47 protein-coding genes and 2 pseudogenes (2 of these 49 cut by a window edge) are annotated in these 57,671 nt (G+C 58.7%); 25 read left to right on the top strand and 24 right to left on the bottom strand.

Annotated elements, in window-relative coordinates; all coding sequences use genetic code 11:
- The 3 genes in view from ACW9IR_RS03630 to ACW9IR_RS03620 are tightly spaced (at most 53 nt apart) and all read left to right on the top strand, a layout consistent with a single transcriptional unit that may run on beyond the window.
- A protein-coding gene (locus tag ACW9IR_RS03630; protein WP_457461706.1) for an AzlC family ABC transporter permease crosses the window boundary here: on the top strand, positions 1–239 show its final stretch. The gene continues 460 nt to the left of window position 1, outside the view; only the last 239 of its 699 coding nucleotides appear in the window; the start codon falls outside the window, past its left edge; the stop codon is at positions 237–239.
- The gene (locus tag ACW9IR_RS03625) at positions 239–550 is read left to right on the top strand and encodes an AzlD domain-containing protein (RefSeq protein WP_162835977.1); all 312 of its coding nucleotides are present in this window, start codon (positions 239–241) and stop codon (positions 548–550) included. Before ACW9IR_RS03630 ends, ACW9IR_RS03625 begins: the two co-directional genes overlap by 1 nt.
- Positions 551–603: 53 nt before the next feature.
- Positions 604–750: a hypothetical protein gene (locus tag ACW9IR_RS03620; protein WP_176470073.1), complete on the top strand. Its 147-nt coding sequence runs from the start codon at positions 604–606 to the stop codon at positions 748–750.
- A 47-nt stretch (positions 751–797) separates the two neighbouring features.
- On the opposite strand, the gene ACW9IR_RS03615 is transcribed toward ACW9IR_RS03620, so the two are convergent.
- The 4 genes from ACW9IR_RS03615 to ACW9IR_RS03600 all read right to left on the bottom strand — a co-directional run bounded on the left by ACW9IR_RS03615 (position 798) and on the right by ACW9IR_RS03600 (position 3,994).
- A complete protein-coding gene (locus ACW9IR_RS03615; RefSeq protein WP_095120332.1) occupies positions 798–1,070 on the bottom strand; it encodes a hypothetical protein in 273 nt (90 codons plus the stop codon).
- Positions 1,071–1,401: 331 nt separating this feature from the next.
- Positions 1,402–2,082, bottom strand: coding sequence for an SOS response-associated peptidase (locus ACW9IR_RS03610; RefSeq protein ID WP_457461703.1), 681 nt, complete (start codon positions 2,080–2,082; stop codon positions 1,402–1,404).
- A 28-nt stretch (positions 2,083–2,110) separates the two neighbouring features.
- On the bottom strand, positions 2,111–2,953 hold the full coding sequence (locus ACW9IR_RS03605; RefSeq protein WP_457461701.1) for an ABC transporter permease: 843 nt from the start codon (positions 2,951–2,953) through the stop codon (positions 2,111–2,113).
- 60 nt (positions 2,954–3,013) lie between these two features.
- Positions 3,014–3,994 carry an aliphatic sulfonate ABC transporter substrate-binding protein gene (locus tag ACW9IR_RS03600; RefSeq protein ID WP_457461699.1) on the bottom strand — a complete coding sequence of 327 codons (981 nt, stop codon included), beginning with the start codon at positions 3,992–3,994 and terminating at the stop codon, positions 3,014–3,016.
- A gap of 293 nt (positions 3,995–4,287) precedes the next feature.
- On the opposite strand from ACW9IR_RS03600, the gene ACW9IR_RS03595 reads away from it, so the two are divergent.
- The 3 genes from ACW9IR_RS03595 to ACW9IR_RS03585 all read left to right on the top strand — a co-directional run bounded on the left by ACW9IR_RS03595 (position 4,288) and on the right by ACW9IR_RS03585 (position 6,619).
- On the top strand, positions 4,288–5,235 hold the full coding sequence (locus tag ACW9IR_RS03595) for an ABC transporter substrate-binding protein (protein ID WP_457461697.1): 948 nt from the start codon (positions 4,288–4,290) through the stop codon (positions 5,233–5,235).
- Positions 5,236–5,366: 131 nt separating this feature from the next.
- Entirely contained in the window at positions 5,367–6,266 is a 900-nt protein-coding gene (locus ACW9IR_RS03590; protein WP_110720432.1) for a polysaccharide deacetylase family protein, read from the top strand.
- A 110-nt stretch (positions 6,267–6,376) separates the two neighbouring features.
- The gene (locus tag ACW9IR_RS03585) at positions 6,377–6,619 is read left to right on the top strand and encodes a DUF1652 domain-containing protein (protein ID WP_110720431.1); all 243 of its coding nucleotides are present in this window, start codon (positions 6,377–6,379) and stop codon (positions 6,617–6,619) included.
- Positions 6,620–6,623: 4 nt separating this feature from the next.
- On the opposite strand, the gene ACW9IR_RS03580 is transcribed toward ACW9IR_RS03585, so the two are convergent.
- A complete protein-coding gene (locus ACW9IR_RS03580; protein ID WP_150773906.1) occupies positions 6,624–6,986 on the bottom strand; it encodes an NUDIX hydrolase in 363 nt (120 codons plus the stop codon).
- Positions 6,987–7,211: 225 nt separating this feature from the next.
- Here ACW9IR_RS03580 and ACW9IR_RS03575 point away from each other — a divergent pair, with 225 nt between their 5' ends.
- Entirely contained in the window at positions 7,212–7,409 is a 198-nt protein-coding gene (locus ACW9IR_RS03575) for a DUF2188 domain-containing protein (RefSeq protein WP_095120340.1), read from the top strand.
- Between the two features lie 66 nt (positions 7,410–7,475).
- On the opposite strand, the gene ACW9IR_RS03570 is transcribed toward ACW9IR_RS03575, so the two are convergent.
- Entirely contained in the window at positions 7,476–7,715 is a 240-nt protein-coding gene (locus ACW9IR_RS03570) for a hypothetical protein (protein ID WP_007910805.1), read from the bottom strand.
- A 184-nt stretch (positions 7,716–7,899) separates the two neighbouring features.
- Between ACW9IR_RS03570 and ACW9IR_RS03565 the strand changes: the two genes are divergently transcribed.
- Positions 7,900–8,235 (top strand): hypothetical protein, encoded by a 336-nt coding sequence (locus ACW9IR_RS03565; RefSeq protein ID WP_102902096.1) that lies wholly within the window; start codon positions 7,900–7,902, stop codon positions 8,233–8,235.
- Between the two features lie 78 nt (positions 8,236–8,313).
- Here the strand turns inward: ACW9IR_RS03565 and ACW9IR_RS03560 are convergent, their stop codons facing one another.
- Positions 8,314–8,862: an RrF2 family transcriptional regulator gene (locus ACW9IR_RS03560; protein ID WP_457461693.1), complete on the bottom strand. Its 549-nt coding sequence runs from the start codon at positions 8,860–8,862 to the stop codon at positions 8,314–8,316.
- A gap of 293 nt (positions 8,863–9,155) precedes the next feature.
- Between ACW9IR_RS03560 and ACW9IR_RS03555 the strand changes: the two genes are divergently transcribed.
- On the top strand, positions 9,156–10,361 hold the full coding sequence (locus tag ACW9IR_RS03555) for an NAD(P)/FAD-dependent oxidoreductase (protein ID WP_457461692.1): 1,206 nt from the start codon (positions 9,156–9,158) through the stop codon (positions 10,359–10,361).
- A gap of 175 nt (positions 10,362–10,536) precedes the next feature.
- Positions 10,537–11,142: pseudogene (locus ACW9IR_RS03550) on the top strand (DUF6338 family protein).
- Between the two features lie 138 nt (positions 11,143–11,280).
- On the opposite strand, the gene ACW9IR_RS03545 reads toward ACW9IR_RS03550, so the two are convergent.
- Positions 11,281–12,180 carry a LysR substrate-binding domain-containing protein gene (locus ACW9IR_RS03545; protein ID WP_457461690.1) on the bottom strand — a complete coding sequence of 300 codons (900 nt, stop codon included), beginning with the start codon at positions 12,178–12,180 and terminating at the stop codon, positions 11,281–11,283.
- A 119-nt stretch (positions 12,181–12,299) separates the two neighbouring features.
- Here ACW9IR_RS03545 and ACW9IR_RS03540 point away from each other — a divergent pair, with 119 nt between their 5' ends.
- Complete coding sequence (locus ACW9IR_RS03540) at positions 12,300–13,667, top strand: MFS transporter (protein ID WP_102902099.1); 1,368 nt, start codon at positions 12,300–12,302, stop codon at positions 13,665–13,667.
- 30 nt (positions 13,668–13,697) lie between these two features.
- Entirely contained in the window at positions 13,698–14,972 is a 1,275-nt protein-coding gene (locus ACW9IR_RS03535) for a glucarate dehydratase family protein (protein ID WP_457461688.1), read from the top strand.
- 97 nt (positions 14,973–15,069) lie between these two features.
- On the opposite strand, the gene ACW9IR_RS03530 is transcribed toward ACW9IR_RS03535, so the two are convergent.
- The gene (locus ACW9IR_RS03530; RefSeq protein ID WP_457461686.1) at positions 15,070–15,954 is read right to left on the bottom strand and encodes a LysR substrate-binding domain-containing protein; all 885 of its coding nucleotides are present in this window, start codon (positions 15,952–15,954) and stop codon (positions 15,070–15,072) included.
- A 157-nt stretch (positions 15,955–16,111) separates the two neighbouring features.
- Between ACW9IR_RS03530 and ydiJ the strand changes: the two genes are divergently transcribed.
- Complete coding sequence (gene ydiJ / locus ACW9IR_RS03525; protein ID WP_457461684.1) at positions 16,112–19,138, top strand: D-2-hydroxyglutarate dehydrogenase YdiJ; 3,027 nt, start codon at positions 16,112–16,114, stop codon at positions 19,136–19,138.
- Here the strand turns inward: ydiJ and ACW9IR_RS03520 are convergent.
- Positions 19,071–19,757 (bottom strand): paraquat-inducible protein A, encoded by a 687-nt coding sequence (locus ACW9IR_RS03520; protein ID WP_273915037.1) that lies wholly within the window; start codon positions 19,755–19,757, stop codon positions 19,071–19,073. The genes ydiJ and ACW9IR_RS03520 overlap by 68 nt on opposite strands.
- Positions 19,754–20,350: a paraquat-inducible protein A gene (locus ACW9IR_RS03515; RefSeq protein ID WP_457461682.1), complete on the bottom strand. Its 597-nt coding sequence runs from the start codon at positions 20,348–20,350 to the stop codon at positions 19,754–19,756. Before ACW9IR_RS03515 ends, ACW9IR_RS03520 begins: the two co-directional genes overlap by 4 nt.
- A gap of 208 nt (positions 20,351–20,558) precedes the next feature.
- Here ACW9IR_RS03515 and ACW9IR_RS03510 point away from each other — a divergent pair, with 208 nt between their 5' ends.
- Positions 20,559–21,728 carry a DUF1624 domain-containing protein gene (locus ACW9IR_RS03510; RefSeq protein ID WP_457461680.1) on the top strand — a complete coding sequence of 390 codons (1,170 nt, stop codon included), beginning with the start codon at positions 20,559–20,561 and terminating at the stop codon, positions 21,726–21,728.
- Positions 21,729–21,732: 4 nt separating this feature from the next.
- On the opposite strand, the gene ACW9IR_RS03505 is transcribed toward ACW9IR_RS03510, so the two are convergent.
- Positions 21,733–22,623 (bottom strand): LysR family transcriptional regulator, encoded by an 891-nt coding sequence (locus tag ACW9IR_RS03505; RefSeq protein WP_457461678.1) that lies wholly within the window; start codon positions 22,621–22,623, stop codon positions 21,733–21,735.
- Between the two features lie 130 nt (positions 22,624–22,753).
- On the opposite strand from ACW9IR_RS03505, the gene ACW9IR_RS03500 reads away from it, so the two are divergent.
- Positions 22,754–23,584 (top strand): oxidoreductase, encoded by an 831-nt coding sequence (locus ACW9IR_RS03500; RefSeq protein WP_457461676.1) that lies wholly within the window; start codon positions 22,754–22,756, stop codon positions 23,582–23,584.
- Positions 23,585–23,716: 132 nt separating this feature from the next.
- Entirely contained in the window at positions 23,717–25,261 is a 1,545-nt protein-coding gene (locus ACW9IR_RS03495) for an MFS transporter (RefSeq protein ID WP_457461674.1), read from the top strand.
- A gap of 248 nt (positions 25,262–25,509) precedes the next feature.
- On the opposite strand, the gene ACW9IR_RS03490 is transcribed toward ACW9IR_RS03495, so the two are convergent.
- A complete protein-coding gene (locus tag ACW9IR_RS03490; protein WP_457461672.1) occupies positions 25,510–26,901 on the bottom strand; it encodes an aldehyde dehydrogenase family protein in 1,392 nt (463 codons plus the stop codon).
- 103 nt (positions 26,902–27,004) lie between these two features.
- On the opposite strand from ACW9IR_RS03490, the gene ptrR reads away from it, so the two are divergent.
- Positions 27,005–27,883 (top strand): putrescine utilization regulator PtrR, encoded by an 879-nt coding sequence (gene ptrR, locus ACW9IR_RS03485; protein ID WP_457461723.1) that lies wholly within the window; start codon positions 27,005–27,007, stop codon positions 27,881–27,883.
- A gap of 134 nt (positions 27,884–28,017) precedes the next feature.
- Here ptrR and ACW9IR_RS03480 read toward each other — a convergent pair whose 3' ends face one another.
- The 3 genes from ACW9IR_RS03480 to ACW9IR_RS03470 form a co-directional block, all read right to left on the bottom strand.
- On the bottom strand, positions 28,018–28,503 hold the full coding sequence (locus ACW9IR_RS03480; protein WP_457461670.1) for a hypothetical protein: 486 nt from the start codon (positions 28,501–28,503) through the stop codon (positions 28,018–28,020).
- Between the two features lie 412 nt (positions 28,504–28,915).
- The gene (locus tag ACW9IR_RS03475) at positions 28,916–30,484 is read right to left on the bottom strand and encodes an aldehyde dehydrogenase (NADP(+)) (RefSeq protein WP_457461669.1); all 1,569 of its coding nucleotides are present in this window, start codon (positions 30,482–30,484) and stop codon (positions 28,916–28,918) included.
- Positions 30,481–31,119: an isochorismatase family cysteine hydrolase gene (locus ACW9IR_RS03470; protein WP_457461667.1), complete on the bottom strand. Its 639-nt coding sequence runs from the start codon at positions 31,117–31,119 to the stop codon at positions 30,481–30,483. Before ACW9IR_RS03470 ends, ACW9IR_RS03475 begins: the two co-directional genes overlap by 4 nt.
- A 98-nt stretch (positions 31,120–31,217) precedes the next feature.
- On the opposite strand from ACW9IR_RS03470, the gene ACW9IR_RS03465 reads away from it, so the two are divergent.
- Entirely contained in the window at positions 31,218–31,715 is a 498-nt protein-coding gene (locus ACW9IR_RS03465) for a winged helix-turn-helix transcriptional regulator (RefSeq protein ID WP_457461665.1), read from the top strand.
- A 6-nt stretch (positions 31,716–31,721) separates the two neighbouring features.
- Here the strand turns inward: ACW9IR_RS03465 and ACW9IR_RS03460 are convergent, their stop codons facing one another.
- Both ACW9IR_RS03460 and ACW9IR_RS03455 read right to left on the bottom strand, forming a co-directional pair.
- A complete protein-coding gene (locus tag ACW9IR_RS03460) occupies positions 31,722–32,345 on the bottom strand; it encodes a glutathione S-transferase family protein (RefSeq protein ID WP_457461662.1) in 624 nt (207 codons plus the stop codon).
- Positions 32,346–32,444: 99 nt separating this feature from the next.
- Positions 32,445–33,860 carry a purine-cytosine permease family protein gene (locus ACW9IR_RS03455; RefSeq protein ID WP_457461660.1) on the bottom strand — a complete coding sequence of 472 codons (1,416 nt, stop codon included), beginning with the start codon at positions 33,858–33,860 and terminating at the stop codon, positions 32,445–32,447.
- Between the two features lie 259 nt (positions 33,861–34,119).
- On the opposite strand from ACW9IR_RS03455, the gene ACW9IR_RS03450 reads away from it, so the two are divergent.
- Positions 34,120–35,031, top strand: coding sequence for a LysR family transcriptional regulator (locus ACW9IR_RS03450; protein ID WP_457461659.1), 912 nt, complete (start codon positions 34,120–34,122; stop codon positions 35,029–35,031).
- An 18-nt stretch (positions 35,032–35,049) separates the two neighbouring features.
- Here ACW9IR_RS03450 and argE read toward each other — a convergent pair whose 3' ends face one another.
- The 5 genes from argE to ACW9IR_RS03425 all read right to left on the bottom strand — a co-directional run bounded on the left by argE (position 35,050) and on the right by ACW9IR_RS03425 (position 39,898).
- Positions 35,050–36,198, bottom strand: coding sequence for an acetylornithine deacetylase (gene argE / locus ACW9IR_RS03445; protein ID WP_102902113.1), 1,149 nt, complete (start codon positions 36,196–36,198; stop codon positions 35,050–35,052).
- Positions 36,195–36,872, bottom strand: a complete 678-nt coding sequence (locus tag ACW9IR_RS03440) for a DUF1028 domain-containing protein (RefSeq protein WP_110721259.1) — start codon at positions 36,870–36,872, stop codon at positions 36,195–36,197. The genes argE and ACW9IR_RS03440 overlap by 4 nt, the downstream gene beginning before the upstream one ends.
- A 153-nt stretch (positions 36,873–37,025) precedes the next feature.
- The gene (locus tag ACW9IR_RS03435) at positions 37,026–37,442 is read right to left on the bottom strand and encodes a RidA family protein (protein ID WP_007910844.1); all 417 of its coding nucleotides are present in this window, start codon (positions 37,440–37,442) and stop codon (positions 37,026–37,028) included.
- A gap of 58 nt (positions 37,443–37,500) precedes the next feature.
- Positions 37,501–38,820 carry a flavin-containing monooxygenase gene (locus ACW9IR_RS03430; RefSeq protein WP_110721260.1) on the bottom strand — a complete coding sequence of 440 codons (1,320 nt, stop codon included), beginning with the start codon at positions 38,818–38,820 and terminating at the stop codon, positions 37,501–37,503.
- A gap of 259 nt (positions 38,821–39,079) precedes the next feature.
- On the bottom strand, positions 39,080–39,898 hold the full coding sequence (locus ACW9IR_RS03425; RefSeq protein ID WP_457461655.1) for an alpha/beta fold hydrolase: 819 nt from the start codon (positions 39,896–39,898) through the stop codon (positions 39,080–39,082).
- 186 nt (positions 39,899–40,084) lie between these two features.
- Between ACW9IR_RS03425 and ACW9IR_RS03420 the strand changes: the two genes are divergently transcribed.
- From ACW9IR_RS03420 to ACW9IR_RS03405, 4 genes are all read left to right on the top strand, one after another.
- Positions 40,085–40,534, top strand: a complete 450-nt coding sequence (locus ACW9IR_RS03420; protein ID WP_457461653.1) for a winged helix-turn-helix transcriptional regulator — start codon at positions 40,085–40,087, stop codon at positions 40,532–40,534.
- Positions 40,535–40,650: 116 nt separating this feature from the next.
- Entirely contained in the window at positions 40,651–42,357 is a 1,707-nt protein-coding gene (locus tag ACW9IR_RS03415; RefSeq protein WP_457461652.1) for a ShlB/FhaC/HecB family hemolysin secretion/activation protein, read from the top strand.
- Positions 42,358–42,381: 24 nt separating this feature from the next.
- Positions 42,382–55,485 carry a two-partner secretion domain-containing protein gene (locus ACW9IR_RS03410; RefSeq protein WP_457461650.1) on the top strand — a complete coding sequence of 4,368 codons (13,104 nt, stop codon included), beginning with the start codon at positions 42,382–42,384 and terminating at the stop codon, positions 55,483–55,485.
- Positions 55,486–55,494: 9 nt separating this feature from the next.
- Positions 55,495–55,731, top strand: coding sequence for a hypothetical protein (locus ACW9IR_RS03405; protein WP_110721264.1), 237 nt, complete (start codon positions 55,495–55,497; stop codon positions 55,729–55,731).
- A 64-nt stretch (positions 55,732–55,795) separates the two neighbouring features.
- Here ACW9IR_RS03405 and ACW9IR_RS03400 read toward each other — a convergent pair.
- Positions 55,796–56,983: pseudogene (locus ACW9IR_RS03400) on the bottom strand (IS4 family transposase); the annotation flags it as partial.
- Between the two features lie 170 nt (positions 56,984–57,153).
- On the opposite strand from ACW9IR_RS03400, the gene ACW9IR_RS03395 reads away from it, so the two are divergent.
- Both ACW9IR_RS03395 and ACW9IR_RS03390 read left to right on the top strand, forming a co-directional pair.
- Positions 57,154–57,333, top strand: a complete 180-nt coding sequence (locus tag ACW9IR_RS03395; RefSeq protein WP_110721265.1) for a hypothetical protein — start codon at positions 57,154–57,156, stop codon at positions 57,331–57,333.
- Positions 57,320–57,671, top strand: the 5' portion of a protein-coding gene (locus ACW9IR_RS03390) for a hypothetical protein (protein WP_110721266.1). 8 nt of this gene lie beyond the right edge of the window; 352 of the gene's 360 nt are visible here — the first part of the coding sequence; the start codon lies at positions 57,320–57,322; its stop codon lies beyond the right edge, outside the window. Before ACW9IR_RS03395 ends, ACW9IR_RS03390 begins: the two co-directional genes overlap by 14 nt.

The following is a 57,671-nucleotide window of genomic DNA, read 5'->3' as shown; positions in this document are numbered from 1 at the left end:
TCGGCAGCAGCATTCCGGGGCTTGAGCACTTGGGGTTGGATTTCTCGATTGCCGCCACGTTTATCGCATTGATCACGCCGGTGGTGCGTAACGTACCGACGCTGGTATGTGTGGCGGTGTCGCTGTTTTGTTCAGTGCTGTTCAGTTACTGGCAATGGGGTTCGGCGCTGGTGTTGTCCGGACTGGCCGGAATGAGCGCAGGGTTTATCTGCAACAAGCTGTATCGGGAGCGCACATGATGGTTTGGGCGGTGATTTTTGGCATGGGGCTTCTGGTGTTTCTCAATCGCTACGTGTTTCTCGAACCGCGTTTGCCGGTGCGTCTGAGTAGCAATGCGCGACAGTTTCTCGGGTTTGCGGTACCGGGGATGTTGACCGCGATCTGTGGGCCGATTGTCTTCATGCCCGACAAACAGCTGAATCTTCAGTGGGATAATCCCTACCTGCTCAGTTCGCTGGTGGCGATCGCTCTGGTGATCTACACGCGCAGTACTTTGCTCAGCATGTTGTTGAGCATGGCGTTCTTCTTTTTGCTGCGCTGGTGGCTGTAAGTTGTCTGTTCTACGCTTCAGGGATGAAAGGTTACTGATCACGGGAGGTGCACATGGCGACTGAGCAAAAGCATCCAGAGACGGATGACGAAGACACGGATGAACCGACGCAAGAAGAAATAGAGCGGGAGAAGCACAAGGAGCAGACCTGGAAGCACGATGATGGCCGAGAGCTTTCCGATCCTGACCGCAAGTTTTGAGTGACTTCTACGATAAAGCCCCACAAGTGTGGGGCTTTTTTACGGTTTCAAAGTTCGTCCAACTGCGTGAAATCGGGGTGTGTGGCCCGATATCCCAAGGTTCGATCAATCCACGCATTGAGCTCGTTGACCATCACCGGCGCGTGGCCCGGATACCCTTCAAGGGTGGTGCGCAGGATGCGTTCGATATCGGGTACGGCACGCAGGTTTCGGGTCTTGATGTAGTGGCCGATAAAACAGTCGAGTTCAAAGCGTTCTGTCATGGACAGATAAATACACTCCAGGCCGCTGACCTGTTTGATTGCAAAATCGTCGCGCAACTTATTTCTCTGCAAGGCTTGTAGACGTTAGGGGGTTCCTGGTTTGTTGACTCTTTGGTCAACTGGTATACCAAATGGAAATGCGGCGCGCATGCTAGCCGTAGTGCATCTAAATGTATGTATGACGGTTGAAATGTCAGACAGGCGGTTAGTTCATTCAAACGTGTGTTTTATGTGCGCCGTCTCAAAAATGAAACAGGGGTTGTAACGGCAGTGATTCGCTCTATGAGTTGCTAAAGTTTGCAATAGTTTTATTCCTTATAACGCTGCGTCAAAAGATCGCAGCCTTCGGCAGGTTCTACATTGATAGACGCGTGAAGTCGGTAAATGTTTAAGTCTGCTCAATAATCAAACTGGCGCCCTGATTGCGTGCGTTACCGACAGCTTTGCCGACTTTGTACCACTCGAACGCTTCGCTACCTTCGCCTTCGAACAGCAGCATTTGCTCGGCGCGTTCAACCGGCGTCGCCGGATCGAGCCATTCGCGCGCCAACTCTGCGCGGAACACCACCGGTCGGCGATCATGGATATCGAGCATGCCGCCGACGGCATCGGCGGTGAGGATCACGAAACCGTCGTCATCCCGAGCCGGCGTTTCGGCTGTCAGAAATTGTCCAATGGCCGCGCAGAAAACTGCACCGTGGTCCGCGCGACGGATCAGCCAAGGTTGTCGGGTTTTATCCTCGCTATCGACCCATTCAAACCAGTTGTCCACGGGCACGATCAAACGATGTCGCCAGATCGCCCGGAAGAACGGGCCATGGGCGACTTTCTCGACCCGGGCATTGATCGGTGGTGGGCGATCCTTGGCCCAGTGCGGGCGCCAACCCCAGCGCAGATTGTCGGCATGCAGGTGCTGCCCTTGTTGATGCAGGACGGCCAGCGCGGTGGTCGGCGCCGCGTTATAGCGATCAAGCGGCGCATCGCCAACGTGATTGATCAACGCGTCGGGAATGCTCAGCACCGCGACAAAGTCGTGAATGCCACGGTACTGCGAGAGTCTTCCGCACATGGGCCGATCTCCGGTTGGAGAGTTCAGCTTAGTCGCTGGCGCCCTGACCGGTGAATGTGTCGCGCCAGTTCAAGCAGCGGCGTTCGAGCATGGCGAGCAGGCCGTCGCTGAATTTGCCGAGCAAGGCGAGCACGATGATCGCAGCCAGCACGATGTCCGGCCGCGAGGTTTCCCGGCCGTCACTGAGCAGATAGCCAAGCCCTTTGGTGGCTGCGATCAATTCCGCCGCCACCAGAAACATCCACGCCAGGCTCATGCCACTGCGCAACCCAGTGAACAAGCCGGGGAGGGCGGCCGGCAGCAAGATCCGTCGCACCAACTGCAAGCGACTGAAGCCATAGATGCGGCCGACTTCCACCAGTTTGCGATCAATGTTGCGAATGGCCGCGACCACGTTGACGTACACCGGAAAGAACGCGCCGATGGCAATCAAGACGATTTTCGAGGTCTCGTCGATGCCCAGCCACAACAGCAGCAGCGGCACCCAGGCCAGGCTCGGAATGGAGCGCAAGGCAGCGAAGGTCGGTTCCAGATAGGCTTCGGCTTCGCGACTCAAGCCGACCCAGGCAGCAAATACCAGCGCCAGGCTGGCACCGATGGCAAATCCGAGCAGCACGCGGATCAGGCTGGCGCCGATGTGTTTCCACAGCGCGCCTTCGGCGAGGTCAGTGAGGGTCAGGGCGATCTCGCTCGGCGCCGGCATTTGGTAGGACGGCAGCCAACCGATGCGGACGATAATTTCCAGCGCGACGATGATCAGCAGCGGCAGGGCCAAGCCTTTGCAGCGGCGCTGCCACGTCGGATTCGAGCTCGCAGGACGCTGGCGCGGTACGGCAAGTGGCGCGGGCAGGTCTTTGCTGTGAGTGGTCATGATTTGGCTCCGCTCACGACAAATCCGCGACGGGCGCGGATTTGTCGTAAGACTGGTCGGTTACTGGTGGGCGACGGCTTGCTGCACACCGCTGTCGAGCAATTGATCGATGACTTGATCGACATTCACTCCACGGCGCACCAGTTCCTCGGAGACCAGAATCGGCGCCGCTGCCTTGGAGGCGCTGATGTCCTGCTGGGTGAGTTGCGGGCTGCTCAGGTCAGTGCGCGACAGTTGCAACTTGGCTACATCCAGCGGCAATCCGGACTCCTTGGCGAGAAGGGCGGCGAACTCATCGGGATTTTTCAGCGCCCAGTCGCGGGCCTGTTCGTAGGCCTTGATCACGGTGTCGATGGTCTGCGGATGTTCTTTGGCGTATTGCTCGGTGACGCTGACCACGCCGTAACTGTTGAACGCCGGGTTGCGGTAGAGCAGGCGCGAACCGGCCTGGACCTGGCTGGCGGCCATGTGCGGATCGAGTCCGGCCCAAGCGTCGACATCACCTTTTTCCAGCGCCGTGCGGCCGTCCGGATGTTGCAGGTGAACCAGTTCCACATCGTCTTTTTTCAGCCCGGCCTGTTGCAGGCTGCGCAGGGTGAACAGGTACGGGTCGGTGCCTTTGGTGGCGGCGATCTTTTTGCCCTTGAGGTCGGCGACGGTCTGGTAAGGAGAATCCTTGCGCACCACCAGTGCAGTCCATTCGGCGCGGCTGTAGACATAGACGGATTTGATCGGGCTGCCGTTGGCGCGGCTTAGCACGGCGGCGAGGCTGGCGCTGGAAGCGAAATCCACGCCGCCGCTGTTGAGGTATTCCAGCGAGCGGTTGCTGCCCTGGCTCAGTACCCAACTGACCTTGGTCTGCGGCAAGGCTTTTTCGAGGAAGCCGAAGTGCTTGAGCACCAGACTGACCGGCGAGTAATAGGCATAGTCGAGATGCACTTCCGCCGGCGCAGCTTCAACCGCGTGGGCGAGCGGTTGCAGGCTCAGCACCATGGCGCTGGCAGCCAGCAGGGTTTTGAGTCGGGGAAAGAACGATGTCATGGGGCGCTCCGGCAAAGGCACAGGTTTCTTATGTCCAAAAAGATATTTTTATCGAATGCTTCCTGCATGAATGGAATATTGCAGGCTCTGTGCCATGTGCTTGAAAGCGCCGGTTTATAAGGGTTTTAACGCCAGGTGCAGGATTTCAGCTGTTGCGTGGGCAACAGTGTGATTCGCTACTGTTGCCAAGCAAACAGCAACTATCAGGCGTCATGAGCTTATGCATTTATCGAATTTCAAAACCTTGAATCAACAGCGTTATGGTCTATGCAATTACCTTTGCAGGACTCGCCATGAAGCTTTCTCGTTTCCTCCGTAGTGCGTTAATCACTGCACTATTCACTTCGCCGCTTTCCTACGCAGCCGAGCCATTGGTCCTGCATGTCGGCGATCAGAACTACTACAACATCCGTGCCTCGGTGGAGGCGTCCGGTGTATTGAAAGACGCGCCTTATACCGTCGACTGGAAACACTTCCAGGCCGCTGCACCCTTGGCGGAAGCCTTGCAAACCGGTTCACTGGATCTGGGCTTCCTGGGCGATTCCGGTTTTCTGTTTCTGGCCGCCAAGCAGGCGCCGGTGAAACTGATCGGCGTATCGCGGCAAAATCCCGACACCATCGCGTTGCTGGTGCCCAAGGATTCGCCAGTGAAAACCATCGCCGATCTGAGGGGCAAGAAAGTCGCCTACTGGCCCGGCGCCTGGAGTCAGCAGTTGACCTTGCGCGCCCTGGAGCAGGGCGGTCTGCCGGAAAACTACGTCGACTTCGTCAAGCTGATGCCGATCGATGCCGCCGCAGCCCTGCCACAGGGCAGCATTGACGCTTTCCCGGTGTGGGAACCGTACATTTCCCAGCAGATCGTGTTCTCCGGCGCGCGACCGATCCTGACCGCAAAAAACCTGATGCCGGGGCTCAGCGCAATCGCGGCGTCGACACCGTCCATCGACAGCAAACGCGCAGCCATTGCGGATTTTCTCGGGCGTTTGAAGCAGGCGCGGGCCTGGGTCGACAGCCATACGGACGAATACGCCGATCTGTGGGCAAAGAAAGCCAATCTCGATCAGCAGGTGTCGCGCCACTGGTTGCGCCAGGCGCACATGACCGTCGGGCCGGTGGACCAGCAGGCTGCGACGGACCTGCAAAGCACCGCCGATTTTCTGTTCAAGGTGAAAGCGCTGCCGGCACCGTTGGCCACCGCCGGGATTATCGACACGTCTTTTCAGCAGGCATTGGCTCACTGAGCGAGCGCCGGAACCAAACCCTGTGTACCTTATCCAACCTCCGCTCGCGGATCGGGGCGCAAGGATGGATAAGGGCGAGGGAGTTTTGCCAATCGACAACATGACGGCAGCTGCCGTGCTCAAGGCAAAACATGAAATCCGGATTCAAGCTTCTTTGTGCTGCGCTCATTGCTCTCGGACTGGCCGGTTGTATCGCTGCACCGATAGAAATGACTGCGCAAACCGAAACGCGCCTGAAAACCCAGGCTCCGGTGCGCTTTCTGTTGACGTTTGACGATGGCCCCAGCGCTTCGAGTTTGTGGAATCCGTCGGCCACGGTGCTCGACAGTCTCAAGGACAACCCGCTGCAGCCGGGTATCAAAGCGGTGTTCTTTGTGCAGACACGCGCGCCGCGAGCGGGCAACAGTGACATCGGCCGCAGCATCATGCGTCGCGAGCATGACGAGGGGCACATCCTGGCGTTTCACACGGCGACCCATTGGCACACCAATCATCGCTTGCTCGACCCACAACAGCTTGAAGAATCGCTGAGCAACGGCACGGCCGATATCGCTGCCATCACCGGCGCGCCACCGACACTGCTGCGCCCGCCATTTTGGAATTACGACAAGCGCACCTTCGCCGCCTATCAGCAGCATGGCTTGCATGTGTTGCTCACCGATTTAAGCGCCAATGACGGCAAGATCTGGGGCTTCAATGCCAGCCCGCGACGTCGGGCCAACATGCTGCGACAGTTATCGGAAGTCCGTGAACGTATCGCTCTTGGCGAATTGCCCACCGTGGACGGGGTCATCCCGGTGGTGGTGACGTTTCATGATCTCAACCGCTATACCGCGCGGCACACGCGCGAATACCTGCAGATTCTGCTGGATAGCGCGGCCGCCACGGGCGTGAGGCTGGCGGACAAACCTTTTTATGATGATCACGTCGCGCTGGAGAAGGCCGCACTGGCGCGCACGGTGGAGAACAGCTCGGAGGCGGTGAATTTGCCCGGAATGTGGAACTGGATCTGGGATCATGACGCGCACTGAGGGTGAGTCGGAAGTTGTGACCTGGTTGGCATTTCTGTATCGAGCAAGACACACATTGCTCATCTATGCTCATCGGGTCGACCGACTCATCGCCTGCGAGGCGTTCAGCCATGCTTGCCATTGACGATATCTGCCGGATTGTCGAATCCGGCTTTCCTGCGTTCAAGTGTGACTGCATTGCAGGCACTCAGGGGCTGCTGCAAATCAAGGTATATGAGCCGAACAGCGGGCGTGTCGAATTGCTGCTCAATGGCGTTTCCCCGGAACACCTCGTCACGATCCGTGACATTTCCAACTTCATCGGTGAATTACGCACCGAAATCAGCGCGGGCCGCCGAGCGTTCGCTGGTTAACGCCTCATAAACGCCGTTGAAACGCTTGAACAATGCGCAGCGTCGCTTCGCTGGTTCTCAGATTGCGCACCGCATCCAGCGGATGCCAGATGCAATCGATGATCTCGTTCTGTGGACGCACTTGCTCAAAGTCCAGCACGGACGCCTCGTAGACATGATGCCGCGTGCTGCCGCTCTGCAATTCCATTAAATACAACACATCGTCGGCGTCCAGGCCGGTTTCTTCTTGCAGTTCGCGCACGGCAGCCTCCGCTCGGGTTTCCCCGTGCTCGACCTTGCCGCCGGGCAATGTCCAGCGGCAGTGGGGTTTGCGTACCAGGAGAATGTGGCGATCCTGCTCGCATATAACGGTTGCACGTACTTTCATCTGTTACCTGGTTTAATGCTTGTCACAAAATAGAAATAAAACTGCAATATTTGAGCCGAAGCTTGCGACAAAGGTTTCATTGGAGTTTGGAGCGTTCGCTGTGTTGAAAAGTGCCAGATCCTTGACTGTTGCGGCTGGCGACATCCGGTCGGCATTTCGGGCGGGTCAGGGTGTAAGGTAAAAGCGTGAAGCTGGATCTGACCGTTAGCAAAAATGGAGGTATCCATGAGCATGCCGATGTTGAACAAGATGCACATGAACGGCTATGACGTGCTTAGCGTGAACAATGGCCCATGGCGGGTTTGCACCCAAGGCGATCGGCTGGCGTCGTTTGGTAGCCGGGAAGAGGCGCTGGCCTATGCCGCAGCGCTGCCTGGCTACAAAAAACGCACGACGCGCGCGCAAAGTCACAAAACCCACTGACTGGCTGTAATAGAAGGAGCCCCGGCATGTGTCGGGGCTTTTGTTTGGGGGAAGGGGATGCAGGTCTCAGTGGACCTTGGTTCGGCTGATGGCGCGGGCTTTCACTTCCCTGGCATAGAGTTGCAGTCGTTCTTCATCGCTTTGCAGCACCTCGCAGGATCTCAGCACGGATTGCGCATCCGCCTCGTTGCCGGATTTGCGCAGTTGTTCGGCAATACGCTTCAGGTCGACCGCCGACCATCTCAAGTCCGATGCAACGCTTTGCAGGTCGCGTTGAAGTTCGTGTTCGTATTCATTGAGCCGCATGATCACCTCCAGAACATTCTCGGTAGAAAAGAGTAGTCGCATTTTTCGTCGATGGGCAAAGCCTGTTCATCAGCACGCTGAACGGTTGTGAAAAGTTGTGCAGATTGCGCCACGGGCGCGTTGCCACGATGGATGTAGAGCCGCTTACACGCTACATTCACTTTTTTCAGATCAGGAATACACCATGCGGATATGGATCGGGAGTCTGGCGTTGGCCATGTTGGCGGGTTGCTCGTTGCCGGCCTCGTTGGTGCCGGGTGAGCCGAATATCAGCAAGACCAGCGCCAAGTCGCCCAAGGACTATGCGGCGTGTTTATTACCGTTGTGGCAGAAGGATGTGGCCAAGACTTCGCAGACATCGATTTCCAACGGCTATCGCATCACGGCGCCGAGCATCATCACTGCGGACGAGATCCTCGACATCGTCAAGTACAAGGACGGAAGCCGGGTTTCGTTGTATCAGGGGCCGCCATGGGCGAAGTCCGGTTCGTTGCGCCAATCGGTGCGTGATTGCCTGTAATGCTATTGTCCTATGCAAAAAAAGCAGAAACCGCATCGACGGTTTCTGCTTTTTTTTGGCTGCTCGCCGGCTGAACAATCAGTCGGAAATGTCAGTTAGCGGGATGGTGCCGACATTGCCTTTCTTTTCTCGCCGGTCTTGCATCCAGTCCTCCACTTGCTGGCCGAATTCCTTTGGCGCCTTGCGCCCGACCTTTCTGGCGATGTCGAGAATCGTCTGCTGAGCCAGGGCTTCCTCCATGCGTTGTTGCGCGGTCATCATGGCGGCGTGAATCGAGCAGGTGCCCTCGACTGCCCATTGCGGCGCATTGCCTTCAAACAGGGCGCAACGCCCACGAATGTCGCGGCATTCGAAAATATTCTTGCGGCCGTCGATGGCTTTGACGATGTCGAGCAGGGTGATTTCGTCGGCCGGCCGCGCCAGGCTGAATCCGCCTCGCACGCCTTCAGACGCCACCACCAGTTTGCCCTTGGCCAGTTTGGTGAAGATTTTCGCCAGGTATTCCACCGGCACGCCTTGCAGTTCGGCGAGGTCGCGCACGCTGGCTTCGCGCGTATCGCCGCTGTTGGTAACCAGAAACGCCAGGCAATGGATGCCGTATTCGACGCCTGCGCTGTAAAGAGACATAGGTAAGTCCGACTTGATTTGTCGTAAATGCTAACAGTCTGAGCAGAAGCCGGCAATCGGTCTCATAGGGGCGATAGATCATGAAATCGGCAGATTTAATCGCTGAGGAGAGATTGGCTTAAGTCGATTCAACGCCATAACCATCGATAAGTCCGATTAAACCTATCGGATAATCTGACTTGTTGGTTTTATATCCGACCAATAGAGTCGGCGGTATTGGGGTTGGCGAGGGCTGGCTCACGACGAATCCGATTTCACCTCTTTCCACCGTTGGACGTTTCTGGAGAAGCACAATGAAGCAGCAGATTCTGATTATCGGCGCAGGTTTTGGCGGTATGTGGTCGGCGTTGAGCGCTACCCGGCTGGTTGACCTGCAGGGTCGCGACGACGTCGAAATCAGCGTTCTCGCACCGCAGGCCGAGTTACGTGTACGTCCACGTTTCTATGAGCCGAATGCTCATCAACTGGCGGCTCCGCTGCATGAACTGTTCAAAGCAGTCGGCGTTCACTTCATCAAAGGCGCAGCGCAAACCATCGACGTGGCGAAAAAAACCGTCGGTTACACCGATGCATCCGGCAACAAACAGGTCTTCCACTACGACAAACTCGTTCTGGCCAGCGGCAGTGGTCTGGCGCAATCGGCCACACCGGGTGTCGCGCAGTACGCATTTGACGTCGATCAGATCGAAGCGGCGATTCGCCTGGAGGCACACCTCAAGTCCTTGAAAAACCTTCCCGAAACCAAGGCACGCAATACCGTGGTGGTGGCGGGCGGTGGTTTCACCGGGATTGAAACGGCAACTGAAATGCCGGCGCGTCTGCGCGAGATTCTTGGCGAGCAGGCCGAAATCAAAGTCATCATCGTTGATCGCGGCGCGAAGATCGGCGCGTCGATGGGCGAAGAGATCAGCCAATCCATCCTCGAAGCCAGCGAAGCGTTGGGCGTTGAATGGCGTTTGGGTGTGTCGGTACAGTCGGTTGATGCCAGCGGCGTGACGCTTTCAGATGGCCAGCACATCGAAGCGAAAACCGTGGTCTGGACCACCGGCGTGCGCGCCAGTTCGCTGACCGAGCAGATTCCCGCTGAACGTGACAAGCAAGGTCGCCTGCACGTCGATGCCCATTTGAAAGTCATCGGCCAGGAGGACATCTTCGCCACCGGCGACGTGGCTTACGCCGCCACCGACGACATCGGCAACTACGCGCTGATGACCTGCCAGCACGCGATTTCGCTGGGTCGTCACGCCGGCAACAACGTCGCCGCGCAGATCCTCGGTATCGACCCGACGCCGTACAGCCAGCCCAAATACGTGACGTGCCTCGACCTTGGTGCATGGGGCGCGGTGTACACCGAAGGCTGGGATCGTCAGGTGAAACTGGTGAAGCAGGAAGGCAAAGCCCTGAAGACCCAGATCAACACTCAGTGGATTTATCCGCCTGCAGCCGACCGCGTGAGCGCGTTGGCCGCTGCGGATCCGCTGATTCCTGTGGTTGCATAACCATCGCTGCGCCAATGAATCCCGCTCCCTGAGCGGGATTTTTTTGTCCGCACATAGGGTGATGGCAAGAAATGAACGGTGACAGTTGCGCGCGAGGATTTGCAGTTGTGTGCACTAGGCTTTTGAGGGCTGGTGGTTAGTCAGGCCGGCACGACCTTTCAAGGAGTCTCGGATCATGGATGATCTGGTCAAAGAAGTTATTCCGCTGTTGCAGTATCTGATTCCCGGTTTTTTGTCAGCATGGATTTTTTACTCACTGACGGCTTTCAAGCGACCCGATACGTTCGGGCAGATTGTGCAGGCGCTGATTTTCACGTTTGTGATTCAGGGAGCGGTACTGGGGATTGAGGCAATTTGTCTGTGGGTGGGGTCGATAGGCTTTTCTGTAGGGAAATGGGATGCTCGGGCGGAGGCATTGTGGGCATTTATTGTTTCAGTATGTCTCGCCGGGCTTTTCTGTTATTTGGCTTCAAACGGGGTTTTGCATGTGTGGCTACGCAAGCGACACCTGACACGTAAAAGCTCCCATCCCAGCGAGTGGTACAGCGCTTTTGAGCGACAGGATCGCCTTGTCACTTTGCAACTGAATGACGAGAGGCGATTGTTTGGCTGGCCCTTGGAGTGACCTTCTGGACCCTCGGAAGGGCAATTTATCTTGCTGAATCCACAATGGCTTGGCGATGGTGGCGAGGTGCTCACTTTTGGCGCCGAATTAATGGTGATAGATTCCTCAAAAGTTCAGTGGGTCGAATTCAATTCTGTCGAGGAGGTTGTTTCATGAGCGCAAAAGCACCCAATCCCATGCCGCCTCACGTGGCGCGTCTCTTCGTGGGCCCAGACGGCAAGCCGTTGGCAAAACCGCTGGTTAAAGGGCCGAGTGCGCCTCCACCGCCAAAGCGCTGATCAGCGCCGCCAGCCACTAGCCCCAACCCTCAGCCACCGCCCGGCGAATCGCTTCCAGCAACATCGCAAACGCCGGGTTGTCGTTGTTCTCCCGCCAGATCAGATGCAGCTCGCTCTGCACCCCTTCACCCAGATCGATATCGCGAAACACTACATTTTTGAACACCACACTGGTGGCGCAACGGGGCACCAGCGCCAGGCCCATGCCAGCGTTGACCAAGGCCAGAATCGTCAGCGACGACCCTAGCCACTGCACATAATCCGGCGCGACCCGGGCCGAACGCAGCATGCCGGTCAGCAATTCGTTGAACGGCGGATACGCGGCGTGGGAGTACATCAGGAACGGCTGTTTATCCAGGTTGCTGACCGACACTTCAGTCGCCGTTGCCAATGGATGCCCGCTTGGCACTGCCAGCACAAACGGCTCGCGCACCAGGCATTCAGTCGCATAGCCCGGCTCCAGTAACGGCGCGCGGGCAATGCCCAGATCAATCCGTCTCGCGCGCAGGGCTTCGTGTTGCTGGTAAGTGTTCATTTCCGTCAGATCGATTTTCACCTGCGGCTGTTTCAGTCGCGCCTCGGCGATCACCTTGGGCAGAAACTCATACACCGCGCTGCCGACAAAACTGATGTTCACTGACCCGATGTCGCCTTCGGCAAACCGCCGCGCGGTGACTGCCGCTTGTTGCGCGCGTTCCAGCAGGTTCTGTGCTTCGATGAAGAAAGCACGGCCGGCGGCGGTTAACGCAACACTGCGGGTACTGCGAGTAAACAGCTCGACGCCGAGGTGATGTTCCAGCAGCTGAATCTGCCGGCTCAGCGGCGGCTGGGTCATGTTCAATCGTTCGGCGGCGCGGCGAAAGTTGAGTTCGGTGGCGACAGTGGTGAAGCAGCGCAGTTGGGTCAATTCGAACATTGATCTAATCCAGGTATCAATCGAATGCCAAGTTAGATTAGACGGGATCAATGATCGCCGTCCATGATCGGCCCATCGCTTTACGCAATCCCTAAAAAAACAAGATCGGGAGTCGCCCCTTGAAAACCCTCCAGAGTCCGCTGGATGTCACGGTTCTCGCCCGTGCCGCCGCCAAGGTCAAGCGCCACGTGCTGCCGCTGTTCGTGGTGATGTTCATCGTCAACTACATCGATCGGGTCAACATCGGTTTTGTGCGCAGTCACCTGGAGACCGATCTGGGCATCGGCGCTGCGGCTTATGGCCTCGGCGCCGGTTTGTTCTTTATCGGTTATGCGCTTTTCGAAGTGCCGTCCAACATGCTCCTGCAACGTTACGGCGCGCGAGTCTGGCTGACGCGGATCATGTTCACCTGGGGTGCCGCTGCCATGGCCATGGCGTTCGTCAGAGGTGAAACCAGTTTCTATGTGCTGCGCTTTATTCTCGGCGCGGCGGAGGCGGGTTTCTTTCCCGGAATCATTTACTACTTCACCCAATGGCTGCCGGCCTCCGAGCGCGGCAAGACCATGGCGGTATTTCTCAGCGGTTCGGCCATTGCTTCGGTGATCTCCGGCCCGGTCTCCGGTGCGTTGCTGCATATCAGCGGTCTGGGCCTGCATGGCTGGCAGTGGATGTTCCTGATCGAAGGCGCGGCGTCGGTGGTGCTCTGCGCATTCGTATGGTTCTGGCTGCAATCGCATCCGCGTCAGGCCAAGTGGTTGAGCGAAGAGGAACGCGAAGCGCTGGTGGCGGCGATTGCCGAGGAACAGCGCGCTCGCGAGGCGTCGCAGGTGGCCAAGCCGTCGATGTTCAAGCTATTGGCGGATCGGCAGATTGCGCTGTTCTGTTTCATCTATTTCTCCATCGCCCTGACCATTTACGGCGCGACGTTCTGGCTGCCAAGCATGATCAAGAAGATGGGCAATCTCGGCGACTTCCAGGTCGGTCTGCTCAATTCGATCCCGTGGATCATTTCGATTGTCGCCATGTACGGTTTCGCGGCGATGGCCGGCAAGTGGAAATTCCAGCAAGCCTGGGTCGCGCTGACGCTGGTGATCGCGGCGATCGGCATGTTCATGTCAACCACTGGCGGGCCGATTTTCGCCTTCGTCGCCATCTGTTTCGCCGCCATCGGTTTCAAGGCTGCATCGGCACTGTTCTGGCCGATCCCGCAAAGCTATCTGGATGCGCGCATTGCCGCGGCGGTGATCGCGCTGATCAACTCCATCGGCAACCTCGGCGGCTTCGTTGCGCCGACCGCGTTCGGCATCCTCGAAGAAACCACCGGCTCCATCGAGGGCGGACTTTATGGCCTGGCGGCGACGTCGCTGATCGCTGCGGTGGTGATCTTTTTTGCCCGCACGGCGCCTGGCGCGAAAGGCAAAAACCTCGCAAAGCCGCATGAGGTCACCGCCGTTGTTGCGACGGCCAGCCCGGCCGCGAGCCACTGAATTGATTGTTGATCTGCCAGGAGCGTTATCTTGAAAATCACCCGCGTAACTGTGACCCCGATTGCCTTCCGCGATCCGCCGCTGCTCAACGCCAGCGGCATCCACGAACCCTTCGCCCTGCGCTCGATCATCGAGATCGAAAGCGACAACGGCTACATCGGCCTCGGCGAAAGCTATGGCGATGCCCCGGCGCTGGCGATTCAGCAGCAGTTGCAGTCACAGCTGATCGGCCTCGACCCGTTCAACCTCAATCAGTTACGCGCGATCGTGCAGGCCACCGTTGCTGCGAACAAACCGGCCAGTCTTGCCGGTGCCGAACTGGCGCCCGGTTCCCACGCCAGCAAAGCGGTGAGCAATGCCTACTCGGCGTTCGAAGTGGCGTTTCTCGACTTGCAGGCGCATTACCTGAATGTGCCGCTGGTGGATCTGCTCGGCGGCGCGATTCGCGATGAAGTGCCGTTCAGCGCCTACCTGTTCTTCAAGTACGCACAGCATGTCGATTCGCCGTACAAACCGGACAACTGGGGCGAGGCGCTCAGCGAGCAGCAGATCGTCGCGCAAGCCGCGCGGATGATCGAGGCGTACGGTTTCAAGAGCATCAAGCTCAAGGCCGGTACGTTGCCGCCGGAGCATGAAGTGGCGTGCATCAAGGCGTTGAAAAAGGCCTTCCCGGGTTACCCTTTGCGCATCGATCCGAACGGCAACTGGTCACTGGAAACCTCGATTCGCATGGCCGAGTTGCTCGGCGATGATCTGCAGTATTACGAAGACCCGACCCCGGGCCTCGACGGTATGGCCGAACTGCACAAACGCACTGGTCTGCCGCTGGCGACCAATATGGTCGTTACCGATTTCGACGAATTCCGCCGCAGCATCGCGCAAAACAGCGTGCAGATCGTCCTTGCCGACCACCATTACTGGGGCGGCCTGCGCGACACGCAGACGCTGGCGAAGATGTGCGATGTGTTCGGCGTTGGTGTGTCGATGCATTCCAATTCGCACCTGGGCATCAGCTTGATGGCGATGGCGCATGTGGCGGCGGCGGTGCCGAATCTGGATTACGCCTGCGATACGCATTACCCGTGGCAGGAGCCGGATGAAGAGGTGATCAAGGGTGGCAAGCTGCCGATTGTCGATGGCTGCGTGAAGATCACCCGCGCGCCGGGGCTTGGGCTGGAACTGGATCAGGATCAGTTGGGCAAGTTGCATGATCAGTATCTGACCTGCGGGATTCGTCAACGCGATGATGTGCGGCAGATGCAGCGGTACAAGCCGGATTGGAGGGCAGTTAAACCGAGGTTTTGAGGTGCCTGAATTGGCGCCATCGCGAGCGGGCTCACTCCTACAGGGAAACGCATTCCAACTGTAGGAGTGAGCCTGCTCGCGATTGGCGTCCTCACGGTTACAACGTTTCTACCAGCCAATCCCGAAACGCTTTCAGCGACGGCAAATTCTCATTGCGCGGCGGATACACCAGGTAATAGCTGCGGCGACTGGTAATCGGCTCACCCAGTTGCAGCAGTTCACCCTTCAACAACTCATCTTCGACCAAAATCCGCGGCACCAAACCCACGCCAATATTCGCCCGCACCGCCTGAATCAAGTGCGAAGTCATTTCAAAACTTGGCCCGATGCGCATACCGCGATGCGGCAATCCGTGATGGCTGAACCATTCCGCCCACGCCTGCGCATTGCTGCTGACGTTGAGCAGCAGTTGCCCGGCGATGTGTTGTTCGGCGTCGTCGCGCTCAGCATCGGACAGTTGCGCACTGGCAATCACCACCAGTTCCTCGGTGTGCAAGGGCAGGGCGGTCAGCCCCGGCCAGTCACCGCCACCGACACAGATCGCTGCATCGATTTCGCTGGTATCGAAGTCGATCGCTGCGATACGCGAATGCAAATGCACGGTCATGCCCGGGTGCGCGGTGTAGAAATCCTTCAACCGTGGCAGCAACCATTTCGAGCCGAAGGTCGGCAGCGTCGCCAGGCGCAAGCTGTGAATGCCCGAGCCGAACGCCATGGCCTGCAAGGTCGCGCTGCGAATCTGCCCAAGTGCTTCGGCGAGTTCGCGCTGATACATGCGCCCGACATCGGTGAGCACCACTTGCCGACCTTCGCGGCTGAACAAGCGCATGCCGAGCATCTTCTCGAGAGTCTGCACCTGACGGCTGACCGCACTCTGCGTCAGCGACAATTCATGAGCGGCGCGGGTGTAGCTTTCATGGCGCGCGGCGGCCTCGAAAGCCAGCAATAACGACATGGAGGGGGTGAGCGTGCGCGGATTCATTCGTAAAAGTCATCAATATCGGGTCGAATTTACGGTTGTCCCGGCGTTCGCCAGCAATGAACATGGGCACCATGAGATGGCGGAGCCTGACGCAATCATTCGTTGCGTACAACTGTTCACCGCCACGCGGCCCGATTTGACCGAGATAACCTGACCGATGATTGCCCAGCTGTCCCCCGCCAAAGCCCTGACCAGCGATTACCAACAGTTCCTCGAAGCCCTGAAAGCCAGCGGTTTTCGCGGTGAAATCAGCGCCGACTACGCCAGCCGCGTGGTGCTGGCGACTGACAACTCGATCTATCAGCGCCTGCCGCAAGCGGCGGTGTTTCCGCTGGATGCCGAGGACGTGGCGCGGGTGGCGCGGTTGATCGCCGAGCCGGCGTACCAGCAAGTGGTGATCACCCCGCGCGGCGGTGGCACCGGCACCAACGGCCAATCACTGACCGACGGCATCGTCGTCGATCTGTCGCGGCACATGAACCGCATCCTCGAAATCAACGTCGAGCAGCGCTGGGTGCGGGTGCAGGCCGGGGTGGTCAAGGATCAGCTCAACGCCGCGCTGAAATCCGCCGGGCTGTTTTTCGCCCCGGAGCTGTCGACCTCCAACCGCGCCACCGTCGGCGGCATGATCAATACCGACGCCAGCGGTCAGGGCAGTTGCACCTACGGCAAGACCCGCGACCACGTGCTTGAACTCGATATGGTCCTGCGCGGTGGCGAGCGCCTGCACGGCCAGCCACTGGAAGAGAGTGAACTTGAAGCACTGTGCGTCCGCGAAGATCGCGTCGGTGAGGTCTATCGCTGCGCGCGGCAGATCATTGATGAGCAGGGCGAGCTGATCAAAGAGCGTTTCCCCGATCTCAACCGCTGCCTGACCGGTTATGACCTGGCGCACTTGCGTGAGGCGGACAACCGTTTCAACCTCAACAGCGTGCTGTGCGGCGCGGAAGGTTCGCTGGGATTTGTCGTCGAGGCCCGGCTGAACGTACTACCGATCCCCAAACACACGATGTTGGTGAACATCCGTTACGCCGGGTTCATGGACGCGTTGCGCGATGCCCGTGCCTTGATGGCGCTCAAGCCGTTGTCGATCGAAACCGTCGACTCGAAAGTCTTGCTGCTGGCAATGCAGGACATCGTCTGGCACGGCGTCGCCGAGTATTTCCCGGAAAGCGCCGAGCGCCCGACGTTGGGCATCAATCTGGTGGAGTTCTGCGGTGACGATCCGGAGGATTTGCAGCGCCGGGTCGAGGCGTTCGTCGACCACTTGAGCAGCGACCGCACGGTTGAGCGTTTGGGTCATACGCTGGCGGTCGGTCATGCGGCGGTGAACAAGGTCTACGGCATGCGCAAACGTGCGGTAGGCCTGCTCGGCAACGTCGCCGGTGAAGCGCGGCCGCAGCCGTTCGTTGAAGATACCGCAGTGCCGCCGCAACACCTGGCCGAGTACATCGCCGAGTTGCGCGATTTGCTCGACAGCCACGGTTTGCAGTACGGCATGTTCGGTCACGTCGACGCGGGCGTGCTGCACGTGCGGCCGATTCTCGACATGAAAGATCCGCAGCAAGCGGCGCTGGTGCGCCCGGTGTCCGATGGCGTCGCCGCGCTGACCCAACGGTATGGCGGCCTGTTGTGGGGCGAGCACGGCAAAGGCCTGCGCTCGGAATACGCACCGGCCTTCTTCGGTGAACTCTACCCGGCGCTGCAAGCCTTGAAGGCCGCGTTCGACCCGTTCAACCAGTTCAACCCAGGCAAGATCGCTACCCCAGCGAACACCGGCGCGGCGCTGCTGAAAATCGACGAAGTGACTTTGCGCGGTGAACTGGATCGGCAGATCGACGAAAAAGTCTGGCAAAGCTACGGCGCGGCCATGCATTGCAACGGCAACGGCGCCTGCTACAACTTCGATCCCGATGACGCGATGTGCCCGTCGTGGAAAGCCACCCGCGAACGGTCGCAATCGCCCAAGGGCCGTGCTTCGTTGATTCGCGAGTGGCTGCGTCTGCAGGGCGAAGCGGGTGTCGACGTGTTGTCCGATGCGATTCGCAAGCCTGCGTTTTTCAGCACCTTGTGGCAGCGCTGGCGCAACAGCCGTACGCAGGCCGAAGACTTCTCCCACGAGGTCTACGACGCCATGGCCGGCTGCCTTGCGTGCAAATCCTGCGCTGGGCAGTGCCCGGTAAAGGTCAATGTGCCAGAGTTTCGTTCGCGTTTTCTTGAGCTGTATCACAGCCGTTATCTGCGTCCGGCGCGGGATTACCTGATCGCCTCGCTGGAGTACAGCATCCCGTACATGGCGCGGATTCCGGCGCTGTACAACGGGTTGATGGGCGCCTCATTCGTTCGCAGCTTGCTGGAACGGGTTGGCGGCATGATCGATGTGCCGCTGCTCAGTCGTTTTGATTTCCATGCGGCGATGCGCCGTTGGCAGGTGCAACCGGCGAAGGTTTCGACGTTGTCGGCGCTGACCGAGGCGCAACGTGCGCGCAGTGTGGTCATCGTGCAGGACGCCTTCACGCGCTACTTCGAAGCGCCATTGTTGGCCGATCTGGTCGAGTTGATTTCGCGTCTGGGTTATCAGGTCTATCTCGCGCCGTTCAGCGCCAACGGCAAGCCTTTGCATGTGCAAGGCTTCCTCTCGGCATTCAGCCGCGCGGCGTTGCGCAACGCTCGGCAACTGCGTGAATTGGCGGATGTGGGCGTGCCGTTGCTGGGCCTCGATCCGGCGATGACGCTGGTGTATCGCCAGGAATACCTGAAAGTGCCGGGCATGGAGCAATGCCCGGAGGTGGCATTGGTTCAGGAGTGGTTGCTCAAGGTGATGCCGGAGCAGGCGCCGCAGGATGCGACTGCGTCGTTCCGTTTGCTCGCGCACTGCACCGAGAAAACCAACGCCCCGGCCGCCACCCGTCAGTGGGAACAGGTGTTCGAACGCGCAGGATTGAAGCTGGCCACGCAAGCCACCGGTTGCTGCGGCATGTCCGGCACGTATGGCCACGAGGCGCGCAATCGCCAAACCTCAGCGGTGATCTACGAGCAGTCGTGGGCACGTCAGATAGACGCGCCGGCAGAGCAGGGCGAAGCACTGGCCACGGGGTATTCCTGCCGCAGTCAGGTCAAGCGCCAGTCGGATCAGGCACTGCGCCATCCGTTGCAGGTGCTGCTTGAGGTTCAGCGTCGCTGAGGGATTCGTCCGTGTCCTTGTCCCAGATCAGGCGCGGATCGAAACTCATCGCTGCGAGCATGGTGAACACCACAACCAGGCCGAAAAACAGAATGCCCGGTCGTGGCTCGATATCGCCCAGCGCCTGAAACTTCACCAATGCTGCGACCAGCGCCACCACCAGCACGTCGAGCATTGACCAATAGCCGATCAGCTCGACGAAGCGGTAAAGCTTCGAACGCTCCTTGCGCGCCCAGGCGCTGTCGCGTTGCACGGTCATCAGCAGCAACGTCAGGGCGACGAACTTGACTCCCGGCACGGCGATGCTGGCGATGAAAATGATCAGCGCGATGTCCCAAGCGCCGTGCTCCCAGAACTCCAGCACACCGCTCATGATCGTGCTGTCGGCACCGCTGCCGAGCATGGTGGTGTTCATCACCGGCAGCAGATTGGCCGGCACGTAAAACGCCAGTGCCGCCAGCATGTACGCCCAGGTGCGCGCCAGTGAATTGGTCTTGCGCCGGTGCAGCGGCGCGTCGCAACGCGGGCATTCATGCGGCTCGTCGGTCATGTCGCAGGCCAGTCCGCAGCTGTGGCACAGGCACAGATTGAGTTCGCTGGCAGTCGGTGGCCGTTTCATAGAATGTCCCAGAGGTCGCGGATATCGCGGCCGGCAATCCTGATCATCATCAGGCTCAGCACGGCCAGCGCGAACAGGCCGATGCCGGGCAACACGTCGAGCAATCCGGCCAGCTTGAACACCGCCACCATCGCCCCCAACAGGCACACCTCAAGCATGCTCCACGGCCGCAGGGTTTCCAGCCAGCGCATGCACAGCTTGAAGCCCGGCGCACGTCGCGATGACAGCGCGAAGCTGAGCACCCAGATCAGCAGCACCAGTTGAAACGCCGGGGCAATGATGATCGAAATCGCCGCGACCATCGCCATGAACGTGATCGGCCCCTGACTCAGCGCCAGCACTGAATCCCACAGCGTCGCGCTGTTTTTCAGGCCTTTGAGGCTGATGCTCATCACCGGGTAGAAGTTGGCAAACAACCACAGCATCGCCGCCGTGAACGTCAGGGCCAGACGCTGTTCGACGGTCAAACCGTTGAAGCGCTGGAGCACGCCGCCGCAGCGCGCGCACGAGGTTTTCTGGTGTTTGGCCAGCACGGCTTTTTCGTACACACAATCGCAGTGCTCGCAAATGATCAGGTGTTCGGTGTTGACCATGGACAACGCTCGACAGCAAGCCGCAAGGGCAGGGGACTTGATCACTATAGAAGCCTGAGGCTATTGGGCAACTTGTGCGGCTGAGGTTTTCTGAGAATCACTATCGATTGAGCTTGGGTTTTTACTGTTTGTTGTTATAAGGTAACGCGAATTTTTAGCGGTGTTCCTGCTGGGCACCTGCTGTTATCCATTCGATTGCGAAACGCTCATGACGATTGTGCTTCCTCGTTCTGCCCCGTTGACCACTGGCCGGCTGCTGTCCATTGATGCCCTCAGAGGTCTGGTCATTCTGTTCATGCTGCTCGACCACGTGCGCGAAACCTTTTTGCTGCACCGCCAGGTCAGCGACCCGATGGACATTGCCAGCACCGAACCGGTGCTGTTTTTCAGTCGCACGTTGGCGCATCTGTGTGCGCCGGTGTTTGTGCTGCTGACCGGATTGTCTGCGTGGCTGTTCGGCGAAAAGTACGCGGGCAAGTCTGATGTCAGCGCCTTTCTGTTCAAACGTGGTCTGTTTCTGGTGTTGCTGGAATTCACCCTGGTGAACTTCGCGTGGACCTTCCAGCTGCCACCGAGCGTGATTTATCTGCAAGTGATCTGGGCGATCGGCTTGAGCATGATTGCCTTGTCGCTGCTGGTCTGGCTGCCGCGCTGGCTGCTGCTGACGTTGAGCCTGACGATCATCGCCGGACACAACCTGCTCGACGCGGTGCATTTTCCAGTGGAGTCGGCGCTGCATGTGCCGTGGGCGATTTTGCATGATCGCGGCTGGATCGATGTCAGCGACAACCTGCGTTTGCGCACCTCCTATCCGTTGTTGCCGTGGATCGGTGTGATCGGTCTGGGTTATGCGCTGGGGCCGTGGTTTGCTCGCGGTGTTGAAGCGGGATTGCGTCAGTGGCAACTGCTGATCGCGGGGAGCGCAGGACTGCTTGGCTTTGTCGGACTTCGGCTGATCAACGGCTATGGCGAAAAACCATGGGCCGTGGGCGACACGTCGGTGCAAACCTTGATGAGCTTTTTCAACATCACCAAGTACCCGCCGTCGTTGCTGTTTATCGCGCTGACCGTGAGCGTCGGGCTGTTGCTGCTACTGGCATTCGAACGCTTGCAGGATCGTCGCTGGATTCGCTGGTTGACCGTGTTCGGTTCGGCGCCGATGTTTTTCTATCTGCTGCATCTGTACGCGTTGAAGGTGTTGTACCTGATCGGCGTGGCGCTGTTCGGGCTGAATCAGGGCAGCTATTTCGGCTTCTCGTCAGTGGCGGCGATCTGGCTGGCGGCAGCGCTTCTGTCAATTGCGCTGTTCCCGGCCGTGCGCTGGTTCTCGGCGTTGAAGGCCCGTCGTCGCGACATCGCCTGGCTGAAGTATCTGTAAACGCCTAGCGCCGGTTGCGCACAAAGTCGATAAACGCTTTGAGCGGTGCCGGAACATGACGCCGGCTCGGGTAGTACAGGTGCAGGCCCGGATAGAACGGGCACCAGTCTCCCAGCACTTGCAGCAGACGCCCGCTGGCCAAGTGTTCGCTGACCATGTCTTCGAACACATAGGCCAGGCCCAGCCCTTGCAACGCGGGCCCGACCATCAGGCTGACATCGCCGAGGGTCAACGGGCCGTTGACTTCGATTTCCTGGGCGATGCCGCCGCGTTCGAGTTCCCAGCGGTACAGCGAGCCGCTGGGAAAGCGGTGGCGGATGCACGGCAGTGCGTGCAGGTCTTCGGGCTTTTGCGGTGCTGCGTGGCGTTCAAAAAACGCCGGTGAACCAACGACCACCGAGCGCATTGTCGGGCCGATCGGCAGCGACACCATGTCAGCCTCCAGGCGATCGCCGAAGCGCACGCCGGCATCGAACCCGCTGGCGACGATATCCAGCAGTGCATCGCTCTCGACCACTTCCAGACGGATGTCTGGATACACCTGCAAAAACTCACTGGCAATCGGCAGTAACACCAGTTCGCAGGCTTGCCGCCCGCAGGTGATGCGCAGATTGCCCGAGGGTTTATCGCGGAAGTGATTGAGGTCTTCCAAAGCATCGTCGATGTCGCGGAATGCCGGTTTCAGTCGGGCATACAGACGCTCGCCAGCCTCGGTCAATGCCACGCTACGGGTGGTGCGATTGAACAGGCGCACGCCGAGCCGGTTCTCCAGCGCTTTGACCGAATGGCTCAGGGCCGAGGGCGTGAGGCCCAGCTCAATGGCCGCTTTGCTGAAGTTCAAGTGCTGCGCGGTGTATAGAAAGACCGACAGATCGGCCGCCGAGGGTGATTTCATCTGTGAATGCCTTTCACAAAGTCATGCAAAATTGTTGGGATTATCACATCAGTAGCACGGCCTTAAAGTCGCATCAACTCATCAAGAAGACCTGGCACCACCGCCAGGGTCGCAGACAGGAGGAGTTGATATGCGTACCTGGTTTATTACTGGCGCTTCCCGTGGTTTTGGCACCCTCATCGCAGAACGCGCCTTGCGTGCCGGTGACGCGGTCATCGCTACCGCGCGCAACCCGCAAGACATCACTGACCGTCTCGGCGAGCAACCGAACCTGCTGGCAGTGCGTCTCGACGTCACCCGCGAGGACGAAGCGCATCAAGCGGTCGCTGAAGGGATCAAGCGTTTTGGCCGCATCGATGTGCTGATCAACAACGCCGGTTTTGGTGTGCTCGGCGCCGTCGAAGAAACCAGCGCCAGCGAGACCGAGCGCCTGTTCGCGACCAACGTGTTCGGCCTGCTCAACGTCACTCGCGCCGTGTTGCCGCATATGCGCGCGCAACGCAGTGGCCGGGTGATCAACATCTCGTCGATCGGCGGCTATCAGGCGTACATGGGCTGGGGCGTTTACGGCTCGACCAAGTTTGCCGTCGAAGGCATCACCGAAGCATTGCATCAGGAGCTGGCGCCGTTGGGCATTCAAGCCACGGTGGTCGAGCCGGGTTTCTTTCGCACTGATTTCCTTGATGAACAGTCGTTGATCAAAACGCAACTTGAGCTGCCGGACTACGACGAAACCGTTGGCAAGATGCGTGCGTTCGCCGAGGCGGCCAACCATGCGCAACCGGGTGATCCGCAGAAGTTTGCCGAGGCGATGCTGACGCTGGTCAATGCGCCGAACCCGCCGCAACGCTTGGCACTGGGCAGTGACACGGTGGCGCGGATCGAGGCGAAGAATCGGTTGGTGGCGCAAGAACTGGCCGAGTGGAATGAGCTGGCGCTGTCTACCGATTTCGCCAACTGAACGCCGGAGCTGTGAGAGCGAGGCTGCTCGCTCTCATCTTTTTCGTGCGCAAACTTCAGTGGATTTTTCTGTGTATTTCGCGCCTTGTTCGCTGCACAACGCAGCTTGGTGATTTCTCAAAGGATGGAACGGATGATTTCTGTAACTCAGTTGCACGGAGCGCGCGACAAGTTGCTCATACTCGGAGCCGTGTGCCTCTCGGCCTTGGTCCTGCCGTTAAGCTTTACCGGCGGCGCTGTAGCGACACCGGCCATCGGTCGTGACTTGGGCGGCAGTCCGGTGGCGCTGACCTGGATCACCAATGCGTTCATGTTGTCGTTCGGCAGTTTGCTGATGGCCGCCGGCGCATTGGCTGACGTGTACGGACGCAAACGCCTGTTCACCTTTGGCATGTTGCTGTTCACCGCCGCGTCGTTTGCGCAGAGTCTGGCGCCTTCGGTGTTCTGGCTGGATGTGTTGCGCGCCGTACAGGGTGTGGCGGGGGCGGCGGCGCTGGCCAGTGGTTCGGCGGCGCTAGCGCAAGAGTTCGAAGGCCATGCCCGGACTCGGGCGTATAGCGTGCTCGGCACCACGTTCGGCATCGGTCTGGCCTTCGGGCCGCTGGTGGCGGGTGCGCTGATCGAGGCCTTCAACTGGCGGGCAATTTTTGTCTTTACCGCGTTGATTGGAATCATCTCGCTGGTTTTCGGAGTGCCGCGCATGCGCGAAACCCGCGACCCGGATGCCAAAGGGCTGGACTGGCCGGGCACGCTGCTGTTCAGCGCAATGCTGGCGTTGTTCACGTTTGGCCTTATCCAGGCGCCGGACAGTGGTTGGGACAGTCCGCAGGTGATCGGTTTGCTGGGCGCTTCGGCCGTGTTGCTGGCAGCTTTCGTGATCGTCGAAATGCGTGTCGAGCGGCCGATGCTCGATCTGACCCTGTTCCGTTATCCGCGATTCATCGGCGTGCAGATGCTGCCGATCGGCACCTGTTTCTGCTACATCGTGCTGGTGGTGATGTTGCCGCTGCGCTTCATCGGCGTTGAGGGGCTGAGCGAGATCGACGCCGGTCTGCTGTTACTGGCGTTGTCGGCGCCGATGCTGGTGGTGCCGATGCTGGCCGCCTCGCTGGCGCGCCTTGTATCCGCCGGCATCTTGTCCGGCGCCGGGTTCCTGATTGCCGCTGTGGGCCTGCATTGGCTGAGTCTGTACAACGTCGGTGACGCGAAATTCACGTTGGTGGTGCCGATGCTGCTGATCGGTGTAGGCGCCGGTTTGCCGTGGGGGCTGATGGATGGTTTGTCGGTCAGTGTCGTGCCGAAAGAGCGCGCCGGTATGGCAGCGGGCATCTTCAGTACCGTGCGCGTGGCGGGTGAGGGGATTGCCCTTGCAATTGTCGCGGCAGTGCTGGCGTCATTGCTCCACGCTGATCTGTCGAGTGCCATGCACGTGGTGGCGGGTAGCGCCGAGGCGTCGCTGATTGCCGAGACCGCGCACCGGGTGACCACGGGTGATATGGCGCATGCGATCAACATCGTTCCGGGGCTGGCCAACGAGCGTCTGGTGGAAGGTTATGCTGCGGCGTTTCAGTATCTGCTGCACATCCTGACGGTGATCACGCTGGTGTCGGCGACGGTGGTACTGGGATTGTTAAGCAAGGATCGCAGCGTCGCGGAGCCGCAACAGGCTGCCGCATAAAGCCAATGTGGGAGCGAGCCTGCTCGCGAAAGCGGTGAGTCAGCAACGGATGGGTTGACTGAAATTGCCTCTTCGCGAGCAGGCTCGCTCCCACTTTGGATTGTGCCAAGCCACCTATTTTCGATCTGTCCGCGAATCCCTGTGGGAGCGAGCTTGCTCGCGAAAGCGGTATGTCAGCAACCGATGTGTTGGCAGACAATCCCGCTTCGCGAGCAAGCTCGCTCCCACAGGTTTTCCAGGTGCGTGGATTATTTGCGATCCAGCCACACCGTTTGCGCATTGCAGAACTCGCGCACGCCGAAGTGCGACAGCTCACGACCGAAGCCGCTCTTCTTCACACCACCAAACGTCACCCGTGGATCGCTGGCAGAGTAGCCGTTGATGAACACGCCGCCGGTCTCCAGTTCGCTGGTCAGTTGCTGGGCCAGTGCGACGTTGGCGGTGTAGATCGTTGCGGTCAGGCCGAACTCGCTGTCGTTCGCCAAGGCCACGGCATGCGCGCAATCGCGGGCGGTGATGATTGAAGCGACCGGGCCGAACAGTTCCTGTTTGAACGAGGTCATGCGGTCGGTGACATCGGCCAGTACGGTCGGCTCGTAGTAGTTGCCTGGGCCTTCGGACTTGCCACCACCAAGCAGCAGCGTCGCGCCTTCTTCAAGGGTGTCGCGCACTTGCTGGTCGAGTTCATCACGCAGGTCGAAACGTGCCATCGGGCCGATGTAGGTCTCGGCAGACAGCGGATCACCGACCTTCAACTTGCGCGTGGCTTCGACGAATTTACGGGTGAATTCTTCGACCACGCCTTCTTCGATGATCAGCCGTTTGGCTGCCGCGCAAACCTGACCGGAGTTCTGGTAGCGACCAATAACGGCGGCTTGCACCGCCTCATCCAGATCAGCGTCGTTGAGCACGATGAATGGATCGGAACCACCCAGTTCCAACACGCATTTCTTCAGCGCGGCACCGGCCTGAGCACCGATCGCCATACCGGCACGCACGCTGCCGGTCAGCGTTACAGCGGCGATGCGTGGATCGGCAATCGCGGTGGAAACGCCTTCCGGGGTGACGTTGATCACCTCAAAAACACCCTCGGCGAAACCGGCGCGAGTAAACGCGTCGCGCAACAGATAGGCGCTGCCCATCACGTTCGGCGCGTGCTTGAGCACGTAAGTGTTGCCAGCGATCAGCGCCGGAACGGCACCGCGCAGTACTTGCCAGATCGGGAAGTTCCACGGCATCACCGCGAGAATCGGGCCGAGCGGACGGTACTCGATGCGCGCCTTGCCACCTTCAACCTGCGTCGGCTCAGCGTCGAGCATGGCCGGGCCGTGTTCGGCGTACCACTCGCAGAGCTTGGCGCATTTCTCGATTTCACCGCGGGCCTGAGCGATCGGCTTGCCCATTTCCTGGGTGATCATCGTGGCCATGGCTTCGCTGGTTTCACGCAACGCAGCGGCCAGCGCGGTCAGCAGGCGCGAACGATCCTGCAGCGGCTTGCGTTTCCACTTGCCAAAGCCATATGCGGCGCGGGTCAACGCGGCGTCGAGGGCTTGCGCGGATTCAAACGCGTAATGACCGATCTGCTCGCCGGTGGCGGGGTTGATCGAGATGGCGTGGGTCTGGCTGGAAATCTGGCTCATGACATCGTCCTGCAGGTTCGTCGGATGGGCTTAGAGTAGGGTGGTGTTTGTTTTCTGGAAACTGAATAATAAAGATCGTTTCTTTCACGATTGGAGAATGACTGTGGATCTGGTGCAGCTGGAAATCTTCAAAGCCGTTGCCGAACACGGCAGCATCAGCGCCGCCGCCGCGCAGATCCATCGCGTGCCGTCGAATCTGACCACGCGGATCAAGCAGCTTGAGCAGGATCTGGGCGTTGATCTGTTTATCCGCGAGAAAAGCCGTTTGCGCCTGTCGCCGGCGGGGTGGAGTTTTCTCGAATACGCGCGACGGATTCTCGATCTGGTGCAGGAGGCCCGGGCAACGGTGGCGGGCGAGGAGCCGCAAGGCGCATTTCCGTTGGGCTCGCTGGAAAGCACGGCGGCGGTGCGCATTCCCGAATTGCTCGCGGCATACAACCAGTTGCACCCGAAAGTCGACCTCGACCTCTCGACCGGGCCCTCGGGGACGATGATCGACGGTGTGCTTTCCGGGCGCCTGGCTGCAGCGTTTGTCGATGGCCCTGTTTTGCATCCAACGCTGGAAGGCGTGCCGGCATTCGAAGAAGAGATGGTCATCATCGCGCCGCTCAATCACGCGCCCGTAAAACGCGCAGCGGATGTGAATGGCGAGAATATCTACGCCTTCCGCTCCAATTGTTCCTACCGTCATCACTTCGAAAAGTGGTTCAGCACCGACTCGGCGGTGCCTGGCAAGATCTTCGAAATGGAGTCGTACCACGGCATGCTCGCCTGTGTCAGCGCCGGCGCCGGACTGGCGCTGATGCCGCGCAAAATGCTGCAGAGCATGCCCGGGAGTGCGACCGTCAGCGTCTGGCCATTGGCGGCGGATTTTCGCTATCTGACCACCTGGCTGGTTTGGCGAAGGGGCACGGTGTCGCGCAGCCTGAGCATGTTTGTGCGTTTGCTGGAAGAGCGCGGGGTGGTGCGGGCAGAGGAATGAGGCAGGTTTCTGAGTATTTCTGTGTTGGAAAAAACTTTCGATTAGCAACGCGCGTACCAGTCGCGGTAAATACTTAAAACTGCGACTGGAAGCGCGCTTTAAAAACCAATGAGGTACATAATTTCCAATTAAAATTAAATTGGGGTGTCGGAGGTAGCGTGCACCTTCCCATTTGAAACTTTAATGGTTTTGTTTTGGTACTCGAACTCCATCTCGACGGTTGCGGTAATAGAGTTATGAGTGGAGTGTCTCTCAATATGAAGTTTTCCTTTTTTTGCCCTGACTATTTCTGTGCGGGATGACGCTAATGAACTAAAGGCGAGGGAACCAGTAACAGCGCTACCAACTGGTCCCACTTCATGCGTACCGTCTGGTAGGTCTTTCTGGAAGACAATCTGGAGACCGACATAACTGCCAGGAACACCTTCATCATAACGACCTGTGATAAAGCTTTTAACCGCTGTAGCAGAGTTCGTATAGCTAATATAATCTGCTTCAAAGTTTTCGCCTGTGTATTCTCGTGGAGGCGTGAAAGTTGCCGTGAAATAGTCGTTGGGGTGTTTGTTTTTCTCGGTACGGTTGCTAGCAGTGAACTCTAATTCCTGGTCTGGATTTTTCATTTTTAAGTTCCTTAGTTGATTAAATTAGGAATTTTCTATTATGGGCAGTTACCCGAACTACAGATTAACTAAAGCTTTCTATTTTGTAACTGTCATAAGTTACAGTTGTTTTTTCGTAAAAAGCGTGAGTGAGTTGGTCGAGGCGCGATATGTCATGCCCCACAGTTAGCGTGAAAAGTCGTCGATGCGATCGCCGCAGTGATCAAATCGTGCACACTCGAGCTCTCATTCGTCGCGTGCGGCTGGAGCGTTTTACGAAGGCGTGCTCATCTAAGTTTCTGCCAGACCATCCCGACACTACGCACCGTGCTGTTGTTTTTGCTACGGCACTTTGCAGGATCGCGCCGTGCAAATAGCCGATTTTGGTCAGTAAAAATGCTGGCTCTCGTGCCAGAGTCCGGCATTTTTCCTGTCAAAACGCCCCGTCGATACTGCGCGACACGTTCAGCGGATTGCCCTCGCGCAACACCTCTGGCAACAACTCATCCGGAAATCCCTGATACGCCACGGGCCGTAAGAAACGCTCGATCGAGGTCATGCCGACCGAAGTGAAGCGGCTGTCCGATGTGGCCGGAAAAGGGCCGCCGTGCACCGTAGCAAAGGTCACTTCCTGTGGGTGGGCGAAGGCGTTGACCACGATGCGTCCGGTGCGCCGTTCGAGAATCGGCAGAAGGCGCCGCGCGAATTCCAAGTCCGTATTTTCAAGGTGAATGGCGGCGCTGAGCTGTCCCCTGAACGAGCGGGCGACCGCCAGCAGTTCCTCGGCATCACTGACCGACACCAGCAGCGCCAACGGGCCGAACACTTCATGGGCCAGTGCTGGATCGCTGAGAAAATGCTGGCCCTCGATTTCCAGCAAGGCCGCACGTCCGGCGAACGAGTCATCGGCCGGCTTGCCTGTCGCGATCACCTGCGCGCCGGCACCTTTCATCGCCATCAGACCCTCGACGTAGGCGCCATGAATGCCCGGCGTCAGCATCGTCCGCGCCGGCGCCTCACTGACCCGTTTACGCATGGCGTTGCGCAGCTCATCAAAACCCGCACCGCGGATGGCAATCAGGATCGACGGACACAAACAGGCCTGCCCGACGTTGACCAGCATGCGTTCGATGAAGCCGTCGCCGATTTCGGCGCCGCGAACCGCCAGCGCCTCGGGCAGGATGAAGGTCGGGTTGACGCTGGTCATTTCGGTGAACACCGGGATTGGTTCGGGGCGCAATTGCGCACGGCGATACAGCGCCATGCCGCCCTGTTCAGATCCGGTAAACGTCACAGCCTTGATCAACGGATGATCGACCAGCGCTTCGCCGATGGCATTGCCGCCGCCACGCACCATTGAAAAAACACCTTCGGGTAAACCATGCGCCTGCACGGCTTCGCGAATGGCCCGCGCCTGGATTTCCGAGGCGCCGGGATGCGCGTTGTGTGCCTTGAGAATCACCGGCGCCCCGGCCGCCAATGCTGACGCGGTGTCGCCACCCGCCACCGAGTAGGAAATCGGAAAGTTGCTCGCGCCGAAAATCGCTACCGGGCCGATCGCGATTTTTTGCAGGCGATGATCCATCCGTGGGCGCGGCTGACGCTGGGGTTGCGCCGGGTCGATGGCCAGTTGCAGAAAGCGGCCCCGGCGCACCAGGTCGGCGAACTGGCGGAACTGGGTCGCTGCTCGCAAAGCTTCGCCCTCAAGCTGAGCTTCGGGCAGTCCGGTTTCCAGCGCAGCGCGTGCCGCCAGTTCGCTGCGTACTGCGTCGAGGTTGTCAGCGATGCTCTCGAGGAAAGCTGCGCGTTCGGCCAGCGAGGTGTGGCTGTAGCGGTCAAATGCCGCATCGGCGAGTGTCGCTGCCTGATCAACCTGCGCGGCACCGCCGAAGACGAAGTCCGGTTCGATCAATTGATCAGTGGCCGGGTTCAGCGCTTTCATCGTGCCTTCGGTGGCGGCGACATCCGCCGCGCCGATCAGCAAATGGCCGGTCAGATTCATTGCGCTTCACCCTGGGATTGGAGGTTGGTAATCAGTTCGTCCGTGCTGGCAATGACGTGAGCAAATGTCGGGCCGTTGAGTTCGTGGGCGGCGTGCATCATTTCCGCTTTGAAGGCCGCCGTTGCATCGCGGACCAGGGTGACGTGGTAGCCCAGTTCCGCGGCATAGCGGGCGGTGGCTTCGATGCAGGTGTTGGCCAACAGGCCGACGATGATCACGTGGGTGACGCCTTGCTGTTTCAGGCGAAAATCCAGGTCGGTGTTGGCGAAACCACTGGAGCCCCAGTGCTCCTGAACCACGATATCGCCGTCCTTCGGGGCGAAATCCGGGTGCCATTCGCCGCCCCATTCGCCACGGGCAAAATGATGCATGTGCATGATTTTGCATTGCGTCGGGGTCGGGTGATCCCAGCTTTCGTAGTCGCCTTTTTCCCAGCGGTGATGGGGTACGATGACCACCGGGATTTTCAGCTCGCGCACGGTGCGGTCGAGTTTGCGCAGGTTGTCGAGCAGGCCGTTCTGTTCAGCCATCGGTTTGATCAGCGGGAATATCTTGCCGCCGTCCGAAAGAAAATCGTTGTATGGATCGACCAGCAGATAGGCGGTTCTGTCCAGCGGATAGGGGGTATTCGACATGGCGGCTTGCTCCGGCAATGGGACTATCGGTGCACAGGGCTTGTCCCGGCATCGTGTGGATATGATAATCATAGTAACTGTAAAAGAGGCAAGCCCTGATGGCAGTAAACGATAGTCTTCCTGACACGCTGTGCCCGATCTCCCGGGCCGAGACGATCGTCGGCGACCGCTGGACCGTGCTGGTTTTGCGCGAGTTGTTCATGGCCAATCATCGCTATGACGAGATCCAGGCGCAGACCGGCGGTACGCCGCAAATGGTCGCCGCGCGTCTGAAATGTCTGGAAGCGGAGGGGCTGGTTGAGCGCCGGTTGTACAACGAGCGGCCGAAACGCTACGAGTACCACCTCACCGCGAAAGGCGAGGCGTTCTACCCGGTAATCATTGCGCTGCGGGCGTGGGGAGAGACCTGGTGCAAGGCACCGGAGGAGGGGGTGGCGGTGAACATGACCCACAAAAACTGCAACCACGACGCCGGCCTCGGGCCGCTGTGCGAGCACTGCGGCGAACCCTTGCGTCGGGAAGATCTGATCAGCCAGCCACAAGCAGCCTACGCCGCCGAACGGCAGGCGCGGCGTGAGGCGTTCAAAAGCAAATAAGCTCGATCACGGCGTGCCGTTTCGACCGTGCAGCACGTAGCCGGGACGCAGGCTCAAACGCTCGTAATAGGCTTTCACTGCGGCAAAATTCGGGTGAACCAGTGGGGTTTCGAACCAGCGGTTCACCGACAGCCCGATGGGAATGTCCGCCAGGGAAAACTGCTCGCCACTGACGTAGGCGCCGGTCTTTTCCAGTTGTCGGTCGAGGATTGCCATGGTCTTCGACCATTGCTCAATGCCGTTCGCCAGCGCGGCATTATCCTGATAGTCGGGCGACTGGCGCGCCAGCGACATGAAGGCGTACGACCACGAGCGATTCAGCTCCGACGCTTGCCAGTCGATCCACTGATCCACCCGCGCCCGGGTTTGCGCGTCAGTCGGATAGAGGTGCGAACCGTCATAACGTGCGGCCAGATAACGAATGATCGTGTTCGACTCCCACAAGGTGAAGTCGCCGTCCTGAATCACCGGCACCATGGCGCAGGGATTGAGCGCGAGAAACTGCGAATCGTTCGTCGATCTGAACCCCGATCCCCAGTCTTCACGCTCGAAAGGAATGTGCAATTCAGCGCAAGTCCACAGCACTTTGCGCACGTTGATCGATGAGGCTTTACCGAGTATTCGCAGCATTGGATGTCCCTTACCCAATCGTCGTCAGGCGTAAACAAATACCACACCGCAACGGAGAAGGCCCGCACAGTGCGGGCCTTCTTTTTCAGCGCATCAATCTTACAGACTGCCCGCCAGTTTGCCGCCCATCATCCGCCGACGGTAAGACGTATCGCGATTGGCCAGCCAGAAATACAACGGCGAGGTCACCAGCAATCCCACCAGCCACGACAGATCCGCACCGTTGATGTGCGCCGACACCGGGCCGACGTACAGCGGCGTGTTCATGAACGGGATCTGCACAGCGATGCCGATCGCGTAAGCCAGCAACGCCTGCGGGTTGTAGCGGCCGTAGATGCCGCCGTCGACCTGGAAGATCGACTGGATGTCGTACTGCCCTTTGTGGATCGCATAGAAGTCGATCAGGTTGATCGCCGTCCACGGCACCAACACCACCAGCAACACCAGCACCATGTCGACGAAGTGGCCGATAAAGTCTTTCGAGGCGCCGACGGCGGCAAAGCAGCAAGCCAGCAACACGATGATCGAGATCACTGCGCGGCTCTTGGCGGTGGGGATCCAGCGGTAGGCGAAGGTCTGCACCAGAGTGATCAGCGACAGCACCGCGCCGTAAAGGTTGAGGGCGTTGTGGCTGATCACGCTGAGCAGAAACAGCACCAGCATCAGCGGGCCAATGGAACCGGTGGCGAGTTTCACTGCATCCATGGTGTCCATGCCGACGGGCGTCGCCAGCACCGCGACGGCGCCGAAAATAAACGCCAGACTCGAACCGAACGCCGACCCCAAGTACGTGGTCCAGAACGTCGACGAGACTTTGACGTCGGCCGGCAAGTACCGCGAATAATCCGACACGTAGGGCGCAAACGCGATCTGCCACAGCGCGGCCAGCGACACGGTGGCCAGCCAACCGGACAGGTTGAAGCTGCCCCGGGTGAGGAAGTCATCGGTTTGAATATGAGTGAAGATGTAGCCGAAACCGACAACGATGCCGATCCCCAACACCCAGGTGCCGATGCGGTTGAGTACATGGATAAAGCGGTAGCCAATGATGCCGATGATTCCCGAACCGACTGCGCCAATGACGATACCGACCGGCACCGGAACGCTGTCGACCACGCCATGCAACGACTTGCCGGCCAGCACGATGTTGGAAGCGAAGAAGCCGATGTACATGACGCCGGCGATCAGTACCACCAGCAACGCGCCGAGCGAGCCGAACTGCGCGCGGCTCTGGATCATTTGCGGGATGCCCATCTGTGGGCCTTGCGCCGAGTGCAGCGCCATCAGCACACCACCGACCAGGTGGCCGACGAGAATGGCGACGATGCCCCAGAGCAGATTCAAGTGAAACAACTGCACGCCCAGCGCACCGGTAACGATGGGCAACGGCGCGATGTTGCCGCCGAACCAGAGCGTGAACAGATCCCTGACCTTTCCGTGGCGATCTTCGGGGGGCACGTATCCTATCGTGTGTTTTTCAATCAGCGGAGCGGAGGTTGCTGCAGGGGTAGCCATGACGAACTCCAAGGCAAGGATGAGTACGTGGACGTACTTCGGCAAGCGCCGGCACGGGCGGCGCATTTCTTGTTGAAGCGATCATGTGCAAAGCACCGCGAGAGATAAATTAGTAAGTTTGTTGCTACAGACCTTAAAAAAAATATGCTCCGGGCGAGGCCTGGCTCCGGTATGTTCAGGCTTCTCTCTTATCTTGATTCACAGCGCTTTGTGCAGGAGCTGCCGAAGGCTGCGACCCTTTGATTTTCTGGAGATTCCCATGGCCGCCTACAACCTGCGCCAGCTCAAATACTTCGTCACCACCGCCGAGTGCGGCAGCGTCGCCGAAGCGTCGCGCAAGCTCTACATCGCGCAGCCGTCGGTCTCCACGGCGATCAAGCATCTGGAAGAAAGTTTCGGCGTGCAGCTGTTCATCCGCCATCACGCCCAGGGTGTATCGCTGACGCCCAGCGGCTCACGCTTCTACCGCAAGGCGCTGGAGCTGTTACGCGTTGCCCACGAATTCGAACAGAACGCACTGGCCGACAACGACGTGGTGGCCGGGCAAATCGATATCGGCTGTTTTGAAACTGTCGCGCCGCTGTACCTGCCGCGCCTGATCGCCGGTTTCAAGGAACGCTGGCCGGGGGTGGAAATCCGCATTCGCGACGGTGAGCAGCAAGAGCTGGTGCAGGCGCTGACGGCCGGCAGCATCGACCTGGCGATGCTGTTCGAGCACGATCTCGATAGCACGATCGAAACCACGCCGCTGATGCCCGCGCAGCAGCCTTACGCCTTGCTCCCGGCGGATCACCGCTTTGCGCAACAGGCGAAAGTCTCGCTGCATGATCTGGTGCTGGAGCCCATGATTCTGCTCGACGTGGTGCCGAGCCGGACCTACTTCGTGAGCATTTTCGAGGAGCGCGGGTTGACCCCGCACATTGTGTTCAGCTCCCCATCAATCGAGATGGTGCGCGGCATGGTCGGGCGCGGTTTCGGCTTTTCGATTCTGGTCACCAAACCGTTCAGCGACTACACCTACGACGGCCAGAAAGTCGTCTGCGTGCCGCTGGCGGAAACCGTGACCGGGTCGGGATTGTCGGCAGCCTGGCTGCGGCGGGTGCAACTGACCAAACCGGTGCAGTTGTTTGTCGACCATTGTCGTGAGGAACTGGCCCGACTGTACGCTTGAGAGCAGTCGAGCCACGGTTCAATCGCTGATGAAAGTCAGCACACGTTGGAGCATTTCGTCGCAGGCCTTCAGTTGATCGAGGCTGACAAACTCGTCGGGTTTGTGGCCCTGATCCATGCTGCCGGGCCCGCAGACCACGGTCGGGATACCCGCCGCATCAAACAGTCCGCCTTCCGTGCCGAACGCCACCGTGGCGAAATCCGTTGAACCGCAGAACGCCGCAATCAGCTCGGCGGCCTGGCTCTGCGCATCGGTGACCAACCCCGGATAGGCTGATAATTCGCTGAAGCGGATCTCGCTTTGCGCACTGATCGCACGCATGCGCGGCAGCACTTCGCGTTCGGCATAGGCTTTCAGTGCTTGGGCGACGAGGCCCGGATCCTGCGAGGGCAGGGCGCGAATTTCGAAATCGAAACGACAGTCGGCAGGCACGATGTTCAAGGCTTTGCCGCCGCTGATCACTCCGGTTTGCACGGTGCTGTAGGGCGGGTCGAAGCGCTTGTCATGATGCTCTGGCGTTTTCAGTTGCTGCCCGAGTCGGCCCAGCTCACCAATCAGTTCGGCGGCGTATTCGATGGCATTGACGCCCAGTGGCGCGTAAGCCGAATGGCACGGATGGCCATGCACATCGCAACGCATCGCCAGTTTGCCTTTGTGGCCGAGCACCGGTTTCAGCTCGGTCGGTTCGCCGATGATGCACAGCAACGGTTTGATCGGGCGTTGCTGCAAGACCTCGAGCAGCGAACGCACGCCGAGGCAGCCAACCTCTTCGTCGTAAGACAGAGCGATGTGCACCGGCAGGCGCAACGACGCCTGCACCAGCGCCGGTACCAGCGCCAGCACACAGGCGATATAACCCTTCATGTCTGCCGTACCGCGCCCAAACACCTTGCCGTCGCGCTCGGTCAATTCGAACGGCGGCAGCGTCCACGGCTGACCATCGACCGGCACTACATCGGTGTGCCCGGACAGCACAATGCCCGGTTGATCCACCGGGCCGATCGTGGCGAACAGGTTGGCCTTGCTGCGCTCATCGTTGTAGATCAGCGCGCAGGGCACGTCGAAACCTTCGAGGTAATCGCGGACGAATTCGATCAACTGCAAGTTGGATTCACGGCTGGTGGTATCGAACCCCACCAGCGCCTTGAGCAACTCGACGCTGTTCATCGCTCGTCCCCGGCCACGCCATAGCCCGGCGCCTTGGCCGGATCGAGGGCGCGGTCGATGTAGTCCTGAAGCTGCGGCGCGTAGGCGTCCCAGAGTTGTTGCAACTGGCCGATCGGGTCTTCATCGGCCCAGTCGACGCGCAGGTTGACGATCGGCCAGGTCTGCTCGCCGACCACCACGACGGCGGCCGAATGCACCGGGCCGGCTTCGCCACCGAGCGCTTGCGCGGCGTGCAGGGCCTTGAGCAGACGATCAGCGAGTTGACCTTCGCCGTCCTCGAAGGCGCTGACCATCGCTTCGATCACCGAACGCCCGGCGAGCATGTTACCGGCGGCGACGCACTGTTCGCCGCTGACGGCGTTGTGCACGCCGAGGGTTTGCGCACCGCTGAAATGTGCGGTCTGGCCGAGGTGGTTGATCGCGGTGATCTGGCGGTACTGGCTGTAGCCGTTACGCGTGAGCACCTTGTCCAGCGCATCGTCCGGCGCCAGACCTTGCTCCATCAGCGCGAGGACTTCCGGGCCGAGGGACGGCAGGGTGATGTTCTGGCTCGACACCGCGCCAACGCCGGGCAGCAGCCACGGGCAGCGCGCACCGACGGCGATGCTGGAGGAACTGATGGCGACACCGAACTGGCCGGTTTCGGCGCAGCGGGCTGCGATTGAAAAGGTCATCTGCTTACTCCTTACTAGAAGATGTTGTCCTTGAGGGCCTCATCGCTGGCAAGCCAGCTCCCACAGGTTTGGGGTCGATCAAAAAACCTTCAAACAACTCCAAACCCTGTGGGAGCTGGCTTGCCAGCGATAGCCGCGACTCGGTTTCCTGACTTACTCAGGAATCACCGCAATCACATCAATCTCCATCAGCCACTGCGGCTGCCCCAGCGCCGACACCACCAGTCCAGTGGAGATCGGGAACACGCCTTTAAGCCACTTGCCGACTTCGCCATATACCGCTTCGCGATAACGCGGGTCGATCAGGTACGTGGTGGTTTTGACGATGTGGCTCATGTCGCTGCCGGCTTCTTCCAGCAACTGTTTAACGTTGCGCATCGCTTGTTCGGCCTGCGCGCGCGGATCACCCAGACCCACCAGATTGCCGTCGAAATCCGTGCCGACCTGACCACGGACATACACGGTGTTGCCGGCCCGCACGGCCTGGCACAGGTCATTGTCCAGGGTCTGGTTCGGGTAGGTGTCTTTGGTGTTGAACATGCGGATGCGAGTGTGGGTGGGCTGGCTCATGTGAAACTCCTGAAGATGGTACGCCCCGGCGCAATCGGCGCCGGCGCGAAAAGGGCTATCAAGCGTCGACGGTGTCGGCGGCTTTGTTGTGGCTGCTCGAATGCAGTGCGGCTTCACGCTGCTCGGCATCGCGATAGTCCAGATACTTGCGCTGGGTGGCGATGTGATCGGCGACGTGCTTGGCGTCGTGCCACACGCCCCAGATGAACGACGAACCGCGACGCGACTGCCACGGCAAACCAAGGAAATACACGCCCGGTTCACTCGACACACCACGTTGGTGCACAGGCTTGCCCTTGTCATCGAACGTCGCGACTTGCAGCCAGGAATAATCCACGGCAAACCCGGTGGCCCAGATGATCGACGTGATACCGGCCTTGGCCAGATCCAGATCGGCCAGCGGATTTTTCACGCACTCGGGGTCCGGATAGGTTTCGCGCGCTTCAGGTTCTTCCGGCAGATCGAGGCCGTTGCGCTCGATGTAGGCATCGGCGGCATCGAGCAACGCCAGGTAATTTTCGTCGCCGCGAGTGAGGTTGCCGACCAGGTCCTGCTTGAAGGTCACCACGCCGTTATTGAACGATTCGGTGACGCCAACCAGGGTCATGCCGCGATGGGCCAGACCACGGAAATCGATGGTGCGCCCGCCATGGGCACCGCTGACCGCGATGGTCACGTGCTCACGCCCCGGTTTCATCGCCGCTTGATCCCACTCGCCAAGCACGCCCAACCACCAGCAGAAATCCCGGTTGCGATAGGCGCGAGGTGGGCGATCGTGGGCGCCGACCGACAGGTAAACCTGCTTGCCGGAACGTTGCAGCTCATCGGCAATCTGCACGCCGGAAGAACCGGCACCGACCACCAGCACTGCGCCTGCCGGCAGTTGCTGCGGATTGCGGTAATCAGCGGAGTGGATCTGCAACAGACGTTCGTCCTGCGGGGCAATCGCCGGAATCACCGGTTTCTGAAACGGCCCGGTCGCAGCGACCACACGACTGGCTTCGATCACGCCTTCGGAGGTCTCGACGGTGAAACCCGGGCGCCCGACATTGCGCACCACGCTTTTCACTTCAACGCCGGTGCGGATCGGCGCATTGAATTTCTTTGCATAGGCTTCGAAGTAATCCGCCACGCGCTCTTTCGGGGCGAAGCCGTCGGGATCGACGTCATCGAATTCCAGGCCGGGAAAGCGGTCGTGCCAGGCCGGGCCGTTGGCAACCAGCGAGTCCCAACGCCCGGTGCGCCAGCGTTCGGCAATGCGATTGCGCTCCAGCACGAGGTGCGGCACACCGAGTTTGCTCAGGTGTTCGCTCATGGCGACGCCTGCCTGGCCAGCACCCACGATCAGCGTGTCTGTTTTTATTATTGCAGTGGTCATCTCTACATCCTTCCTAGCAAGGCAGTGGGATTCGGGCCGCTGTTGGCTTGTCCGTTTTGCTTGCGGTCAGACTAGGGAGGAGGGGGATTTCGGTAAAATATTATTAAGCTGGGATGTGAAGATAAAAATCTGATGCAGCGCTTGGAAACCCTTGAAATACAGGGGTTGCAGGAAATCGGCTGTGGGGTTGGGAGATAAAAAAACCGTTGGCGTAACGTGCAGTGGTGATCAGAATCTTCCCCTCACCACTGCGCCGGTTTCAACGATTCAGAAACGCCAGCAAGTCCTCATTCAAGGCCTGCGCGTGCGTCACCACAAAGCCATGTGGCGCACCTGCATAAACCTTCAGCTCGGCGCCCTTGATCTGCGCCGCCGCCTGCTTGCCGGTGGTTTCAAACGGCACGATCTGGTCGCCGTCGCCATGGATCACCAGTGTCGGTACATCGATCTTGGCCATGTCCGGGCGGAAGTCGGTTTCCGAGAACGCGGTCACGCAATCCACGGTGCCCTTGAGCGAGGCCAGCAGCGCAATGTTGAGTGTTTGCGCGAGCACGCCGTCAGAGACTTTCTGGCCTTGATTGGTGCCATAGAACGGCGCGGCGAAGTCAGCGATGAACTGCGCACGATCCTGCAACAAGCCAGCCTTGATGCCGTCGAACACCGAGGTGTCGACACCTTGCGGGAAATCGGCTTTCTTGCCGAACAACGGCGTCACCGCGCCCAGCAATACCACACCGGCAACGCGTTCGCTGCCATGACGAGCGATGTAACGGCTGACATCGCCGCCACCCATGGAAAAGCCCACCAGCGTCACCTCGCGCAGGTCCAGATGGTTGATCAGTTGCGCGATGTCATCGGCGAAAGTGTCGTAGTCATACCCGGTCCACGGCTGGTCGGAACGCCCGAAACCACGGCGATCAAAGGCAATGGTGCGATAGCCACGGCTGCTCAGGTATTCCATCTGGTATTCCCACATGTCGGCATCCAGCGGCCAGCCGTGGCTGAAGAGCACGGGTTTACCGCTGCCCCAATCCTTGTAGTAGATCTCGTTACCGTCTTGCGTGGTGAAGGTGCTCATGGAAACTCCTGCGTCAGGGATCGCGCGTGATGCCGAAATGGCGACATTCACTATCAGCGCAAAGCGCTCTGGCTACTTGTATGCAGGTGCTGGTTTTGCGTCGGTCCAGTCGTGAACGTGTCTTGGAGTTGTATGATGCAACTGTGAGCCGCGAGGCCAATCGACGAATGCATGGAGTACTCCTACGTGAAACGCAAAAGCTTGCAGGGCAATGCCTGCCCGGTGGCCCGGACGCTGGACCTGATCGGCGACTGGTGGTCGCTGCTGATCATTCGTGACGCGCTGGACGGGATTAGCCGCTTCAATGATTTTCAGAAGAGTCTGGATATCGCGAAGAACATGCTCAGCGCGCGCCTCAAAGGCCTGGTGGAGCAGGGAATCCTGCAAGCGCTGCCTGCGGCCGATGGCGGCGCGTATAAGGAATACGTGCTGACTGAGCGCGGCAAAGCCTTGCAGACGGTGATCGTCGCGCTGTCGCAGTGGGGCGGTGAATTCATGTATGCGCCGGGTGAGCCGGGTTCGGTGATGGTCGATGCGAAGAACCGTCAGCCGATTCGCAAGCTGGAACTGCGGTCTGCAGACGGTCGCCTGCTGGTGCCTGGCGAGGTGGCGACTCGATTGGGCGTAGCGCACTGAGACTAATTCGCAAATAACCCCGACGAACGGTAGAAACTTAGGTTTGACGTCAAAATGATGGCCATCTAGTATCGCGCCACTATTTTGATATCAAACTCCGTCTCGAGGGATCGAACATGTCCTCACCCGCCCTTGCGGCGCGGTTGTGCATGGCTTTACTGTGCCTGTCTGCGCTTCAAGCTGCCTATGCTGCACCTACTCCCGGTGAAACCGACCTGATCCGCGAACGCCAGAATCGCCTGCTCGAAGAGCAGCAGCGGCGCCTTGAGGAGCTTAAGGATTTACCCGGGAAAGAAGCCGCGCCTGCGCAACCGGTCGCTCCCACGGACACCCGTTGTTTTCCGATCAAGGACATTGAGCTCAAAGGCGCTGAAAGTCTCTCCGAGCGCGACAAGACCACACTGCTCAAACCCTACATCGGGGCGTGCCTTGGTGTACCGCAGCTCAATGAGTTGCTCAAAGTCATCACCGATTACTACATCGAAAAGGGCCTGGTCACCAGTCGCGCCTACTTGCCACAACAGGACCTGTCTGGCGGCCACCTGAAAGTATTGGTGGTCGAAGGCAAGCTCGAAGGTATGAAGGGTGCCGAGAACAGCAAGCTTTCGGAACGCGAACTGGCCATGGCTTTTCCCGGTAAGGCGGGTGACCTGGTCAACCTGCGCGAGATCGAGCAAATGGTCGATCAGCTCAACCGCCTGCCTTCGAACCAGGCAAAAATGGAGCTGGCGCCCGGCCAGAACGTCGGTGGCAGCGAGGTGCTGGTCACCAACACGCCGCAAAAACCATGGCGTGCCGGCCTGTCACGCAGTAACGACGGCCAGCGCAGCACAGGCGAGCAGCAGTGGGGCACCACGTTTGATTGGGACAGCCCGCTCGGCCTGGCCGATCAGTTGAGCCTGCGCGGCGGCCACGATGCAATGACCGACCACCAGCACACCTCCAACAACGCCATGCTCAATTACAACCTGCCGTGGGGCTGGTGGAATTTCACCTACACCTACAGCCAGAGCGAGTACCGCTCGCAAATCGCCGCCAATGGCTACAACTTCAAACAGACCGGCGACAGCGAAAACCATCAGTTGCGCGCCGAGCGGGTGATCCACCGCGATGCCGTCAGCAAGACGTCCCTCAGCGCCGGCCTGTCGTACCTGCGCACCAATAACTTCATCGAAGACAGCAAGCTCAAGCTGAGCAGCAACCGCATCAGCGAAGCGCAGTTCGGCATCAACCATGGTCGTCGAATCGGCAGCGCCTTCGTCAACTTCGATGCCGGCATGCAGGAAGGCATCGGTGCGTTCGACGCGCAGGGTAGCCACGACCCTGGTCCGGGTGAACCGGATGCCCGCTACCGCAAATACACCGCGACCTTGAGCTACCTGCAACCGTTCAAGGTGTGGGGCGAATCGTTCAGTTTCAGCAGCCTGATGACCGGTCAGCGCAGTGAAGATGTGCTGTTTAGCCCGCAGCGCACCAGCCTCGGCGGATCGTCGTCGATTCGTGGTTACAAGGATCAGTCGCTATCCGGCGACAGCGGTGGCTACTGGCGCAACGATCTGCGCTGGACACGTCCGGTGACTGCCGAATGGCTGCAACCGGTGTTCGCCGAATACGGCACCAGCCTGGGCTACGACCAGGGTGTGATCCGTGGTGATCGCTACAACGGCAATCAGCATGGGCGCATGTCGAGCAACTCGCTGGAGCTGTTCGCCCGCGGCCAGCACGTGGCTGCCAGCGTGACCTTTGCCCATTCCCTGGAACGGCCGGACGCGCTGACCGAGCGCGAAGCGCCGATCTACTTCCGTATTGATTTCTTCATCTAAAAACAACTTTTCGAGATCATCGACATGGACGTTCGTCAGTTCGCCTTTCTTGCGCTTCAACCTTCTGCGGCCGTGAAAGAGCGCGAGCGCTTTCTGGGCATGCCCAAGCGCGGGCTGGCGTTTCTGCTGGCGAACGTCATGTTCTGGCAACCGATGTGGGCGCAGGCCGACGGCATTGTGGTGGCCAACCCGAATACCTCGCTGGATCGCGCCGGCAACGGCGTGCCGATCATCAACATTGCCACGCCCAATGCCAGCGGCCTGTCGCACAACCAGTTCCACGACTACAACGTTGGTACACAGGGCGTCATCCTCAACAACGGTGCGACCCAGACGTCGAGGACCCAGTTGGGCGGCCACATCATCGGTAACCCGAACCTGAAAAACAGCGGGTCGGCGCAGGCGATTCTCAACGAAGTCGTCAGTGGTAACCCAAGCCAGTTGCGCGGTTATACCGAAGTGGCGGGGCAGTCGGCGCGGGTCATCGTCGCCAACCCCTACGGCATCACCTGTAATGGCTGCGGTTTCATCAACTCGCCACGAGTGACCTTGACCACCGGTAAACCGGTGCTCGACAACGGTCGGCTCGATCGCTTCCAGGTCGATCAGGGCAGCGTCGCCATCGAAGGCGCGGGGCTCAACGCGAACAATGTCGATCGCTTCGAAATCATCACTCGCAGCGCGAAGATCAATGCCGAGATTCAGGCACAGAACCTGACCATCGTTGCCGGTCGCAATGACGTCAACGCACAAACCCTCAACGCTACGGCGCGCGCCGATGACGGCAGCGCCAAACCGCAATTGGCCATCGACTCCTCGGCGCTCGGCGGCATGTACGCTGGCGCGATCAAACTGGTCGGCACCGAGGCCGGGGTCGGGGTGAAACTGGCCGGCAATCTGGCCGCCAGTGGTGGTGATATCCAGATTGATGCCAACGGCCAATTGACCCTGGCGCAGACCTCTGCGGCCACGGCCGTCAACATCAAAGCCACCAGCCTTCAGGCGCAAGGTCCGGTTTACGCCGGCAGCGCGTTGAATGTGCAAACTCAAGGTGATCTGACCAGCCTGCAAAACCTCGCCGCGCGCGACAGCATCAACCTCAGCGCCGGCGGCACACTGACCAACAACAGCATCATCGAAGCCGGGGTCAACGCGGACAACAGCCGCAATGGCACAGGCGACGTGATCCTGCGTGCGCAGAACCTCAACAACAGCGGCAAAAGCGTGATCGCCAGTCGTAACGTGACGGCGAACGTAACGCAAACCCTGAACAACCAGGGTGGCTCTTTGACCGCCGGGCAATCCGTCGACATCGTTGCCGGCACGCTGGACAACCAGAACAAGGGCCGCGTGCTCGCTAACACCGCCGTGCAACTGAGCGCCGGTAAAGTTCTCAATACGCAGGGCGTGATTACCAGCAGTGGCAATCTGAAGGCCGATATCGGCGAGCTGAACAACCACGATGGCGAGATTTCCACTGCGGGTAGCCTCGCTATCAACGCGGTCACCCTCGACAACAGCGACGGCCAGGTCACCGGTGACGTTGCCCTGAACATCGGTTTGATCGGTGCGCTGAACAACCGCAACGGTGTGTTGGGCTCTGGTGTGAACGTCAGCATTACCGCCGCCAGCCTGGACAATAGCCACGAAGGCAGCCTCGTCAGTGACGGCAGCCTGACCGCGCGCATCAGCGGTCTGTTCGACAACCAGAACGGCGATGTCAGCGGTAAAGGCGTGGTGGACTTGCAGAGCGCCAGTCTCGACAACCGCAGCGGCAGCGTGGTGAGCAAAGACCGTTTGACCCTGCGCAGCGACTCGCTGGACAACCGTGGTGGCAAAGTTCGCGCGACCAAGGATCTGCAACTGACGGTCGGCACACTCGACAACCGTCAGAAAGGCCTGCTCGATGGTCAGGCTGCCGTCAACCTCAGCGGCAGCCAATTGGATAACCGCGGCGGCTTGCTCAGTGCGGCCGGGCCGATGATCCTCGGTGTCACGCGTATCGATAACAGCACCGGGCGCATTGCCAGCAAAACCGATCTGACGGCCAACGTCGCGCAGTTCATCAACCAGGGCGGTGAACTGGTCGCTCAAGGGACTTTGCTGCTCACAGGCCAGGCGCTCGATAACCGTAACGCCGGTCTGGTAGGCGCCACAAAAGCGCTGCAACTGAAGGTCGAGGATATCGACAACCGCGGTGGCGAAATCTCCAGCGCGGTCGATGTCACGTTTGCAGGGCAAAGCCTGAACAACAGTGACAGCGGCAAGATTCTCGCCGGGACCACCTTGGGCCTGACCGTGGCCCGCATCATCAACCAGGCCAAGGGGCAGCTGTTCAGCCAGAACGCCACAACGCTGCTCGGGCAGACGCTGGACAACAGCGGTGGCAGCTTCGTCAGCCAGCAAGGTGTGGATATTCGCCTCGACAATGCCCTGAGCAACATCGAAGGCCTGATCAGCAGTGAAGGCAAACTGACCGTCAATTCGGCCAGTCTCGACAACACTCGCGGTCGTGTGTCGAGTGCCAGTGCCCTCACGTTGACTACGACGGGCAGCCTGAACAATCAGGCCGGCTCGATCGCCACCGACAAAGGCCTGGTCCTCAACTCGCAACGTCTTGATAACAGCCAGAAGGGCTTGATCAGCGGCAAAAATGCCACCGCTGTCACCACTGGTGTCTTCGACAATACCGCGGGCGGCAGCTTGATCAGCGGCGACACCCTGAACCTCAACGCCACGCAGGTGAGCAACGGTGTCGGCAGCCGGATCGCCAGCGAAAAGGCGCTGACCGCTACGGTCACCGGGTTCGATCAGCAGGGCGGCCAGTTGTTCAGCAAAACCGCCCTGAGTCTCGACCTCAATCACGGCCAGTTGAACAACCAGAACGGTCTGATCAACGCCCCCGTGCTGGTGCTGAAAAACCTCAAGGACATCAACAACCAGGGCGGTGAGATCTCCAGCGCCCAGGCGTTCACACTGATCGCGCAAAACCTTGATAACAGCAACAAAGGCAAGCTCATCAGCAATCAGGGCCTGACCCTGCGCATCGAGCAACTGCTGGCCAGTGTCAAAGGCTTGATCTCCGCACAAACCGTCGATATCAGCAGCGTCCGCCTGGATAACGGCGGTGGCATGATCTCCAGCCGTGGCACCCTCGGGGTGACAGTGGACGGTCAACTGCTCAACCAGAGCGGCACATTGATCGCTGATGGTGAGCTGAATCTGAGCGCTGACAGCGTGGACAACAGCGACGGCCAGATCGCCGGTAAAACCGATGTCATCGCCAATGTCGCCAACCTCAACAACCAGCACGGTGAGTTGGTCGCCAGCAGCGGTCTGACGCTGACCGGCGCCAGCCTCGACAACCGCAACGGCGGCCTCGTCGGCGCTAACGACGCGTTGCAACTGAAGATCGATGCCGTCGACAACCGTGGCGGCGAACTGTCCAGCCAGGCCGACGTGACGCTGGTAGGCAGCCGTCTGGACAACAGTGACGGCGGCAAACTGGTTGCACAGGGCACATTGAGCCTGACCGTCGATGAAGTGCTCAACCGGGCCAAAGGCCTGTTGTCGGGCAAGACCGGCCTGACGTTGACCGGGCACAGCCTCGACAGCAGCGCGGGTACGCTGTTGAGCCAGCACGATCTGCAACTCGACCTCACCGGTGATCTGAACAACAGCCAGGGCCTGATCAGCGCTGAAGGCACGCTTGTCGTCAATGCCGCCAGCCTGATCAACAACCTCGGCAGCCTGTCCGTGGGCGGGCCGCTGACGTTGACCACCGTCGGCGTGGTGCTCAACCGGGAAGGGCTGATCGTTAGCGACGCCAGCCTGATCCTCAACAGTGCCAGCCTCGATAACAGCAAAAACGGCGTCATCAGCGGCAAAGGCCCGGTGCGAGTGCAGACCGGTGCGCTGGATAACAGCCACACCGGCAAGTTGAACAGCGGCGACACGCTTGACCTGAAAGCCACCCAATTGACCAACCAGGACGGCGGCCGGATTGCCAGCGCCGCTGCCCTGACCGCCAACGTCACCGGTCTGGATCAGCAGGGCGGTCAGCTGTTCAGCAATACGTCGCTGGAACTGGACCTCAATCACGGTCAATTGAATAACCAGAACGGCCTGATCGGCGCACCGTTGCTGATGCTGAAACACCTTGAGGACGTCAATAACGCCGGTGGCGAAATCTCCAGTGCCCAAGCGTTCACCGTGACCGCACGCAGCCTCGATAACAGCAACGGCCAATTGCTCAGCAATCAGGCGGTGACGCTGCGCATCGACCAGGCGCTGAGCAACCTCAAAGGCATGATTGCCGCCGCCGCGCTGGACATCAAAGCCGCCAGCCTGGACAACAGCGGCGGTACCGTGACCAGCCGCGCAAACCTTGATCTGAATCTCGATGGTTTGCTCACTAATCAGAACCTGGGATTGATCAACGCCACTAGTGGCCTGACCATCAACAGTAACGGCTTGAACAACCAGAACGGTTCTCTGCTGGGCAGCGCTATCGCCATCGATTTTGGTGCAGCGAGCGCTGACCTGAACAACGACGGCGGCCTGATCACCACCGAAGGCCAACTGAGCCTCCATCACCTGCGCGACCTGAGCAACCGCAACGGCAAGATCTCCAGCAGCCAAAGCATCGACCTGAATACTCGCAGCTTCGATAACAGCGGCGGCAAGCTGATCAGCAATAATGTGCTGAACGTCAACGCTGGCGCCGTGATCAACCAGAACGGTCTGATCTCCGGCTTGCAAGGCCTGACCGTCAACGCGGCCAGCCTCGACAACCGCAACATCGGCACACTTTCAAGTGCTGACGGCAACCTCAACGTGACCTTGAGCGGGGACTTGCTCAATAACGGCAAGGGCGCACTGGTCACCCAGAAAAACCTTAGCGTCAATGCCGCGAATCTGGACAACAGCAACGGCGGCGTACTCTCCAGCGGCGGTGCGCAAACCCTTACCGTCAGTGGTCTGCTGAACAACGCTGCGGGTGGTTTGATTGCCACCGATGCGACCCTGGCAATGCAAGCCATTACCCTGGGCAACGCTGGCGGCACCGTCAATGCCAAACAGGACCTGAGCTTCACCGGGACCACGCTGGATAACACCAGTGGCAGTCTTGTCGGTAGCGCCGCAGTGACCCTTGATCTGCTCGGTGCCCTGACCAACGCCAACGGCAAACTGGCCAGTGGTGGCGCGCTGTTGCTGCAGCGCTCGACCCAGATCAACAACCAGGGCGGGCAATTGGTCAGTCAGGGCCTGATGACCCTGCTGAGCGGTGGCCTCGACAACCGTAATCGCGGCACTGTTGCCGCCAACGGTCTGCTGACGATCACTACACCGGGCGCCATCCAGAACAGCACCGATGGCTTGATTTACAGTCAGACGGGCGACGTACAACTGCAGGCCGCCAGCCTCGCCAACGGCAAAGGCACCGTGCAAAGCCAAGGCGCACTGAGCGTTGTCACTGCTGGCGACATCGATAACCAGAGTGGTCGGATCATCGCCACCAACGGCGACCTGACCATTGACGCCGGGGACCTCGACAGCCGTGGCGGTGTACTCGCCAGCTTGCAAGCTGCGTTTACTGCACGCCTGAGCGGTGTGCTGAAAAATGGCTACGACCTGAACAATAATCGTCAGGGCGGCGTGATTCAGGCCCAGCGCCTGAACCTCAATGCGTTGATGTCGATTGACAACTACGGTGGACGAATCTCCGCGCAAAGCGGCGACGCCATCGTCGTCACCGGCAACTTCGATAACCGCAATGGCGGGCTCTACGCCAAAGGCAAAATCAACGTCACCGGCAACAACTTCGACAACAGCGGCGACAACGACGGGCAGATTGCCGGTCAGCAGATCGATCTTAATCTGAGCGGTGCACTGAACAACCGCATGGGCATCATCGAGAGCGACAGCACCCTGGCGATCAAGGCGGCGAGCCTCGACAACCAGACGGGTCAGTTGCGTGCGCTGGGCACCAGCGGCAAAACCGCTTTCCAGATTGGTGGTCTGTTCGACAACCGCAACGGTACGCTGGAAACCGCCAACACCGACCTCACGCTCGGCGCCGCTGGTTTCCTTAATGCCGGTGGCAGTCTGTTGCACGTCGGCACGGGCACCTTCGACATCTCCACCAACAACGTGATCAACGCTGGCGGCACGCTGGTGACCCGTGGCGGTTTGACCATCAGCACTGACACCTGGACCAACAGCAGCTCGATTCAGGCCGGACGCCTGACCGTCAACGTCAACAACCTGACCCAGACCGCCAGCGGGCAGTTACTGGCCTCCAACAGCTTCATCGGCAACGGCGTCAACTGGAACAACGAAGGGTTGCTGGCCAGTGATGGCAGCATGAACGTCGGCTTGAGCTCGGCTTATTGGGGCACCGGTCGTCTCACCAGCCAGGGCGACTTCGGTCTGAGTGCTGCGCAAGTCAGCCTGACTACCGCCACCTCCAGCATCGCCGGTGGCGGCCAGACAACGATCAATGTCGGTGGCCAACTGGATAACGCCGGTCGACTGACCTCCGGCGCGGGCCTGACCATCAATGCCAGCGGCGTACGCAACTACGGCACCACCGCTGCTGCCGGTGACCTGACCCTCACCACCGGTAGCCTGGTCAACGCCAGCGGGCTGATCTTCAGCGGCAAGAACATGTCGCTGCGGGTCGCCGATCTGAACAACAGCTACGGCAACGTCTACAGCCTCGGCAATCTGACGATTGATCGCGATGGCAGGGGCGGGTGGGCCAACTCCATCGTCAACCGTTCGGCGTCGATGCAAAGCGACGGCAGCATGACCCTCGCGGCGAGTTCGATCCAGAACATCCGTGACGTACTCACGGTCAACAACGCCGGCATCTACACCGCGCGCATCGGTGAAGTCACCTGTATCGAAGAGGTCAACGCCGGCGACTGCAGCGGCAAGCAGAACCATGCGTGGGAGATCGTGCAACGCGAAAAACTCGAGGTCACTGCGGCGAGCGCTGCGTCGAGTATTACCGCCGGTCGTGACCTGACCATCAATGGCGGCGATCTGCTTAACCAGAGCAGCACCATCGCCACCGCCGGCAACTTCACTGCCAACGTCGCCAACCTTACCAACAGCGGCGTGGAAACCGGTGAAACCGAAACCACCCGCATCTACATGTCCGAGCGCACCCGCGGCGCCGGTGCCTGGTACAACGCGGCAAGCGCCTTCACCAACCAGTACTGGTATGAAAGCAGCGGCTACGACGCCAATAATCTGGGTGGTCTGCAGGGCGGTATCGCCAACTTCATCGGTATGACCGAACGGGAATTCCCGGGACTGGGCAGCACCCGCAAAATTGCCGGCAGCGACCAGAGCTATGCAGCGGTGATCCAGGCCGCAGGCGCGGTCAACATCACCGCGCAAAACAACATTGATAACAGCGTGGTGCGCCCGGGCTACACCTATATTGGCAGTGGTCCGCGCACCGGCACCGGGGCGGGTGGCAGCCAGTTCTCCACGCGTGTGACGGTTAATCAGCAACTGCCACCGAACCTGGCGCAGCAGCAGGTCAACCCGGTAGTGTTGCCTGGCTTCGCGCTGCCAACCGGGCAGAATGGTTTGTTCCGCCTCAGCGGCCAGGAAAACACCGCTCCAGTCGCGACCGGCCCGCAGAGCTGGACCATGGGCGGTGCAGCCGTCAATCCGAGCCAGCGTGATCAAGCGTTGCCGAATGTGCAGACGCGCAACATTCTGCTGACCAATAATGCGTCGGCCTCAGCCAGCAACGTCAACCTGAGCCCGGCCGATCGTCAGGCCCAGCAGCAGAGCGGTGGCGCCAGCGCAATCGACGTCAGCGCCCCGGCGACGGACGCCAGCGGCGCGACGCTGCCGGGTCGTTCCACAGCGTTCACGATCAATCGCGTGCAGGGCGTGCCGGTCAGCAGTGGCCAGTCCAAGCCGCAAAAATACCTGGTTGAGACCAACCCGGTACTGACCGACCTCAAGCAGTTCATGAGCTCGGACTACCTGCTTTCCAACCTCGGTTACGACCCCGATCAAAGCGCCAAGCGTCTGGGTGACGGATTCTACGAACAGACCTTGCTTCAGCAAGCCGTGGTTGCCCGTACGGGGCAGCGTTTTATCGATGGTAAAACGTCTGACAGCGAGCTGTTCAAGTACCTGATGGACAATGCGCTCGCCAGCAAAAACGAGCTCAATCTGGCGGTGGGCGTCAGCCTGACATCCGAACAAGTGGCGGCGCTGACCCACGACATCGTCTGGATGGAAACCGCCGAAGTCAACGGCGAACAAGTACTGGTGCCGGTGCTGTATCTGGCCAACGCCAACAATCGCCTGGCCCCGAACGGCGCCCTGATCCAGGGCAGCGACGTGACCCTGATTGCCGGCAAGGACCTGAACAACGCCGGTACCTTGAAGGCCAACAACAACCTGTCGGCCACCGCCACCAACGACCTGGTCAACAGCGGCCTGATCGAAGCGGGCAATCGCCTCGACCTGCTGGCCGGCAACAACCTGATCAACAAATCCGGCGGCGTTATCGCGGGTAAAGAAGTGTCGTTGACCACCACTCGTGGCGACATCATCAACGAACGCACCGTCACCACCCACGAGAGCGACAGCGGCTACCGCAGTGAGCGTAGCGACTTTGTCGACAGTGCTGCGCGTATCGAGGCCGCCAACAATCTGACCATCAAGGCTGGACAGGACTTCAACAACACCGGTGGCGTGCTGAAAAGCGGCCTAGACACCACGATCAGTGCCGGGCGCGACGTCAACCTCGTGTCGGCGGAGCAAGTCTCCGGCGGCCAACGTGGTTTGCACACGGAACAGACCATTACGCAATATGGTTCGGCCATCAGTTCCGGGCAGGATCTGAAGGTGAACGCCGGCCGAGATATCTCAGCGGTTGCCAGTCAGATCGATGCCAAGCGCGATGTGAACATGAGTGCCGTGGGTGATTTGACCCTGGCCTCGGCGGCGGATGAAGAGCACTCGTACACCAAGACCAAGAAGGTGAAGAGTCAGGAGGATCATGTCAGTCAGGTATCCACGACGCTGGCAGCGGGTGGTGTTGTTTCACTTAATGCTGGCAAAGATTTAAGCCTTATTGCCAGTCGGGTAAGCGCGGGGGATGAGGCTTACTTGACTGCTGGCGCGAATTTGGCACTCCAGTCGGCGGAAGACAGCGACTACAGCTTTTACAGCAAGACCAAGAAAAGTTCTTCGGGTAAGAAAAGCCGCCTCGATGAGTTGAGTAGCACTACTAACATAGGCAGTTCGGTAACTTCCGGTGGCGACAGTATCTTGCTCGCAGGCAATGACATGCTGGTCAAAGGTAGCCATATTGCCGCTGACAAAGGTGGCGTGCAAATAGTAGCGGGTAACGACATTCAGATTGTTGCTGTCACCGACTCTAACAGCGCCCGCCACGAAGCCAGTTCCAGTAAAAGTAGCTGGGGCGGGTTGAAGTCAAGTAAGGTCAAGGATCAAGTCTCTGAGACACAAACTACTGCTGTGGGTAGTGTTATCTCGGGGAATACTGTGAACGTGGCGACGAAACGTGACGTCACTATCACCGGGTCATCATTGGTCAGTACCCAGGATCTGACTGTACAGGCCGGTCGTGATCTGATCATCAACGCGGCTGAAAACACCTTCACCCGAAATGAGCTCCATAAGGAAAAGAATCGTGACCTGACCGGCGTGCTGACTGCCAACAACCTCGGTATCGATGACATCACTGGTAATCAACATTTGTCGATCGGCAGTCAGAATCACACTGGTCAATCGTCGCAAACTACCCTGACTGGCAGCACCATAGGTTCGAGTAAAGGGAGCGTAAGTCTTTCCAGTGGCCGTGATCTGAGTGTGATCGCCAGCGACCTTGTTAGCACTAAAAATATGAGCCTGATTGGTTCCAGTGTGACGATTGCTGCAGGTATGGAGAGCGCAAGCCAGAGCAGTACGGACAAGTCCAGCAGTCTGGGTGTTGGTCGCGTGATTGGCGGTATGATCGTTGATACTGTCAATACAATTCACAGCTCAGTCGAGGCGGCCAAGAACGCGGATGATCCACGGCTCAAAGCTGTGAAGCTGGCTCAGGCCGCAATGGCGTTCAACGATTTGGGCGGGATGGGCAGTGACGCCGAGGGCGCCGGTTCAGACTACGGAAAGAAACAGGGTTCTGCCAGTAACGGTTCGTTGATCAAGATCGGTACGGAACTTTCGAACACTCATAGTAAAAGTACAAGCGAGTACACCAGCCAGACCGCCAAGCAAAGTACGGTTAATGCTGGCAAAAACCTGTTGATCATTGCCGATGGTGGCGCGCTAGGATCGGCAGGCGATATTCATGTTATTGGCAGCGGTCTGACAGCTACTGATACCGTACTGATTGCAAAAAACAACATCACGTTGGAAAGTGCGCAAAATACTGCCGATTGGGCCAACCACACTAGCAACAGTAAAACTGCCATTGGCGCCAGCTTCAACCTCGGCGAGCAGAATGGTTTTACCCTCGACCTGGGGGCTTCCATCGCCAAGAGTATGGGAACTGGCAGTTCAGTTACGCAAGTCAATACAACTCTCGATACCGGTTCTCTTTCTCTGCACAGTGGTCGGGACACCACTTTGGCTGGAGCACAGGTAAGGGCTGACAGCATCAATGCGTTGATTGATGGCAATCTCAACATTATCTCCCGTCAGGACACTGAGTCGCAGAAGAGCAAGCAGGGCAGTGCCGGTATCGGTGCCAGCATCTGCGTCCCGCCGTTCTGTTATGGCGCCCCTGTAACCGGGTCTGCAAGTCTTTCTGCTGGCAACATGAACAGCGATTACAAGGCAGTAACGGATCAGAGCGGATTGTTTGCCGGTAAAGGTGGTTATGACATCACGGTTGGTAAGAACACCACTCTCCAAGGCGCGGTGATAGCCAGCGAGGCATCACCAGAAAAAAATCAGTTAAGTACGGACCGTCTATTCGTTAGCGATATCAAAAATACTAGCGAAATCAGTGCCCAGTCGGCTGGTCTCTCGGTTTCTTATGGGGGCAAGTCTGGCTCGAGTGTGGGCGGAAGCGTTCCACTGTCACTAAGTGATGGTGACCATAGCAGCACCCGTAGCGCTGTCAGTGAAGGCACCATTACTGTTCGTAACGCCGCAGGTGCGAACGATCTGATTGGGCTGAATCGCGACACAGCAAGCGCTAACCAGTACCTCGACAAACCTGATGAAAAAGCGATCCAGGAGCGGATTGATCTAATCCAGAGCACCGTCGCGCTGTCCAAAAACATCATCGGGAAGGTTGCGAGTGCCCAACAACAGGCGGCTAGCGATAAAGTTAAGTCGGCGACCTCAGAGAAAGATCGTCAGGCTGCGATCGATGATTACAACAGCTGGGGGGTTGGCGGTGATAAACGGTTCATGGCAGACATTGCTGCCGGTGTTATAGCCGCGAGTCTGGGGAGTGTCGGTGGGGCGACTGCGATAGGTTTGGTTGGCAATACGACAGCGGCCGACACGTTTAAGAAAATTGGCGATTACGCGGATCAACAGCTGGCTGACGCGATACGAAATAAGGAAACGACGCTGCAGGCTGCATGGGCTGAAGGAGGCTCTGCTCGAGTTCTTTTGCACAGTTTGGCTGGCGCCATACAGGGCCTGTCTAGTGGTTCGGCATTGAATGGCGCCCTCAGTGCAGGAGCCTCGGCAGCAATCATGCCTGCACTGGATCAAGTGTTGAAGAGCTACGGCATAGACGTGGCAAGCCGGGATGCCTTCGGCACTCTAATCGCTGCAGGCCTGGGGGCCGCCGTCGGGGGAGGTGGTTCAACTGCGCAGCTGAGCGGGGCTGCGATTGCTTCCTACGTAGAGCAGTTCAACCGTCAAATGCACCCCGCGGAAATTCCATTGCTCAAGGCCCAAGCACAAGCGTTGGCCGAGGCAGCAGGAATTACTGAAGCGGACGCGGAAACGCGCTTGGCCAGAGCACTGGTGTACTACACCGATGCTGGATGGCGCACGGTAATCGACACTAAGTCGACTGCACCTGATGACATCACTCTAGAGTATTTGGGGAAGGCGTTAGCGCCATTGGCGGAAACCTATGATGTCATTACGACGATTAATGGATTCCCTGTGCCAAGTGGTAATAAAAGCTATACGCCGGAAGAAACAGTTCGCTTACTCCAGAGCTACAGCACCAATCACCCGGAGGCGTACGCAGATAACCGGATAAATGGTGAGTATCTGAATCCGAATTTCAATTACCTACCTTCAATGGAAGACTTCCGTAACAGAGATTTTTATGACCGTAATCTGAATTTTCATGATGGTTTTGGTGATTTCGCGACAGGTGTTCTTACCGGTTCTGCGCAAGGGTATCTCGGCGCTGCTACGGGTGTAGCGGCCAATTTCTGGGCTTTGGGAAGCAGTTTTTTAAGTAACCCTCTGGATACAACCAGTCAGATTGCGAATGGTCTCTTGTTGTCGATGTCGAGTCCCGATAGGCTGTGGAATAGTTATCGCGATAACAAAAATGACGTTGAAATACTGACGTATCTGTATCAGCTACAGGGCAATACTGCTGCAGCTGCGGAGATTCGAGCAAAGTATGATGCTGAAATGGCAATTAATCTGTTGCCAGCGGGGCGGGTAGGAAAATTGGGTGAGGTTGGCGCCGAGGCAGGCTGGTTAGATGCTATTGGCGGCTCCTATCGAGACGGAAGAACAGTTGGCACAGGAGCCCGGGAGCTTACTGTTGAGGAGTATCTGAAACAGGAAAAATGGGCTGCTGGCCAATACGAAAGTATCCGGACTGCCACTGACGATGTTTCTACTATTGCGAAAAATCTGGGGGTTCCGGAGTTTCAAGTTGAACGGGTTAAAGATCACCTTTTCTTCAACGAACATACTATGCGTGATGGAAGTGTAGGTCGTTTTGATCCTGATGCTGGCATCGCAGAAACCTGGTCGAGATTTCAAAGTGGTACTTTTAAGCAGGAAGATATCCAGCTGTTCAAACATGAGTATTTCGAGTCCAGATTCGAGGGTATATTTAGACAGGATTATGGCGTTTCTCATGATAAAACACAGATACGTTATCCAAGCCCGCTAGATTGAGAGGTGTACGTGGCTATTTATATAGAGATGGACAAGGTTATAGAGACTGAAGAGTATGTTGAGTATACGTTTGGTCGTGGCGGCGATGTAGGTCTGATACGGCTAGATAAAATAAAGGAAACTATAAGCGTCATAAAGGAGTGCCCGTTGGATGCAAGCGGAAAATGGTCGGAGAGAGCCGGCATGAAGCTCGCTCGGCTCTTTGTAAAAGGCGAGTTTCCCGAGAAAACCCAGTGGGCTTCTTGAGAGGGGATAGATAGGGGATGGGATAAATGTGGACAGACCTTGAGGGATGCTCACAAATACACTCCAGGCTCTGCGCCTGATGATGCACCTCATCACGCAGAGCTTTCTCCAATGTTTCCCAGTCTCCTCCGCCTCCGAACTCTATGCATTTACGCCAATACTCCAGGCCCACTCGCCATAAGGAGAGCACGCGTCTTTCTCTGAGACTGTTGCTTTGATAGCGCCGCTCCAAGTTACTTTTTCGAGCCTGAAGTCCTGTTAAAAAGAGCAAGTAATTGGCGAGAGCAGCAATCAACAGCAGTATCTCAATACGATGCAGGCAATGGCTGCGATGTAGATTCAGACCCAATCCCAAGTGCTCACTTTTCACATCTCTGGAAACCCTCCTCAATTTGCATGCGTCGTTTGTAAACCGCCACGATTTTTGCTGGATTCCACTCGCCCTGTACTAAATTGCTGGCCAGCAACCACGGTTCACGCTCACGTCTTGCGGATTGTCGACTGAGCTTACTCTTGGCAATTGAACCCGTGACGCGTTGGTGTTTGCGGCCCTTGGCGCAGTGCCGTACGCAGTACAAATCGATGAAGTGTGGGGCGCTTCGCGTCATCTCGACATGGCCAAGTGCCTTGCGTGAGGCGGCGGCCAAAGCATACAAATTCTTCACCGGTTGCCAGTCAGTTTGATCGCGACGATAAAGTTCGCGATTCCTTATCCGCGCGACGTAATACCAGCCCTGCGCGGCGACAGCCTTCATCCACGGTCGCCGAAAACCCGCATCGGTGACCAGAATCGGGACGCAGTCATCTGGTAGCAATTCGGCGAGCGTTTTGAGTAGGCGGTTTTGATACTTGGGACAGCTCTCGCGCTCATGAACGCTTTCATAAACAGGAAATGAGCGCCCCGCCAAGGAATCGATGCTCTCAGCAAAAAGGCTGTGCCTGAAGCGTCAATTCGAGACCAGTCGACCAGGATCAAAGGATGCTTCAACGAACCCAGTAATGCCCGAAGCATTACCCAATAGAACAATGGACGCTCTGATCTCAAGTGTTGATTTCCCAGCAACCGATCCGCGCGCTTGATCGAATGCTTGGGGTAAGCGTGCCCCGTCATGAAACGACCAAGAGCGGTCAGCGTCAGGCGACGTCCGTGCAGTAACGAACTGACACAACTCATCACTGATCTCAGGCGGCGAGAATGGATAGAGGGCAGTGCTTGAGCGAGCGCTTTTTGTAAAAATCGGATGGCCTGCATGGGTTCGGTTTCTTGTATTTGTGTGGTTCAAACCAAGTTGCCGACTCATGCAGGTCTCTTCAATATTCCAATTTATTGATTTTCTGTAAGAAAAATCGGGGATCCCTCAGGGTCTGTCCCCGTTACCCCAGAGTAATCCTACGCTGAACCCTGATCGTAAGGAGGTTATATTGTTTGCGCCAAATGTGGACAAAGCGCAGCAGATAAAAGCCTACGAAAAAATAGGTGTCAAGGTGATAAATACTCTGGATCAGCTGTTTTTGTATGGCGCCAGCCTAGAGGAGGGCTTTAATTATGTCATTGTCGGCAATGATCCTATCGTCAGAAAAGTTGAGCATGGACGATTTTAAAGCCGTGCTCCTAGAACATGGCGGGTTCGTGAGTGCCGGAAAACCTTCTCGCGGTGGCGTTGGTGAGGATGATTCAGATATTTGGCTGGCCCTGCATTCAAAAGATATTCTTGATGAGTTTTATGATGCCGAAGATCAGCAAGAATGGCAGGATGCTCTCGGGGCTACTCCGCAGACAATGATTGAGATTAATCTAGATCATACTGAGCGCGCGAAGTTAATGTATCTGAAGGTTTTTTTGAGTTTTGCGAAAGCCTGGCCTTGTGTTTTAAATGACGTGGACGATTCCACTCTCTCCAGTAGGTCGGTTTGTGAGAAATACAAGCACCTTCTGGGCG

It is taken from the genome of Pseudomonas sp. SDT291_1_S447 (genome assembly GCF_054070155.1).
Note: the sequence above shows the minus strand (reverse complement) of the source record. Positions and strands in the feature narration are given on the sequence as shown.

Coding starts and splice junctions, on each gene's coding strand:
- ACW9IR_RS03625 (WP_162835977.1), top strand. CDS start 239: ATGGTTTGGGCGGTGATTTTTGGCATGGGGCTTCTGGTGTTTCTCAAT.
- ACW9IR_RS03620 (WP_176470073.1), top strand. CDS start 604: ATGGCGACTGAGCAAAAGCATCCAGAGACGGATGACGAAGACACGGAT.
- ACW9IR_RS03610 (WP_457461703.1), bottom strand. CDS start 2,082: ATGTGCGGAAGACTCTCGCAGTACCGTGGCATTCACGACTTTGTCGCG.
- ACW9IR_RS03605 (WP_457461701.1), bottom strand. CDS start 2,953: ATGACCACTCACAGCAAAGACCTGCCCGCGCCACTTGCCGTACCGCGC.
- ACW9IR_RS03600 (WP_457461699.1), bottom strand. CDS start 3,994: ATGACATCGTTCTTTCCCCGACTCAAAACCCTGCTGGCTGCCAGCGCC.
- ACW9IR_RS03595 (WP_457461697.1), top strand. CDS start 4,288: ATGAAGCTTTCTCGTTTCCTCCGTAGTGCGTTAATCACTGCACTATTC.
- ACW9IR_RS03590 (WP_110720432.1), top strand. CDS start 5,367: ATGAAATCCGGATTCAAGCTTCTTTGTGCTGCGCTCATTGCTCTCGGA.
- ACW9IR_RS03585 (WP_110720431.1), top strand. CDS start 6,377: ATGCTTGCCATTGACGATATCTGCCGGATTGTCGAATCCGGCTTTCCT.
- ACW9IR_RS03580 (WP_150773906.1), bottom strand. CDS start 6,986: ATGAAAGTACGTGCAACCGTTATATGCGAGCAGGATCGCCACATTCTC.
- ACW9IR_RS03575 (WP_095120340.1), top strand. CDS start 7,212: ATGAGCATGCCGATGTTGAACAAGATGCACATGAACGGCTATGACGTG.
- ACW9IR_RS03570 (WP_007910805.1), bottom strand. CDS start 7,715: ATGCGGCTCAATGAATACGAACACGAACTTCAACGCGACCTGCAAAGC.
- ACW9IR_RS03565 (WP_102902096.1), top strand. CDS start 7,900: ATGCGGATATGGATCGGGAGTCTGGCGTTGGCCATGTTGGCGGGTTGC.
- ACW9IR_RS03560 (WP_457461693.1), bottom strand. CDS start 8,862: ATGTCTCTTTACAGCGCAGGCGTCGAATACGGCATCCATTGCCTGGCG.
- ACW9IR_RS03555 (WP_457461692.1), top strand. CDS start 9,156: ATGAAGCAGCAGATTCTGATTATCGGCGCAGGTTTTGGCGGTATGTGG.
- ACW9IR_RS03545 (WP_457461690.1), bottom strand. CDS start 12,180: ATGTTCGAATTGACCCAACTGCGCTGCTTCACCACTGTCGCCACCGAA.
- ACW9IR_RS03530 (WP_457461686.1), bottom strand. CDS start 15,954: ATGAATCCGCGCACGCTCACCCCCTCCATGTCGTTATTGCTGGCTTTC.
- ydiJ (WP_457461684.1), top strand. CDS start 16,112: ATGATTGCCCAGCTGTCCCCCGCCAAAGCCCTGACCAGCGATTACCAA.
- ACW9IR_RS03520 (WP_273915037.1), bottom strand. CDS start 19,757: ATGAAACGGCCACCGACTGCCAGCGAACTCAATCTGTGCCTGTGCCAC.
- ACW9IR_RS03515 (WP_457461682.1), bottom strand. CDS start 20,350: ATGGTCAACACCGAACACCTGATCATTTGCGAGCACTGCGATTGTGTG.
- ACW9IR_RS03510 (WP_457461680.1), top strand. CDS start 20,559: ATGACGATTGTGCTTCCTCGTTCTGCCCCGTTGACCACTGGCCGGCTG.
- ACW9IR_RS03505 (WP_457461678.1), bottom strand. CDS start 22,623: ATGAAATCACCCTCGGCGGCCGATCTGTCGGTCTTTCTATACACCGCG.
- ACW9IR_RS03500 (WP_457461676.1), top strand. CDS start 22,754: ATGCGTACCTGGTTTATTACTGGCGCTTCCCGTGGTTTTGGCACCCTC.
- ACW9IR_RS03495 (WP_457461674.1), top strand. CDS start 23,717: ATGATTTCTGTAACTCAGTTGCACGGAGCGCGCGACAAGTTGCTCATA.
- ACW9IR_RS03490 (WP_457461672.1), bottom strand. CDS start 26,901: ATGAGCCAGATTTCCAGCCAGACCCACGCCATCTCGATCAACCCCGCC.
- ACW9IR_RS03480 (WP_457461670.1), bottom strand. CDS start 28,503: ATGAAAAATCCAGACCAGGAATTAGAGTTCACTGCTAGCAACCGTACC.
- ACW9IR_RS03475 (WP_457461669.1), bottom strand. CDS start 30,484: ATGAATCTGACCGGCCATTTGCTGATCGGCGCGGCGGATGTCGCCGCC.
- ACW9IR_RS03470 (WP_457461667.1), bottom strand. CDS start 31,119: ATGTCGAATACCCCCTATCCGCTGGACAGAACCGCCTATCTGCTGGTC.
- ACW9IR_RS03465 (WP_457461665.1), top strand. CDS start 31,218: ATGGCAGTAAACGATAGTCTTCCTGACACGCTGTGCCCGATCTCCCGG.
- ACW9IR_RS03460 (WP_457461662.1), bottom strand. CDS start 32,345: ATGCTGCGAATACTCGGTAAAGCCTCATCGATCAACGTGCGCAAAGTG.
- ACW9IR_RS03455 (WP_457461660.1), bottom strand. CDS start 33,860: ATGGCTACCCCTGCAGCAACCTCCGCTCCGCTGATTGAAAAACACACG.
- ACW9IR_RS03450 (WP_457461659.1), top strand. CDS start 34,120: ATGGCCGCCTACAACCTGCGCCAGCTCAAATACTTCGTCACCACCGCC.
- argE (WP_102902113.1), bottom strand. CDS start 36,198: ATGAACAGCGTCGAGTTGCTCAAGGCGCTGGTGGGGTTCGATACCACC.
- ACW9IR_RS03440 (WP_110721259.1), bottom strand. CDS start 36,872: ATGACCTTTTCAATCGCAGCCCGCTGCGCCGAAACCGGCCAGTTCGGT.
- ACW9IR_RS03435 (WP_007910844.1), bottom strand. CDS start 37,442: ATGAGCCAGCCCACCCACACTCGCATCCGCATGTTCAACACCAAAGAC.
- ACW9IR_RS03430 (WP_110721260.1), bottom strand. CDS start 38,820: ATGACCACTGCAATAATAAAAACAGACACGCTGATCGTGGGTGCTGGC.
- ACW9IR_RS03425 (WP_457461655.1), bottom strand. CDS start 39,898: ATGAGCACCTTCACCACGCAAGACGGTAACGAGATCTACTACAAGGAT.
- ACW9IR_RS03415 (WP_457461652.1), top strand. CDS start 40,651: ATGTCCTCACCCGCCCTTGCGGCGCGGTTGTGCATGGCTTTACTGTGC.
- ACW9IR_RS03410 (WP_457461650.1), top strand. CDS start 42,382: ATGGACGTTCGTCAGTTCGCCTTTCTTGCGCTTCAACCTTCTGCGGCC.